51 protein-coding genes (1 of these 51 running past the window's edge) are annotated in these 57,671 nt (G+C 66.5%); 26 read left to right on the top strand and 25 right to left on the bottom strand.

Features of this window, described 5'->3' with window-relative positions:
- The 7 genes from CH42_RS02295 to CH42_RS02265 form a co-directional block, all read left to right on the top strand.
- On the top strand, window positions 1-459 hold the 3' end of the coding sequence (locus CH42_RS02295; RefSeq protein WP_053351603.1) for an amidohydrolase. 1,185 nt of this gene lie to the left of the window's left edge; 459 of the gene's 1,644 nt are visible here — the last part of the coding sequence; its start codon lies off the left edge, out of view; it ends in the stop codon at window positions 457-459.
- Between the two features lie 180 nt (window positions 460-639).
- The gene (locus tag CH42_RS02290; RefSeq protein ID WP_156322444.1) at window positions 640-1,683 is read left to right on the top strand and encodes a hypothetical protein; all 1,044 of its coding nucleotides are present in this window, start codon (window positions 640-642) and stop codon (window positions 1,681-1,683) included.
- Window positions 1,680-3,002 carry a hypothetical protein gene (locus CH42_RS02285; RefSeq protein WP_053351601.1) on the top strand — a complete coding sequence of 441 codons (1,323 nt, stop codon included), beginning with the start codon at window positions 1,680-1,682 and terminating at the stop codon, window positions 3,000-3,002. Before CH42_RS02290 ends, CH42_RS02285 begins: the two co-directional genes overlap by 4 nt.
- Complete coding sequence (locus CH42_RS02280; protein ID WP_053351600.1) at window positions 2,999-3,292, top strand: hypothetical protein; 294 nt, start codon at window positions 2,999-3,001, stop codon at window positions 3,290-3,292. The genes CH42_RS02285 and CH42_RS02280 overlap by 4 nt, the downstream gene beginning before the upstream one ends.
- A 70-nt stretch (window positions 3,293-3,362) precedes the next feature.
- A complete protein-coding gene (locus tag CH42_RS02275; protein WP_082309241.1) occupies window positions 3,363-3,923 on the top strand; it encodes an Lrp/AsnC family transcriptional regulator in 561 nt (186 codons plus the stop codon).
- Between the two features lie 4 nt (window positions 3,924-3,927).
- A complete protein-coding gene (locus CH42_RS02270; RefSeq protein WP_053351599.1) occupies window positions 3,928-4,794 on the top strand; it encodes an alpha/beta hydrolase in 867 nt (288 codons plus the stop codon).
- Window positions 4,795-4,870: 76 nt separating this feature from the next.
- Window positions 4,871-5,920: a lipoate--protein ligase family protein gene (locus CH42_RS02265; protein ID WP_053351709.1), complete on the top strand. Its 1,050-nt coding sequence runs from the start codon at window positions 4,871-4,873 to the stop codon at window positions 5,918-5,920.
- A 42-nt stretch (window positions 5,921-5,962) separates the two neighbouring features.
- Here the strand turns inward: CH42_RS02265 and CH42_RS02260 are convergent, their stop codons facing one another.
- Window positions 5,963-7,057 (bottom strand): zinc-binding dehydrogenase, encoded by a 1,095-nt coding sequence (locus tag CH42_RS02260; protein ID WP_053351598.1) that lies wholly within the window; start codon window positions 7,055-7,057, stop codon window positions 5,963-5,965.
- Window positions 7,058-7,106: 49 nt separating this feature from the next.
- The gene (locus CH42_RS02255) at window positions 7,107-8,051 is read right to left on the bottom strand and encodes an alcohol dehydrogenase catalytic domain-containing protein (protein ID WP_053351597.1); all 945 of its coding nucleotides are present in this window, start codon (window positions 8,049-8,051) and stop codon (window positions 7,107-7,109) included.
- Window positions 8,052-8,183: 132 nt separating this feature from the next.
- On the opposite strand from CH42_RS02255, the gene CH42_RS02250 reads away from it, so the two are divergent.
- Window positions 8,184-8,831 (top strand): hypothetical protein, encoded by a 648-nt coding sequence (locus tag CH42_RS02250; protein ID WP_053351596.1) that lies wholly within the window; start codon window positions 8,184-8,186, stop codon window positions 8,829-8,831.
- A 9-nt stretch (window positions 8,832-8,840) separates the two neighbouring features.
- On the opposite strand, the gene CH42_RS02245 is transcribed toward CH42_RS02250, so the two are convergent.
- Window positions 8,841-9,302, bottom strand: coding sequence for an Lrp/AsnC family transcriptional regulator (locus tag CH42_RS02245; protein ID WP_053351595.1), 462 nt, complete (start codon window positions 9,300-9,302; stop codon window positions 8,841-8,843).
- Window positions 9,299-10,534, bottom strand: coding sequence for a trans-sulfuration enzyme family protein (locus CH42_RS02240; RefSeq protein ID WP_053351594.1), 1,236 nt, complete (start codon window positions 10,532-10,534; stop codon window positions 9,299-9,301). Before CH42_RS02240 ends, CH42_RS02245 begins: the two co-directional genes overlap by 4 nt.
- A 108-nt stretch (window positions 10,535-10,642) precedes the next feature.
- Here CH42_RS02240 and CH42_RS02235 point away from each other — a divergent pair, with 108 nt between their 5' ends.
- A complete protein-coding gene (locus tag CH42_RS02235) occupies window positions 10,643-11,443 on the top strand; it encodes an IclR family transcriptional regulator (RefSeq protein ID WP_053351593.1) in 801 nt (266 codons plus the stop codon).
- A 15-nt stretch (window positions 11,444-11,458) separates the two neighbouring features.
- Here CH42_RS02235 and CH42_RS02230 read toward each other — a convergent pair whose 3' ends face one another.
- The 3 genes from CH42_RS02230 to CH42_RS02220 are packed head-to-tail and all read right to left on the bottom strand — an operon-like array spanning window position 11,459 to window position 14,860.
- The gene (locus tag CH42_RS02230; RefSeq protein WP_053351592.1) at window positions 11,459-12,220 is read right to left on the bottom strand and encodes an IclR family transcriptional regulator; all 762 of its coding nucleotides are present in this window, start codon (window positions 12,218-12,220) and stop codon (window positions 11,459-11,461) included.
- A 13-nt stretch (window positions 12,221-12,233) separates the two neighbouring features.
- Window positions 12,234-13,376, bottom strand: coding sequence for an alanine racemase (locus CH42_RS02225; protein ID WP_053351591.1), 1,143 nt, complete (start codon window positions 13,374-13,376; stop codon window positions 12,234-12,236).
- The gene (locus CH42_RS02220; RefSeq protein ID WP_053351590.1) at window positions 13,373-14,860 is read right to left on the bottom strand and encodes an amino acid permease; all 1,488 of its coding nucleotides are present in this window, start codon (window positions 14,858-14,860) and stop codon (window positions 13,373-13,375) included. The genes CH42_RS02225 and CH42_RS02220 overlap by 4 nt, the downstream gene beginning before the upstream one ends.
- A 288-nt stretch (window positions 14,861-15,148) precedes the next feature.
- Between CH42_RS02220 and CH42_RS02215 the strand changes: the two genes are divergently transcribed.
- Complete coding sequence (locus CH42_RS02215; RefSeq protein ID WP_053351589.1) at window positions 15,149-16,186, top strand: homoserine dehydrogenase; 1,038 nt, start codon at window positions 15,149-15,151, stop codon at window positions 16,184-16,186.
- Window positions 16,183-17,598 carry an aldehyde dehydrogenase family protein gene (locus tag CH42_RS02210; RefSeq protein ID WP_053351588.1) on the top strand — a complete coding sequence of 472 codons (1,416 nt, stop codon included), beginning with the start codon at window positions 16,183-16,185 and terminating at the stop codon, window positions 17,596-17,598. The genes CH42_RS02215 and CH42_RS02210 overlap by 4 nt, the downstream gene beginning before the upstream one ends.
- 123 nt (window positions 17,599-17,721) lie before the next feature.
- Here the strand turns inward: CH42_RS02210 and CH42_RS02205 are convergent, their stop codons facing one another.
- The 6 genes from CH42_RS02205 to CH42_RS02180 form a co-directional block, all read right to left on the bottom strand.
- Window positions 17,722-18,693 (bottom strand): quinone oxidoreductase family protein, encoded by a 972-nt coding sequence (locus CH42_RS02205; RefSeq protein WP_053351587.1) that lies wholly within the window; start codon window positions 18,691-18,693, stop codon window positions 17,722-17,724.
- Window positions 18,694-18,967: 274 nt separating this feature from the next.
- Window positions 18,968-19,939 (bottom strand): sugar kinase, encoded by a 972-nt coding sequence (locus tag CH42_RS02200; RefSeq protein WP_239683919.1) that lies wholly within the window; start codon window positions 19,937-19,939, stop codon window positions 18,968-18,970.
- Window positions 19,936-20,616, bottom strand: a complete 681-nt coding sequence (locus CH42_RS02195) for a bifunctional 4-hydroxy-2-oxoglutarate aldolase/2-dehydro-3-deoxy-phosphogluconate aldolase (protein ID WP_156322442.1) — start codon at window positions 20,614-20,616, stop codon at window positions 19,936-19,938. Before CH42_RS02195 ends, CH42_RS02200 begins: the two co-directional genes overlap by 4 nt.
- Window positions 20,613-21,368: an SDR family oxidoreductase gene (locus CH42_RS02190; RefSeq protein WP_156322441.1), complete on the bottom strand. Its 756-nt coding sequence runs from the start codon at window positions 21,366-21,368 to the stop codon at window positions 20,613-20,615. The genes CH42_RS02195 and CH42_RS02190 overlap by 4 nt, the downstream gene beginning before the upstream one ends.
- A gap of 1 nt (window position 21,369) precedes the next feature.
- A complete protein-coding gene (locus CH42_RS02185; protein WP_239683918.1) occupies window positions 21,370-22,389 on the bottom strand; it encodes a C-terminal binding protein in 1,020 nt (339 codons plus the stop codon).
- A 131-nt stretch (window positions 22,390-22,520) separates the two neighbouring features.
- Complete coding sequence (locus tag CH42_RS02180) at window positions 22,521-23,333, bottom strand: IclR family transcriptional regulator (protein WP_053351584.1); 813 nt, start codon at window positions 23,331-23,333, stop codon at window positions 22,521-22,523.
- 186 nt (window positions 23,334-23,519) lie between these two features.
- Between CH42_RS02180 and CH42_RS02175 the strand changes: the two genes are divergently transcribed.
- The 6 genes from CH42_RS02175 (at window position 23,520) to kduI (ending at window position 29,923) form a co-directional block, all read left to right on the top strand.
- Window positions 23,520-23,885: a cupin domain-containing protein gene (locus tag CH42_RS02175; protein ID WP_053351583.1), complete on the top strand. Its 366-nt coding sequence runs from the start codon at window positions 23,520-23,522 to the stop codon at window positions 23,883-23,885.
- Window positions 23,886-23,911: 26 nt separating this feature from the next.
- Window positions 23,912-25,660, top strand: a complete 1,749-nt coding sequence (locus CH42_RS02170; RefSeq protein WP_053351582.1) for an ABC transporter permease subunit — start codon at window positions 23,912-23,914, stop codon at window positions 25,658-25,660.
- A gap of 8 nt (window positions 25,661-25,668) precedes the next feature.
- Window positions 25,669-26,781, top strand: coding sequence for an ABC transporter ATP-binding protein (locus CH42_RS02165; protein ID WP_053351581.1), 1,113 nt, complete (start codon window positions 25,669-25,671; stop codon window positions 26,779-26,781).
- Window positions 26,782-26,830: 49 nt separating this feature from the next.
- On the top strand, window positions 26,831-27,943 hold the full coding sequence (locus CH42_RS02160) for an extracellular solute-binding protein (protein WP_053351580.1): 1,113 nt from the start codon (window positions 26,831-26,833) through the stop codon (window positions 27,941-27,943).
- Between the two features lie 111 nt (window positions 27,944-28,054).
- Window positions 28,055-29,026, top strand: coding sequence for a 2-hydroxyacid dehydrogenase (locus tag CH42_RS02155; RefSeq protein WP_053351579.1), 972 nt, complete (start codon window positions 28,055-28,057; stop codon window positions 29,024-29,026).
- A 57-nt stretch (window positions 29,027-29,083) separates the two neighbouring features.
- Entirely contained in the window at window positions 29,084-29,923 is an 840-nt protein-coding gene (gene kduI, locus CH42_RS02150) for a 5-dehydro-4-deoxy-D-glucuronate isomerase (RefSeq protein ID WP_053351578.1), read from the top strand.
- Between the two features lie 239 nt (window positions 29,924-30,162).
- On the opposite strand, the gene CH42_RS02145 is transcribed toward kduI, so the two are convergent.
- From CH42_RS02145 to CH42_RS02120, 6 genes are read right to left on the bottom strand one after another with little or no spacing between them, the layout of a single operon-like run.
- Entirely contained in the window at window positions 30,163-31,425 is a 1,263-nt protein-coding gene (locus CH42_RS02145; RefSeq protein WP_239683917.1) for an alcohol dehydrogenase catalytic domain-containing protein, read from the bottom strand.
- Window positions 31,422-32,177 (bottom strand): phosphonatase-like hydrolase, encoded by a 756-nt coding sequence (locus CH42_RS02140; protein ID WP_075205205.1) that lies wholly within the window; start codon window positions 32,175-32,177, stop codon window positions 31,422-31,424. The genes CH42_RS02145 and CH42_RS02140 overlap by 4 nt, the downstream gene beginning before the upstream one ends.
- Complete coding sequence (locus tag CH42_RS02135) at window positions 32,174-33,382, bottom strand: TIGR03364 family FAD-dependent oxidoreductase (RefSeq protein WP_239683916.1); 1,209 nt, start codon at window positions 33,380-33,382, stop codon at window positions 32,174-32,176. Before CH42_RS02135 ends, CH42_RS02140 begins: the two co-directional genes overlap by 4 nt.
- A complete protein-coding gene (locus tag CH42_RS02130) occupies window positions 33,379-35,118 on the bottom strand; it encodes a PhnE/PtxC family ABC transporter permease (RefSeq protein WP_053351577.1) in 1,740 nt (579 codons plus the stop codon). The genes CH42_RS02135 and CH42_RS02130 overlap by 4 nt, the downstream gene beginning before the upstream one ends.
- Window positions 35,115-36,002, bottom strand: coding sequence for a phosphonate ABC transporter ATP-binding protein (gene phnC / locus CH42_RS02125; protein ID WP_053351576.1), 888 nt, complete (start codon window positions 36,000-36,002; stop codon window positions 35,115-35,117). Before phnC ends, CH42_RS02130 begins: the two co-directional genes overlap by 4 nt.
- Before the next feature lie 53 nt (window positions 36,003-36,055).
- Window positions 36,056-36,991 carry a phosphate/phosphite/phosphonate ABC transporter substrate-binding protein gene (locus tag CH42_RS02120; RefSeq protein ID WP_053351575.1) on the bottom strand — a complete coding sequence of 312 codons (936 nt, stop codon included), beginning with the start codon at window positions 36,989-36,991 and terminating at the stop codon, window positions 36,056-36,058.
- A gap of 178 nt (window positions 36,992-37,169) precedes the next feature.
- Between CH42_RS02120 and CH42_RS02115 the strand changes: the two genes are divergently transcribed.
- From CH42_RS02115 to CH42_RS02105, 3 genes are all read left to right on the top strand, one after another.
- Window positions 37,170-37,937: a GntR family transcriptional regulator gene (locus CH42_RS02115; protein WP_075205204.1), complete on the top strand. Its 768-nt coding sequence runs from the start codon at window positions 37,170-37,172 to the stop codon at window positions 37,935-37,937.
- 377 nt (window positions 37,938-38,314) lie between these two features.
- Window positions 38,315-39,298 carry an ABC transporter substrate-binding protein gene (locus tag CH42_RS02110; RefSeq protein ID WP_082309236.1) on the top strand — a complete coding sequence of 328 codons (984 nt, stop codon included), beginning with the start codon at window positions 38,315-38,317 and terminating at the stop codon, window positions 39,296-39,298.
- 198 nt (window positions 39,299-39,496) lie between these two features.
- Window positions 39,497-41,065 (top strand): PucR family transcriptional regulator, encoded by a 1,569-nt coding sequence (locus CH42_RS02105; RefSeq protein WP_053351572.1) that lies wholly within the window; start codon window positions 39,497-39,499, stop codon window positions 41,063-41,065.
- A 42-nt stretch (window positions 41,066-41,107) separates the two neighbouring features.
- Here CH42_RS02105 and CH42_RS02100 read toward each other — a convergent pair whose 3' ends face one another.
- A complete protein-coding gene (locus CH42_RS02100) occupies window positions 41,108-42,169 on the bottom strand; it encodes an ABC transporter permease (RefSeq protein WP_053351703.1) in 1,062 nt (353 codons plus the stop codon).
- 5 nt (window positions 42,170-42,174) lie between these two features.
- Window positions 42,175-42,933, bottom strand: a complete 759-nt coding sequence (locus CH42_RS02095; RefSeq protein ID WP_053351571.1) for an ATP-binding cassette domain-containing protein — start codon at window positions 42,931-42,933, stop codon at window positions 42,175-42,177.
- Window positions 42,934-43,987: 1,054 nt separating this feature from the next.
- On the opposite strand from CH42_RS02095, the gene CH42_RS02090 reads away from it, so the two are divergent.
- The 4 genes from CH42_RS02090 to CH42_RS02075 all read left to right on the top strand — a co-directional run bounded on the left by CH42_RS02090 (window position 43,988) and on the right by CH42_RS02075 (window position 48,491).
- Complete coding sequence (locus CH42_RS02090; RefSeq protein ID WP_053351570.1) at window positions 43,988-45,007, top strand: glycoside hydrolase family 3 N-terminal domain-containing protein; 1,020 nt, start codon at window positions 43,988-43,990, stop codon at window positions 45,005-45,007.
- A gap of 99 nt (window positions 45,008-45,106) precedes the next feature.
- Window positions 45,107-46,573 (top strand): APC family permease, encoded by a 1,467-nt coding sequence (locus CH42_RS02085; protein ID WP_053351569.1) that lies wholly within the window; start codon window positions 45,107-45,109, stop codon window positions 46,571-46,573.
- 149 nt (window positions 46,574-46,722) lie between these two features.
- On the top strand, window positions 46,723-47,553 hold the full coding sequence (locus CH42_RS02080) for an SDR family oxidoreductase (protein WP_053351568.1): 831 nt from the start codon (window positions 46,723-46,725) through the stop codon (window positions 47,551-47,553).
- An 80-nt stretch (window positions 47,554-47,633) separates the two neighbouring features.
- Window positions 47,634-48,491, top strand: coding sequence for a sugar phosphate isomerase/epimerase family protein (locus tag CH42_RS02075; RefSeq protein ID WP_075205203.1), 858 nt, complete (start codon window positions 47,634-47,636; stop codon window positions 48,489-48,491).
- 110 nt (window positions 48,492-48,601) lie between these two features.
- Here the strand turns inward: CH42_RS02075 and CH42_RS02070 are convergent, their stop codons facing one another.
- The 3 genes from CH42_RS02070 to CH42_RS02060 form a co-directional block, all read right to left on the bottom strand.
- Window positions 48,602-49,798, bottom strand: a complete 1,197-nt coding sequence (locus tag CH42_RS02070) for an MFS transporter (protein ID WP_162231053.1) — start codon at window positions 49,796-49,798, stop codon at window positions 48,602-48,604.
- Between the two features lie 587 nt (window positions 49,799-50,385).
- Window positions 50,386-51,573 carry a Gfo/Idh/MocA family protein gene (locus tag CH42_RS02065; RefSeq protein ID WP_053351565.1) on the bottom strand — a complete coding sequence of 396 codons (1,188 nt, stop codon included), beginning with the start codon at window positions 51,571-51,573 and terminating at the stop codon, window positions 50,386-50,388.
- A 22-nt stretch (window positions 51,574-51,595) separates the two neighbouring features.
- On the bottom strand, window positions 51,596-53,092 hold the full coding sequence (locus tag CH42_RS02060; RefSeq protein WP_053351564.1) for an APC family permease: 1,497 nt from the start codon (window positions 53,090-53,092) through the stop codon (window positions 51,596-51,598).
- Between the two features lie 543 nt (window positions 53,093-53,635).
- Here CH42_RS02060 and CH42_RS02055 point away from each other — a divergent pair.
- A complete protein-coding gene (locus CH42_RS02055; protein ID WP_053351563.1) occupies window positions 53,636-54,853 on the top strand; it encodes an MFS transporter in 1,218 nt (405 codons plus the stop codon).
- On the opposite strand, the gene CH42_RS02050 is transcribed toward CH42_RS02055, so the two are convergent.
- Window positions 54,840-55,859 (bottom strand): glycoside hydrolase family 3 N-terminal domain-containing protein, encoded by a 1,020-nt coding sequence (locus CH42_RS02050; protein WP_053351562.1) that lies wholly within the window; start codon window positions 55,857-55,859, stop codon window positions 54,840-54,842. The genes CH42_RS02055 and CH42_RS02050 overlap by 14 nt on opposite strands.
- Window positions 55,860-56,185: 326 nt before the next feature.
- On the opposite strand from CH42_RS02050, the gene CH42_RS02045 reads away from it, so the two are divergent.
- Window positions 56,186-57,670: a CoA-acylating methylmalonate-semialdehyde dehydrogenase gene (locus CH42_RS02045; RefSeq protein ID WP_053351561.1), complete on the top strand. Its 1,485-nt coding sequence runs from the start codon at window positions 56,186-56,188 to the stop codon at window positions 57,668-57,670.
- The last annotated feature ends 1 nt before the right edge of the window (window position 57,671 follow it).

Below are 57,671 nucleotides of genomic sequence, written 5' to 3'. Positions count from 1 at the left end.
GGCGTGACCGCATCGATGCAGCCGGTGCACTGCGACCCCGCCGTGCTCGACAACTGGCAGGCCGTGCTCGGCGACGAGCGCGCCGTCACCGGTTTCCCGTGGCACAAGTTCCGCGAGGGCGGCGTGCACCTCGCCCTCGGTACCGACGCCCCGACCGCCCCGCACGAGGCGGCCGACAACCTGTTCATCGCGCTCACCGCGAAATCGGTGCTCGAGCGCGACCGCGCCCCCTACCAGCCGGAGCGCGTGTTCACGCCGCCGCAGGCGCTCGAGGCCTTCACCGTGGGCACCGCCTACGCCACCGGTCGCGACCACGAGCTCGGCCGCATCGCCGCCGGCTACCGAGCGAACTTCGTCGTCTGGGCCGTGAACCCGCTCGTCGAAGCACCCGAACTGCTGCTCGGCGCTGCCGCGGTGCTGACCGTCGTCGACGGGCAGGCGGCCGTCGCGGAAGGGTGACGCTCCCGGTGCAGCAGGTGAGCCGGGGTGGCCTCGCGAGGCTGCCCCGGGTCTGCGGTATCCACCGGGTGAGCCATGACCGAAACGCCTGCTTCCGGTACCGTACTGATGGGGAAACATGAAGCGCGGCACCCGCAGGCGTTCTGCCGGTCGCTGCGATTCAGCACGAGGGAGCAGAGCATGACGACGCCAGACCATGGGGATCACGTCTCGTCGACCACGGCGGCGCCCACAGGTAGAACATCGTCGCGACGCTGGAACGGGGGAACCTGGGCGGTGCTCGCCGGAGGCGTGGCGCTCGTGCTCGCGGCGACTGCGAGCATTGTGGTGGCCGCCACGCAATCGCACTCGGACGAAGCCGCAACGGTCGCCGCTCTTTCCGATGAGTTCATCGCCTCCGCAACCACCGCAAACGATGACGCGTGGCGCGAGCTCTCGAGCAACCGTCTGCGCAACTCGACACTCGACCGTTCGCCGTTGCGACTTGATGAGGCCACCATGGCCGCCCTCGACGTCGAAATCTCGGCGACCTCCGGGCCACCGACCTTCGTGCAGAGCAGCGACCTCGCCAAACTGGTCGACGAAGCTGACGCGGACTCCGCGTCGGTGATGATCGACCTCAAGTACTCGTACACGACGTTCGGCTACGACTTCACCTTCGGCGTACCGCAGCAGCTCTGGCTCACTCGACCCTTCTACTACGGTGACGACACCCCGGATCGGGCAGATCCCGAACGCACGCCTTCCGCGATCGGCCCGTGGCGAGTGACGGCACTATCGTCGCCCCAGTTCTCGGCAGCAAACCCCGGCATCGGTCGTGTGCTCGCCGGCACGACGCTCCAGACCACGGAACGAAACGGCGGCAGTGCGTGCTCGAGCGTGGGCGGCGTCTTCGCGCAGCTCTCCGACTCCGCGCGCACCACCGGCGAGCTGCGCTCCGACTGCTGGTTGCGCGAAGACGGTTCCTCGGTCATCGGCGAGAACGTCGATCTCGCGCTGCTCGCCGCAGAGCTCCCGCTCTTCGACCGCTCGCACGTTCCCGAGGCCGCACTCAAGGTTCGCACGCCGATGGAGGGCAACCCACTGCTCGCTCAATACCCGATCAGCACTTCAGACGGCGAGTACATCATCACCCTCGGGGCGGCGAGCGTCGGCGGGTCGATGGTTACCTTCGACGATTACCACCTCAGAATTCTCGGCATTCAGAAGGAGATCGCACGATGAGCACGAAAGGTCTCCGCCTCCTGATCGCCGCGATCAGCGTGGTCGCTGCCGCCGCGCTCGCGAGCGTTGCGGTCATCATCGCGTTTCCGAAGTCTCCTGAAGTGGGCGCCTCTGCCGACTTCGCGACCACCGTCGAGACCGAACCATGGGGCATTGACGGCGGCTTCGATGAGTTCACGCTCTACGACACCGCATGGTCGGAGCTGAACAGCGCGATGCGATCCGGCGACCGCGACGCCTTCCTCGCACACGCCGACGGCGAGGCCACGACGCAGCTCGCGGACTGGTGGGATCATTCGAAGCAGCTCGGTTGGGAGTACGGGTACATTCAGCCCTACACCGACGACGACGGCGTCGAGCAGGCCCTCGTCGGGCTCGAGCTGCCCTTCACAGCGGCACCAGTGCGCAGTAGCGGCCGATCCGATGCCGGCCAAAAGCTGCTGCACGGCACCGCATACGCGATCGAGACCACCGGCGAGGGCGCCGATCTGAAAATCACCTCGTTCACTCCGATCGGGGCCGCCAACCCCTGGGATGTGGGTGCGCTCTACGTGCAGCAGCGCGACCACGTCGTGCTCTTCGGGCTGGAATCCGAGCAGGCGCTCATCGACGCGAACATCGACGCCGCCGAAGACACGGCGAAACTCGCGCTCGACACCGCAGAGCAGCTCGGCGCCGAGGTGCCCCAAGACGGCTTTGTGACCGCCATCACTGGCGATCCCGAACGGTTCACCGAGTGGGCGTTCGGCCCGACGGAGCCTGCCGTGGTCAAAGCCGCCGCGGTCGCACGTCCCACCGATCGCCCGTCCATGCCGAGCGATCTGCTCGAACCGTCCATCGCCACGGGGCGTGAGAACTCGGGCAGTTACGTCGTAATGGGCCCGGGGTCGGCAGACCAGCTCAAACAAACCTTTGTGCACGAGTTCGCGCACGTGCTGCACTTCTCCGCGGTGCCCGACAGCGGAGTCTTCAGGTCTCACGCCGTACTCGAAGGGTTTGCGCGGTACATGGAGACGGCATCAGGCACCCAAGACCGCAGTCTCGTCACGCCCGAAGTGCAGCAGCTCGTTGCCGCGTCGGGTGTGGAAGCGCTCGCCGACGCCAACTTCGACTCGACTGACGCGCTCGCTGCATACGACGCAGCCGGTTCGTACTACCAGTTCGTCGCCGAAAGCGGTGGCGACCCCTGGGCACTTGCGGTCGCAGCGAAGCGCGACGATGCCGGGCTCGCGGTGCTCGGGTCGCTGCCCGCGGTGGGCGAGAAAATCGACGACGCCTATTCGGCTGAGAACTGGATCGCCTGGGTGCAGGCGCGATGATGCATCGGCGAGCCGCCATCGGCATCCGCCGACGTCATCTGAGACGGGGAACCATCTGCCTCTGCATCGGCGTGCTGCTCGGCGCCGCACTTCTCGCTGGATGGGTTTACGCCGACTGGAATCCTGATTTCCACGTCAGCGGACGACGCAACGGTCTGCCGCTCTGGGCCGCATCAATCTGGATTGGCGTGTTCGCGCTGGCTCTCGGCGGCTTCGGGATCTCACAGTTGCGCACGGCGGCCCTGTTTCGACCTGCACCCGATACACGTCGCAAGACTTTAGCAGCGTGAGCCAGCACCCCTCGGAGGCGTCGCACCCGGCGTCATAGGATTGTCGGAACGCCCGAACCCAGGAGGCTCCATGACCGAACGCGACGCCGCAACGGCGCACCTCGATCTCGACGAGTTGGATCGCAAGCTCATCGCCGCGCTGCAGATCGACGGGCGGGCGCCGTTCAGCACGCTCGCCGACGAGCTGGGCGTCTCGGCGTCGTCGGTGCGATATCGCGTGCAGCGGCTGCAAGACAGCGGCATGTTCCAGATCGTCGGCATCGCGAACCCGCTGAATATCGGGTTCGATCGGCTCGCGCTCGTCGGTGTCACGTGTGAGCCGGGCACTGCGCCTGACGTGTGCGAAGCGCTCGCCGAGCTCACCGAGACGAGCTATGTGGTACTGACGAGCGGCGGCTTCGACGTGATGGTCGAGGTTGTCTGCCGCGATATCGACCACTACACCGACCTCATGTTCAACACCCTGCAGAAGGTACCCGGCGTGGTGCGCACAGAGTCGTTCTTCGTGTTGAAGGCGCACAAACTCGCCTATGGGTGGGGCGTCGGCGACATCGGGCGATCCCGCACCGATAGGTTGCTGCCCACCCTGAGTGACCTCCCTGGTGCCCCCGCCCGCGAAGCGACAGAATAGGGCAATGAGCACCGAGGGCGAGCGCACCGAATTCGACTACGTCGACGCGCACGGAGTCGAGATCCACTGCTACGAGTGGGCGGCGGCAGACCCGGTCGGGGTCGTGCAGATCGCGCACGGGATCGGCGACTACGCCCTGCGCTACGAGCCGTTCGCGCGCCACCTCGCCGCGGCAGGCTTCACTGTTGTCGCCGACGATCACCGCGGGCACGGCGAAACCGGCCGCCGCCAGCACAGCGGTGAGCTCGCGAAGCTCGGCAAGCTCGGGCCCGGTGGGCTGCTCGCCACCGAAGCCGCGCTGCGGCAGTTCGCCGACATCGCGCGCGAACGCCACCCCGACCTGCCGCTCGTGCTGTTCGCACACTCGTGGGGGTCGCTCATGGCGCAGCGCATCATGAACGAGCACCCGCGCACCTGGGATGCGGTCGTGCTGTCGGGGTCGGCCTTCCGCACGTTCCGGCACATGGAGAGCGGCAACCTCAACGCGAAGTGGGCCGCAGACGCCGGAAGCGGCTTCGAATGGTTGAGCCGCGACGCTTCCGTGGGCACCGCCTTCGCCGAAGATCCGTTGACCTTCGAGGCCGACATTCTGAAGCTCTTCGGTGTCGCCGACGGGCTCCGGCTCTTCGGCAAGCCCGGAGCCGGCCTCGCCCCCGAGGTGCCGATTCTGCTCGTCGCCGGTGCCGACGACCCTTTGAGCCGCGGTGACGGCATCCGGCTGCTCGCCGACGCCTACCGGGCGAAGGGCGTGCGCGACGTCACCGTGAAGATCTACCCCGGGGCGCGGCACGAGATCTTGAACGAGACCAACCGCGACGAGGTCTTCGCCGACGTCACCACCTGGATTCAGGAGCGCGTCGCCAGCGACTGAGGCGCGGTTGCGGGTCGGCGGCACGGAGATGAGCTAGGCGGAGGCGCACCCACAGGCGTACCCTGAAACCATGAGCATGCACGGCGAGTACAAGGTCCCTGGCGGCAAGCTGGTGGTCGTCGACTTCGACGTCATCGACGACCGCATCCGCGACTTCCGCCTCTCGGGCGACTTCTTTCTAGAGCCCGACGACGCGCTCGGCTGCATCAACGAGGCGATCGAGGGGCTGCACCCGAACGGCACTATCGAGGAGTTCTCGACCGCGATTTCGGCGAAGCTGCCGAGCGAGGTGCACCTGCTCGGATTCACGCCCGACTCGGTCGGGGTGGCGATCCGCCGCGCCGTCACCGGGGCCGCGCACTGGCGCGACTACGACTGGCAGATCATCCACGAACCGCCCATCGCTCCCGTGCTCAACGCCGCGCTCGACGAGGTACTGACCGCAGCCGTGGGCGAAGGGCTGCGCGGGCCGACCCTGCGCATCTGGGAGTGGAATGAGCCCGCAGTGTTCATCGGCAGCTTCCAGTCGGTGAAGAACGAGGTCGACGAAGAACAGGCTGCCGCGCGGCACGCACGCATCGTGCGCCGCATCTCGGGCGGCGGGGCCATGTATATGGAGCCGGAGGCGTGCATCACGTACGCGCTGTACGTTCCGGGCGAGCTCGTGCGCGGCATGAGCTTCGCCGACTCGTACGCCTACCTCGACGAGTGGGTGCTCGAGGCGCTCAAGTCGCTCGGCATCGACGCCGTGTACAAGCCGCTCAACGACATCACGAGCCCCCACGGCAAGATCGGCGGGGCCGCGCAGAAGCGCCTCGGTTCGGGCGCCGTGCTGCACCACGTCACGATGGCCTACGACATGGATCCCGAAGCCATGACCCAGGTGCTGCGCATCGGGCGTGAGAAGCTCTCGGACAAAGGCACCGCCAGCGCACAAAAGCGGGTCGACCCGCTGCGCAGCCAGACCGGGCTGCCGCGCGAAGAGATCATCGAGAAGATGATCGAAGTCTTCAAGCGCCGCCACGGCGGCACCGAGGGCGAAGTCACCGAGGGCGAATGGGATGCCGCCGAGCGCCTCGTCGAGCAGAAATTCACCACCGAGGCCTGGATTCGGCGGGTGCCGTAGGGAGCTCGCGGGCGGCCCCGCGAGCTCCACTCGTGGACGGCGTCAGAACGACGTGATCACGACGCGATTGACCGTCGGGTCTTTCAGTGCAGCGTAGCCCTCGTTGACTTCATCGATCGAAATCTCCTTCGACACCAGCGCGTCCAGTTCGTAGCGCCCCTGCAAGTACAGTTCCGCGATCATCGGGATATCGCGCTTGGGGTTCGTTGACCCCATGTACACCCCTTGAATACGGCTCTGTCGCATCAGCATGTCGATGTTGGAGACATTGACCGACGTCGTCGGGTCGAGCACACCGATCAAATAGAGCCCACCCCCTTTCCCCACCATCTGCAGCGCCTGAGCGGTGGTATCGCCGGCACCGACGAAGTCGAAGACGTGATCGGCACCGTTGCCGTCTGTCGCTTCGAGCACGGCGGCAACGGGATCGACGCTGCGCGAGTTGATACCGACCGTTGCCCCGAAGCTTTTCGCCGTGTCGAGCTTGTCATCGGCGATGTCGATCACGATGATGCGCGATGCTCCAGCGACGACCGCACCACTGACCGCGTTCAGGCCGACACCCCCGGCGCCGACGATGGCGACGGTCTCACCAGCCTGCACATTCGCAGTGTTCATGACTGCTCCGGCTCCGGTGACGACACCGCAACCCAGCAGGGCTGCTTGCGGGAAAGGGACAGTGTCTGGCACCCGTGCCAACTGGTTCTCGTGGATCAGAGCGAACTCGGCGAATCCTCCCAATGCCATGCCCTGGCTAAGCGCCTGCCCCTCAGTGTCCGTCAGCCGCGCCTCACCGCGCTCACTTCGAACGGTCGACTCGGGGCGACGGCACAGGTGCACCCGGCCGGTGAGACAGCGGTCGCAGGCACCGCAGAACTGCACGAGGCACCCCACGACGTGATCGCCGACCTGAAATTCGGTCACATCCGGCCCGATAGCTTCAACCACTCCCGACACCTCGTGCCCGAATACAGCCGGCACGTCATAGCCGAGGTTGGTGCTCGCTGCGAGTTCGTCGCTGTGGCAGAGGCCCGACGCTCGCACTTGGACGAGAACCTCTCGACCTTCCGGATGAGACACGGAGACCTCTTCCGTGTGGAATCCGCCGCCGAATTGGCGCACGACTGCTGCTTTCATGATGCTGCTCCTTCTTCAGTGTTGGTGGTATTCAGATGGGCTCGGCGCTCTACTCGGGCAGCAGTGCGACCAATCGCCCGTTCACTTCACCCCGCTGCAAACGACCCAGCCCGTCGGGAATCTCATCGAAGGTGATCGATTCGGCTTTCACGCTAAGCCGGCCTGCGGCGATGAGGTCGATGACGGCTTGCAGGTGCGCCGGCTCGCCGGCGACCGTTGCCCCGCGCAGTTCGATGGCGCGCGACACGAGGTCGATGGAGTTGATCGTCCACTCCGAACGGCCCAGACCGACAAGCACCACGCGACCCCGCGTCTTCACCGCGCGGATCGCCCCTGCGGTCGTCGTGCCGAATCCCGCGAAATCGATGACGACGTCAAGGTCCATACCCTCCAGCTCAGATACGTCTGCGAAGACCTCAGCGACCCCGTGCCCTTTCGCCGTCTCCCACAGCGCTTCGCGGGGCTCCACCCCGTACACCGTGGCACCCTGAACGACGGCGATCTGAGCCCCGGTCATTCCCAGGCCTCCGAGGCCCACGATTCCGACGCGATCGCCCGCGCGCACTTCGCCGAATACCACCACTCCGGTGTACGACGTCAGCCCCGCGTCGGTAGCCGCTGCAGCTTGCGCCCAATCCATTCCAGCCGGCAGGCGCACCAGCTTCGACGCGTTCACGATGGTGTACTCCGCGTATGCACCGTCGCGGGACACACCGGGCGCATCGTCGGGAGCAATCGCGCTCGCGACGGCATCTCCAACGGCCCAGCCGGTAACGCCGTCACCCAGCTCCGCGATCACGCCGGAGGCTTCGTGCCCCAGCACCACGGGAAACGGGATCGTGACCGGAATGACGCCCTCCATATAGCCCACGTCGCTGTGACACAGACCCGAAGCACGCACCTGCATGAGCACCTCCCCAGGGCCGGGCACCGGCCGGTCGATCTCTGCGGCGCGCAACGGCGCATGCACCTCGTCAAGGAACCAAGCTTTCACGGTGTGTACCTCATTTCGGATGCCCGTCCGCCGCATGCGACCCGCCGCAACATGACGAGCGACAGAATAGGAACGGGTCGCATGCCTCATGTTACGCCCAGAATAGACACTGTCTACAGGAAGGGAAAGGCCATGCTTCCAGGCTTCGAACCGACGCCCCAGGCGAATCGCCGAGCCGAGCTCCGCACCGCTGGCGACGATCAGGCTTCGCAGACCCGCTCGCGCCTCATCGCCGCGTTCCGCGAGGCAGCCGCTGCGCGCACGCCCCGACTCAGTGCCACCTGGCTGTGCGAACGCTCCGGCGTCGGCCGCAGCACCTACTACACGCACTTCGCGACCGTCGACGAGCTCGCCGCCGAAGCCATCACCGACGCACTCTCCGAGATCTCCGAAACCGACATCGCCCGCCGAACGGGAGTCCATTCCCGCAGAGACCTCATCACCCGCGACGGGTTGCGTCGTCTCATCGCCGAGCTCGAACGGGCTCGTCCGCTGCTCGATTACGCATTCACCATTGGATCCCGTGCCCAAATCTTCGAGCATCTCGTCACTCGCTTCGAGGCACTCACTCGCCGCACGGTTGAAGCCGAATTTCAGGGCGCGGACGACGCGACGATCTCGATCACCACGTCATTCGTCAGCGCCGGAACCGTGCACGCACTGCTGCGGTGGTTGAGCGATCGCGATCCTGCACCCGCAGAAACCGTCGTGCACACGCTGACAGCACTGCTTCCGCCCGAGCTGACGACGGATGCCGACCCCGGCGAAGGACACTCATAACCGGGCCGCTTACAATGCCGGGCACGCCCGACTCTCACGGTCGATCATCGTCGACAGCGAGAACGACGTGACAGTATTCACCACACTCGGCATCGCGCTCACTTGCTCCCAGATCTCTTGCACTCGTTCCACCGATCTCGCATCGATTCTCGCCAGAATGTCGAACTCGCCGGCCAAAATATCGCAACGCACGACCTCTGGGATCTTGGCGAGTGCCGCGATGACGTCGGCACCGCGCATACGGTCCGCTCGATCGATCATGAGCACCGCTGACACCCGATCCGCTGTCGATGCACTCCCCCGCACCAAGGTGTACCCCTGAATCGTGCCCGAACGCTCCAGGCGCTCGATCCGCAGCTTCACCGCGTTTCGCGAAAGGTTCACCCGAGCCCCGAGCGTCACCAGCGAAATACGCGCGTTCGTCGTCAGTTCCGCGAGAATGCGCTCATCGATAGGATCGCGCACGGTCATCTCGCCGATTGACTCAGCGATGCGCGGGGAGTGGGCAGCGATGCGAGCGCGGCGGCAACATCCGCGAGCAGATCCTGCGTGTCTTCGATGCCGATCGACAGTCGTAGATGCCCGAGAGTGCGGAACGGTTCGGGGTAGTAAGCCACCCGCCCGCCCGCGGTGCCGACGTGGACGATGAGCGAGTCGTCGTGCCCGAGCGAGAACCCGGAGGTCACGAGCCGGAGCGCCGCGACGAATGCATTCTGCGCTTCGGAGCCGCCGTGCAGGGCAAACGCAATCGTTCCGCCAAACCCACGCTCGTCGAACTGGCGTTTCGCGAGCTCGTGATCCGGATGTGTCGGCAGGCCCGGATACGCAACGAACGCAACCCGGTCGTCGGCGTCGAGCAACTCCGCCACCGCCTGGGCGGAGGAGAAGTGCTGCTTCAGGCGGAGAGGCAGTGTCACCGATCCACGCTGAATCTGCGATGCATTGAAGGGCGAGATAATGCCGCCGACATCGACCATCGCGTCCGCTTTGATCGGCTCGATGAGCGCGTCGCTGCCCACGACTGCGCCGCCCATGGCATCTCCGTGCCCGTTGATGTACTTGGTCAGAGAGTGGACGACGAGGTCGGCGCCGTCTTCGAGCGGACGGTAGAACGGCGGCGGCGTGAACGTCGAGTCGACCATGAGGATCGCACCGAACTCGTGAGCGACTTCGGCGATCGCCCGCACATCAGCGACTTTCGTGGTCGGATTCGCGATCGCTTCGATGCAGACCAGACGCGTGTTCGGGCGCATCGCCCCGCGCAACGCGTCGGGATCGGAGACATCGACCAGCGTCGCCTCAATGCCGTAGCGGTCGGGGAGCAGCTCGGTCCACAATCGCCACGTCGCCTCGTATGTGACGTCGCTGACCACCACATGGTCGCCAGTGCGGACATGCGTGAAAAACACGGCGTGCAGCGCCGCAACCCCGCTCGCGAGTGCCACTGCCGCCTCGCCGCCGTCGAGCGCGGCGAGTTTGCGCTCGAGAGCGACCTGATTGAGTCCACTGTTTCGCGTGTACAAACCAGGCTCGGTGGCCGACCAGCTGATCGCGCTCGGGTCTTCCGGGAGTTCGTAGGAGTTCGCCATCACCAGCGGGGTGCGGAGCGCTCGCGTGCTATCCATCATGTTGCCGGCATGCACGGCGAGGCTCTGATCGGCGAGTGTCGACCACTGCGTGCGGTCGGGGCGGTTGCGGCTCATGGAACTCCCTCACATCAATACTGCGTGTGCATTATTATCAATTAGAAATGCATATTCCGCAAACTATCGCGTACGCGTTGTCGGCCCGGATGCCAGTACCCTGGAGCCATGGGTGCGGTGTCGAGCATGGGGCGCGGGTTCGCCGTGCTCGATGCGCTCGCGACACATGCGCAACATCACCGCGCTCCAGCCACGGTCACCGAAGTGGCGCTCGCGGCCGGGCGTGAACGCTCCCAGACCTCCCGAGTACTCACCGCGCTCGCGGCGAACGGGCTCGCCGAGCGTGACTCGCTCGGATATCAACTCTCACCGCTGGTGTACGCCTCGACGCAAGCACTAACCGCCCGCCGGCTGCTCACCGAGGGCCTCACCGCACTCGAGCAGTTGAGCGCAACGACTGGAGAAGCCTGCTTTCTCGGCGAACTGTACGGCGACAGCACCGTGACCATCGCCGAAGCGCTTCCGCGCGGGCAGCGACTCATCACCTCATGGGTGGGCCGCGCATACCCGGCGTTCTGCAGCGATGCCGGCCAGGCGGTGCTCTGGGACGCCGAAGACGACGAAGTATCTGCGGTGCTCGCGCGCACCGACTTCTCTTCGGGGGGCCCGCGCGCCGCACGCGACATCACCGAGTTCATTGCACGAATCCGCGAAGCGCGGTCTCGCGGCTATTCCATCGTGGACGAGGAAGCCGAGCCCGGCCTCCTCTCAGTCGCTGCGCCGGTGCACGACTTCCGCGGGGAAGTCATCGCCGCCATGCAGATCGTCGGCCCGCGCGTTCGGCTGGAGGAGCGCGTTGAAGCACTGGGCCTCGCCTGTCGCACCGCAGCCGACGAGCTCAGCCGCGCGCTCGGTGCACCGAGTGACGTTCGAGATAAGCTGCCTGCGTCGGCCCCCACCACCGCCTGACCGGGCTTTTCCGGCTTACTCCAGCAGCTGTTCCAAACGCTGCGCCGCAGCCGACAGTTCGGCGGCAAGTTCACCGTCCAGGAATTCGGTTCGGCACACCGCACTGATGGCTGCGGTCACGCGGCCATCAGCGGTCAGCGGCACGCCGATTTCCATAATCTCGTATTCGAATTCCTCGGCCGCGCGCACGTACCCGGCGGCACGATCGCGCTCCATCAGGGCCCAGACCTCATCGACGCTGCGTGCGGCAGACGGCCCGCCCACACCGATGAACTCCGTACTCGACAGCATCTCATCGAGTTCATCGCGCCCCATCCGCCACAGCAGCGCGCGCCCCGCACCGGTGCACCAGATCGGAGTCACCATGCCGGGGCTCGTCGCACTCTCGGGTGCGCCCGGCCCCGACTCGTAGCGCAACAACGCGGTGAAGCCATCGCCCACGGGCGCCGATACTCGCACGCCAGCCGGAAATGCCGACGCGATTCGCCGCAATTCGCCGCGAGCCGCTCGCAACCAGGGCGCGTGCAACGAACGCCCGAGCGCGAAGTACGCAGGGCCCGCGGAGAACGCCGCTTGTTCACCGCGCTCGAGATATTCGAGGTCGATCAATTCCTGCGTGAGCCGCGACGTGCGGCTCCGTTCGATTCCCGTGCGATCGGCGATCCGCGACGCGATCAGAGCTGAGCGGCCTGAGCGCTCCCGCCAGACCACTTCGTCGAGCAGCGTCAGACCCTGAATCAACGACGACGTTCCTGAGGGAGAATCGGCGGGCTGCATCACACGATTCAGACTAGCCTCCGACCGCTCCCGATCGAACCGTTCTCGCGATCCCACGCCCCCACTGGGAATAACTCGCCGCCGCGATCTCACCGGAATTTCGCTCAAACTCAACACCGGAAATCTCGCCAGCCCCCTGCCTGCCGAAGACGACCGCATCATCACCAGGCCGCACCCCTGGGATGGCCGTGACATCCACGGCCAGGGCGTTCATCGACAGCCGATCAACGATGGGTGCCCGATGTCCTCGCACCAGCACCGATCCTCGTCCGTTGCCCAGCGCACGCGGCAGTCCATCACCGTAGCCCACCGGGACCGCGGCGATGATCGCGTCGCCGTCGAGCACCGACCCCCCGACATATCCAATACGTCGCCCGGCCGGCACCAGGTTGACCGAGGTGATCGGAGCGACGAGACGCAACGCCGACCGCTGCCACACAGCCGGCGCCGATGAGTCACCGTACAGTGCGGCGCCGATGCGCACGAGATCGAAACGCGACTCCGCAACCGTGAGCGCCGCGAACGACGTCGCGCAGTGACGCTGCACGTCAGCTGCCCGCTCCTGCCCGAGAACACCGAGCACCTCTTCCGCTTCATCGGCGAACCGGGCGGCGCCGCGCTGGGCATCGGCTACCGCCTCCGACGGAAAGTGCGCGCACACGCCACGCACGTCGAGACCGCGCAGCGCAACCATCGCCGCGAGTTCCTTTCGGCCCGCGCTCAAGCTCAGGTCGACGCAGGAGACCGAGAACCCCAGGGCATTGATCGCAAGATGCACCGGGATCTCAACGCCGTGCTGCAGCGCGATCTCTGCGATCACCTGAGCGTGCGCGAAGCCACCCACCCACTCCTCGACGCGCTCCCCGAGCGCACCGGCGACTTCAGCGGGGGCCGCGGCGCGCACACGGATGATACGACCTGAGAATCCGAGCTCGCGCACGCGTCGGGCCTCCGCGTTGCTGGCAATGCCGACACTGCGTATGCCGGCGTCGACGATGAGGGGAAGCACGTGCTCGATTCCGTGCCCGTAGGCATCGGCTTTGACGACCGCGCAGATCTCCGGTGATGAATCACCTGAAAGCGCATCGACGAGGCACCCGAGGTTGTGTCGAATCGCCGCCGGATCGATCTCGACACGCGCCTCCCCCGTAGTCATCGCCGGGCCTCGATGCTGCCTGAGTCCGAGTCCGTGACCGCTGAGGTCGCGGCCCCCGACTGCGGGGCACGACCTCGGCCGCGACCATGACGCCACCAGAAGTAGAGATAGCAGACGCCGACGAACGGCACCCCGAAGTACAGGGCCGCAACCTGATTCGGATCGAAGGCGACGGCGACGAGTGAAATTGCGAGCAAAACGAACGCAAGGATCGGCACCACCGGGTACCACGGTGTGCGATAGGCGAGCGTGGAGACGTCACCCCCCGCTTTCACAAACGCGCGACGGTGCATGAATTGTGACGCGACGATGGACATCCACACGGCGACCACGGCGAAGCCCGCGATCGAAACGAGCACCAGGTAGACGGACTCGGGCGCGACTACGCTCGAAATCAGTGAGGCGAGACCACCGATCATGCTGACGCTCAGTGCGATGAGCGGGATGCCCCGTCGCGTCAGGCGGGTGAACACCCGCGGTGCGTGCCCCTCCTCTGCCAGAGAGAAGAGCATCCGCGCACACGAGAAGAGACCGGAATTGCCCGCCGACAGCAGTGCGGTGATGACGACAAAGTTCATCAGGTCGGCGGCAAACGGAATACCGATGTACTCGAAGACGGTCACGAACGGCGAATCGGTGACGCCGGTCTGCTCGTACGGCACGATGGCGGCGATGACGGCGATCGATCCGATGAAGAAGAGCACCAGGCGCAGCACGGTCGAACGGAGTGCACGGGGAATGTTGCGGGCAGGGTTCTCGGTCTCACCGGCGGCGACGCCAATGAGTTCGGAACCGCTGAACGCGTAGAACACTGCGAGCGAGGTCACGACGACACCGCTGATACCGGCCGGGAAGAGACCACCTTCCGTCACGAAGTTCGAGAAGAACACCGGGGGCTGTGGATCGCTGGCCAGCGGGGAGAAGCCGAAGATCGCGGCACCACCCAGCACGATGAGCACGACGATCGCTGCGACTTTAATCATGGAGAACCAGAATTCGGTCTCTCCGAACACCCGAGCCGAGAAAGCATTGATGCCGAACAGCACTGCAGCGAAGACCACACACCAGATCCAGACGTCGACCCCAGGGAACCAGCGTTGCATCAGGATGCCGGCGGCGGTGAACTCCGAACCGAGTGCAACGACCCAGCACAACCAGTACAACCAAGCCGTCGTGAACCCTGTAGCTGGGTTGATCGAACGAGCCGCATAGATATGGAACGCTCCCGACACGGGGTACGCGACGGCGAGCTCCCCGAGACAGGCCATCACGAGCCAGACCACCACGGCGCCGATGCCGTAGGCGATCACGGCACCGAGCGGCCCGGCCTGCGAGATCGTATACCCGGAGCTCAGGAAGAGCCCCGATCCAATCACGCCGCCGAGCGCGATCATAACGAGGTGGCGCGCGCCCATGGACCGCTGCATCTTTCGCAGCGGAACTTGGGTCACGGTCGTGTGCGGGAGCGAATTGGGGACGTCCATCCCTGGTTTCGACATGTGGCTCTCCTTCGAGACGAATGATGATCATCGCTCACGTGCGTTATTTACATGAATGATTGCACATGTAGCACGCATTTGCGACGCGGTAACGCTACCTCGCGATGACGCGACGCGCGAGCGCTGACGCCGGCACGAGCACAATGCACGCGCAATCTCCGTTTCGCTCGTACTCCCGAGCGTTCCGGGAGCGAGGGCTGACACCTCCGCGCTCGAAGCTGGAATCACTGGCGCTCGGGTCGATCCCGCGGCGCACTCATCGAAGGAGTCCCCATGCACCACTACCGTCTCGCGCTCATCGGATTCGGCGGCGTCGCCCGCGCACTCGCCGAACTCATCCGCGACTCATCACCGCGCCTGCGCGACGAACTGGGTTTCGATCTCAGCGTGGTCGCGATCACCGACCTGAATTTCGGATCGCTGATGCAATCGGAAGGCATCGACCTCGACGCTGTGCTGCAACTGCCGCGAGACGCGAGCTTCGCTGCCATGCCGGGCGGTTCAGCGGAGGCGAACAACGAACGCGTGATCGCTGAGACCAACGCGGATATCGTCGTCGAAGCAACGTTCACGAACCCCACCACTGGAGAACCCGCGGTCTCGCATGTGCGGTGGGCGCTCGAGCACGGGCGCCACGTCACCACCACGAACAAGGGACCGGTCGCAATCGGCGGCGCGGAGCTGACGGCCCTCGCGGAACGGGTCGGCCTGCGGTTCGAGTACGAAGGCGCAGTGATGAGCGGAACCCCGGTGCTGCGACTCGCCAACGGGCCGCTCGCCGGCTCACGCATCCGAGGCGTCCAGGGCATCCTGAACGGCACGAGCAACTACGTGCTCGGTCGCCTGGCGGCTGGACTGACGCTCGACGCCGCCGTCGCCGAGGCACAGAGTCTGGGCTACGCGGAGGCCGATCCCACCGCTGACATCGGGGGTTCGGATGTGCGCCTCAAGGTCGCCATCCTCGCGCAGCGTGTGCTTGGCGCCACCATCGATGCCGCCGATATTCCGACCACCGGTATCACTGGCCTGAGCGAAACGGACATTGCAGATGCCGAGCGCACCGGAAAGACCTGGAAGCTCATCGGATCCGTTGCTCGATCCGACGACGGCAGCATCACGGCGAGCGTTGCACCCGTAGCGCTCGACGCATCGCACCCGCTGGCAGCGATCTCCGGAGCCACGAACGCGGTGTCGTTCGATACCGAACTGCTCGGGCCAGTCACCATCTCTGGCCCGGGAGCCGGTCGCATCGAGACGGCGTTCGCGCTGCTCTCCGATATCGTCGCGATCCACACGGCGGTGACACGATGACCACCACCCTCACGGCCCAAGCGACGGCTGCAAAAACGACCGCCGGTGAATTCATCGTGCGCAACCCGGCAACCGGAGAGGAAATCGGACGCCTCCCGCTCACCCCGGCGGTCGACGCCGATGCGGTCTTGAATCGTGCGCGATCCGCGGTGCCGGTCGCCGCTGGATTGTCTCGTTACGCGCGCGCCGAGGTTCTCGATCGCGCATCTCGCGCGCTCGAAGCCCGCGCGGAGCAGTTCGCCGACCAGATCGTCGCTGAGGCCGGAAAGACCATTCGCCAGGCACGTAAGGAGGTCGGCCGAGCCGTCACGACGCTATCCCTTTCAGCCGCGGAAGCACGCCGCGGCGGCGGCGAGGTCATTCCTTTCGACGCGTATGCAGGCGGAGAAGACCGTCAGGGCTGGTTCACGCGCGAGCCGCTCGGCATCGTGCTCGCCATCACTCCATACAACGATGCGCTGAACCTGGTTGCGCACAAGCTCGGCCCCGCGATCGCGGGTGGCAACGCGGTGATTCTGAAGCCGGCGCAGCAGACACCGTACTCCGCGCGTTTGCTCGTCGATCTGCTGCGCGAGCACGGACTTCCCGAAGAGGTCGTCACCGTCGTGCACGGCGATCGTCACCTCACTGGGGCCCTGATCGCCGCGCGTGACGTACGCATGGTGTCGTTCACCGGAGGCTTCCGCACCGGTGAGGCGATCACGCGCACCGCAGGCATCAAACGCCTGGCCATGGAACTCGGGGGCAATGCACCCGTGATCGTGTTCGCCGACGCCGATCTGCCGGTGGCCGTGGACGCCATCGTCTCGGGCGCGTTCTGGGCGGCAGGGCAGAACTGCGTCGGCGCGCAGCGGATCCTCGTACACGATGACATCTATTCGGAGTTTCGCGAAGCCTTCGTCTCCCGTTCGCGTGAATTGCGTACCGGCGACCCTCGTGACGAGCGCAGCGATGTCGGGCCGATGATCTCGGAGGATGCCGCACGCGCCGCCGCAGATACCGTGCTCTCTGCCGTCGCCGCCGGCGCGCGGGTGCTGTGCGGAGGTGTGCCCGACGGCCCGTTCCTCCCCCCGACCGTGGTCGAGCGCGTTCCCTCCGACCACCAACTGTGCCGTGAAGAGGTCTTCGCCCCCGTTGCGATCCTCGAGCGCTTCAGCAACTACTCGGAAGCAATTGCTCGGGCGAATGACGTCGAGTACGCGCTGCACGCGGGCGTATTCACTCGCGACCTGTCGATGGCGCTGCGCGCGGCAGCCGACATCGAGGCCGGGGGAGTCATGATCAACGACTCGTCCGATTACCGCATCGACGCCATGCCGTTCGGCGGCGCGAAGTACGGCAGCATGGGCCGAGAGGGCGTGCGATTCGCCTACGAGGAGATGACGCAGCCCAAGGTGGTCTGCATCAGCTGAAACTGGGGCCACTGCACGACTCGGGGACGGCGACTCCGGCTCGGCGGCGGGTGAGACTCGATTCGAAGGTCTCGCCCGCCTCCGCGCAACGCTTTCCGACTCTCCGGGCGCCTCCGCCCAGCCCTACGGCTCGAGAATCACCTTGCCGGTCGTCGCACGCGACTCGAGCTGGGCGTGCGCGTACCCGGCCTCCGACAGCGGAAAGCGCGCGCCGATACGGAAGTCGAGCGTGCCCGCGGCAATCGCATCGAAGAGCTCGCGGTAGCGCCACGCGCGCTCCTCGGGAGTGAGCAAGAAGTGCCCCATTGACGGGCGCGTCACGGTGAGGGATCCCCCAGCGTTCAGTCGCTGCAGGTCGAACGGAGGCACTGGGCCGCTGGCACCGCCGAAGAGCACGAGCGTGCCGCGCACACGCAGCGCTGTCAGCGAGTCGTCGAACGTGCGCGCGCCGACCCCGTCGTAGACCACGGCGACGCCCTCGCCGCCGGTGAGCTCGCGCGCCCGCGCTGCGAAATCGTCGTAGTCGAACACCTCGCTCGCGCCCGCGGCCAAGCTGAGCTCGCGCTTCTCGGGCGTCGAAACGGTGGTGAACACGCGCACGCCACGCGCGACAAGCAACTGCGTGAGCAGCAACCCGACGCCACCCGCACCGGCGTGCACGATCACCGTGTCACCGGCCTGCGGCTGAGCGGCCGACGTCGCGAGATAGTGCGCGGTGAGCCCCTGGAGCGGGATCGCCGCGGCCACATCGGCTGCGATCCCCTCGGGCACGTGCACCGCCTTTTCAGCGGAGACGACGAACCGCTCCGCATACGTGCGCGACCCCTCCGCTGTGGTGACCAGGTCTCCGACCGCGTAGCCCTCAACGCCCTCGCCGATCTCGAGCACGACGCCCGCGCCCTCGCCACCCGGCGTGAAGGGATACTCGACCGTGTAGAGCCCCGACCGCTGATACGTCTCGATGAAGTTCACGCCCACGGCGCGCGTCTGCACCAGCAGTTCGCCGGGCCCGGCGACCGGGCTCTCGACCTCGGTGAACTCGAGCAGCTCGGAGCCGCCGGCGTGGGGAACGGTGATAGCGCGAATCGTGGTCATGCGGCCGAGCCTACGCGCCGAAGCCCATGCGCTGCATGCGATTGCAATGAAAGTCAGCGGCGAATTCGCTCCGCGCGAAATGCCGCGGCTGATCCCCGCCGCTGTGCCGCACAGCCGTCGAATCTGCCGCCGCTGATGTCTCTGCGATCGGGGCAACTTTGAGCCAGTGTGAGGGCTGTTTTGGGTCGCCGCACTGGTCCGAAGTTGCCCCAATCGCAAAGGGCGCTGAGCGCGGCGAAGCGGCAGCGGCAGTCGCGACGGCGCAGCAGCCGCGCTACCGCTGCACCGGATCACCTCCGCCGGCGCCGCCGAGTCGCCGCAGGTCGTCGCGCGTCGGCAGGCCCTCCCAGTCGCCGGGCGCGAGGCACGCTGAGGCTCCGGCGGCGACTGCGGTGCGCAGACGTGCTTCGGGCGAGAGGCCACGCACCCGCTCGGCGAGGTACCCCGCAACGAACGCGTCGCCAGCACCGACGGTGTCGACGACCTCGACCGGCACGGCGGCGACCTCGAACCGCGCACCGTCCACGAGCGCCACGCACCCGTCGGCGCCCAGTTTGATCACGGCCTCGGTCGGCCCGAGCGCACCCAACCGCGCAGCGAGCTCAGCCGCAGCGCCAACGCCCACCACCAGCTCAGCTTCGTCGTCGCCCGCGAACACGATGTCGGCGAGCGCGACAAGTTCGCGCAGCCGAGCACCCGACTGCTCCGGCGACCACAGGGCCGAACGATAGTTGAGGTCGATCGACACCGGCACTCCTGCGGCTCGCGCGCGCCGCATCGCCGCCTCGACCGCGGCGTCGGCGGACGGCGAGAGCGCCGGCGTGATGCCGGTGACGTGCAGCAGTGCGGCGCCCTCGACGAGCCCGTCGGGGAGGTCGTCTGGGGCGAGTCGTGATCCCGCGCTCGCTCGCCGGTAGTAGACGACGCGCGTGCTTCCCGCGGCCGGGTGCTCCTTCAGCATGAGGCCGGTGGGTGATTCGGGATCGCGAATCACGTCGGCACGCACGCCTTCCGCGCGCAGCTCCCGCTCGATCAGATCGCCGAGGCTGTCGGCTCCGAGGCGCCCGCACCAGACGGCATCGATGCCGAGACGTCGCACTCCGATCGCCACGTTCGATTCCGCGCCGCCGAACCCGAGCTCGACCGCTCGCTGGGTGGCGAGTCGCCCGACTCCGGCCTGCCGCACCAGTCCCATCGATTCGCCGAGTGTGAGCACGTACGGTTGCTCGGCCACTGCGGCGGTCACGATCCGCTCCGCACGTCGCGGGCGCGAGTGACGAGCTCCTGCGCACGCCGGGTCAGTAAGGCAGGATCGCCACCCCTGAAGGCATCTTGCAGCAGCGGACCGCCCACACTCACCGCGCAGGCTCCGGCCGCGAGCCACGCCAGAGCGCTCTCGGCATCGACGCCGCCCGAAGGAATCGCCTCGATCTCGGGGAACGGCCCGCGGAGGTCGCCGAGGTACCCCGGTCCCCAGTGCGATGCGGGAAAGACCTTGACCGCCGTGGCACCGCGCGACCATCCGGCGTGGAGCTCGGTCGGGGTGCAGCCGCCGGGAAACACGGGGAGCCCCGCGCTGACGGCGGCGTCGATCACCTCGGGCACCGTAGTCGGGGTGACGAGATAGCGGGCACCCGCCCCCATGGCCTCGAGCGCCTCGTCGACCCGGGTGACCGTGCCGACGCCGATCTGCGCGTCGTCGCCGAAGCGCTCGCGCAGCGCTGGGAGCTCGGCGAGGGTGCCGGGAGTGCTCAGCGTGATCTCGATATGCGTGACGCCGCCCCGCAGCAGCGCGTCGATGACCGGCGCATAGTCGGCCGGGGTCGGCGCGCGCAGCACCGCGATGACGGGTGACGCCCGCAACTCCGCGGGCACGAGCAGTCGCGCAGAATTCACCCCGCTCGCCCCACTCCCCCCGCTCATCGCGCGAGCCATCCGCCGTCGACCGGCAGCACGGTGCCGTGGATGTACGCGGCGTAGGGCGTGCACAGGTAGACGACCGCGTTGGCGATGTCGTCGGGCTCGGCCCAGCGCCCCGCGGGGATGCGCTCACTGAGCTGCCGAAAGCGCTCGGGGTCGGCGAGGAGCGCCTCGTTCATGTCGGTCTGCACGTACCCGGGAGCAACGGCGTTGACGTTGACGCCGTGCGCCGCCCATTCGTTGCTGAGCGCTTTCACGAGCTGCGCCACAGCACCTTTCGACGCGGCATAGGCCGGCACCCGAAGCCCGCCCTGAAACGAGAGCAGCGATGCCAGAGTCACGATCGACCCGCTGCCGCGCTGCACCATGCGGGCTCCGAACCCCTGGCTCAGCTGGAAGACGGAGTTGAGGTTCACGGCGAGTACTCGCTCGAAGTCGGCCAGCGGAAAGTCGACAGAGTCGTGGCGAATCTGCGTGCCCGCGTTGTTCACGAGTATGTCGACGGCGTCGACCTCGGCGGTGACGGACTCGATGGCCGCCGCGATCGAGTCGGCGTCTCCGAAATCGACCGTGCGATGCGACAGCGTGCGCCCCGTCTCGACGGCGATCGCGCTGAGCCGATCGGAGTGCGCGCTGCGCTGCAGCGTGATCACGTCGGCGCCGCTGCGCAGCAGGCCGGCGGCGACGGCTTCCCCGATGCCGCGCGACGCCCCGGTGACGACGGCCGTGCGGCCGGTCAGAATCTGATCGAACACCTCAGGCCCCCTGACCGGCGGCACCAGCGACCGCCCCGGAGCGCGCTGCGAGCCCGGCCGCGTTCACCGTGTTCGCGCTGGTGCCCGCGGTGCAGACGTCGAGAATGTTCTCCATCGCTCGCCGCTTGAGTTCAACGAACGATTCTTCGCTGTACCAGGCGGCGTGCGGGGTGAGCAGCACCTGTTCGAAGCGGTGCAGCGGGTGCTCGACGGGCAGCGGCTCCTCCTCGAACACGTCGAGACCGGCTGCGGCGACCCGCCCGGATTCGAGCGCGCGCACGAGCGCCGCGGTGTCCATCACGCCGCCGCGGCACGTGTTGACGAGTTTCACGCCGTCGCGCATCTGCGCGAAGGCATCGTCATTGATGAGGTGCTGGGTCTGCGCGATCAGCGGCAGGTGCAGTGACAGCAGCTCGGCCTGCGCGAGCAGCTCGGCGGGCGATACCACGTCGGTACCCGACGGGCTCACGGTGCCGGGTGCGAAACGCGGGTCGGTGCCGATGACGCGAAAGCCGAGCGCGCGCGCCTTCCGCGCGGTGGCCTCACCGATGAGCCCGAGGCCGTAGACACCGAAGGTGGTCGCTGAGAATCGGTGGAGCGGCCGCACCGGGCCAAGATCGGCCTCGCCGCGCGCGAGCCCGGCGTGGAGCGCGGGGAGTCCGCGCAGCACGGCGAGGGCGTGCGCGATCGCGTGGTCGCTCACGTCTTCGGTGCCGTAGTCGGGCACGTTGCACACGGCGACACCGCGACGAGTGGCCGCATCGACATCGACGGTGTCGACGCCCACGCCGTAGCGCCCGACAGCCGCGAGGTCGGGAAGCGCGGTCAGCACCTCGTCGGTGACCGGAGCGTACTGGGTCAGGATCGCGTCGGCTCCCGCCGACGCCGCGATCACATCGGCGCTCGTGGTGCACGCGGCGAGCACGAGTTCATACCCGTACCGCTGCGCCACCTCCCGCTCGATTTCGACACTGCCGTGATCACAGTCGGTGATCACTACGCGACGACTCTGCTGCTGCACTGAAGCCTCCATCGGTGAATGAAATTTGAAACATCATTTCATAAACCGCGAGCTTCGCCAAGCCGTCATTCCGCAGAAACGGTCGCGAAACCCACCTCGACCACGCTGGTCGGGTGTCGAATCGTCAGCCCTCAGGCCTCCGGGGCGCCGAGCACTTGCGAGACGCGCCGCGCCGCGCGGGTCACCAGCTCGCCGAAGCGCTGCTCATCCTCCTCCGCGACGACCCGTGCCGTCGGGCCCGCGAGGCTGAGGCCCGCGCAGACATTGCCGGAGAAGTCGAAGATGGGCGCGGCGAACCCGCGAATCCCATCGCGGTTCTCGCCGTTGTCGATGGCGTATCCGCGCTCACGGGTGTGCGCGAGATCGCGGTAGAGGGCCTCGAACGTCGTGAGAGTGTTCGGCGTGCGACCCACGAGCGTGTCGGGCAGATGGAGCTGCCGAACGTCACCGGGCAGCTGCGCGAGGATCGACTTGCCGATGGCGGTGGCGTATGCGGGCACCGAGTCGCCCACCTTACTAAAGATGCGAATCGGCTGCGGGCTGTCGACCAGCTCGATATAGACGACATCCTTGCCCGAGAGCACCCCCAGGTGGGCGGTCTCGCCCGTCTCGGTCACGATGTCGCGCAGCACGGGAAGCGCGGCCTTTCGGGTATCGAGCCGGCTCAGGTACTCGGACCCGAGCTTCGCGGTGAGCATGCCGAGCGAGTACACCCCGAGCTCCGCGTCGAAGTGCAGCAGGTTGCGGCGGGTGAGCGTGAGCAGCATGCGCTGGGTCGTCGCCTTGCTGTACCCGAGAATGCCCGTGCACTCGGCAAGGGTCACGCCGGGCCGCGGCGCCGACGCGATGTATTCGAGGATGTCGACGGCCTTCTCGAGACTCTGGGTGCCGGTCACGCGCTCGGAGGAGGTGAGTCCGCCCGTTGAAATCACGCGTTCAGTCATTAGATCTCCATCCTCGTTCGTCGGGATCGGCGCGTCTTCGCGCTGCACCCGCGGTGCTTATCTTACGAACCTGCATCAATCGACACATTCCGCCTTGACATCATTTCACCACTTATGAGACAGTGTTTCAAATTTAAAGCATCAGTCGGCGCATCGCAGCGTCGGCGGCGAAAGGGCTGATACCTCATGACCGCTTTCCTCTTCGATCCGGTCACCCACCAGGGCCTCTCCACGGCCGTGCTCGGCGAGAGCGCCGATCCGAGCCGCGTCATCAGCGGCGAACCGCACGCCTCCGAGCAGATCCTGCACGAAGACGCAGCGATCGAGATCGGCGTCTGGGAGATCACGCCCGGCAGCTTCCACTCGAGCAAGGTCGGGGTCTCCGAGGTCATGTACTTCCTCTCGGGCGCCGGCACGATCACTCGCGAGTCGGGCGAGGTCATCGCCTTCGGCCCCGACACCTACGTCGCACTGCCCGACGGCTCGCACGTCATCTGGGACGTGCACGAGACCGCGCGCAAGATCTACATCATCACGCAGACGCCGGCGTAGCCAGGCCCGCACCCCGAGGATCACCGATGACCCTGAGCACGACCGGGATACCGACCGTTCGCCCACCGCGGCGTTCGCTCTTCGATCCCGCCCGCCTCCCGAAGATCGCCCTCGCCCTCGCGGCGACGGGCTTCTTCGTGATCTTCTTCTTCTGGCCCCTGCTCGACGTGGTGCTGCGCAGCATCAGCGTCGACGGGGTCATGAGCTGGAGCTCTCCCGACTTCACGTTCGCGCACTACCTGACGATCTTGCAAGACGACTACCTGCACCTCGTCGAGTGGCGCACGATCAAGCTGGCCGTCAACTCCACCGTGCTGGCGCTGCTGCTCGGCTTCCCCACCGCGTACTTTATTTCGCGACTCCCCGTGCGCTCGGCAGGCGTGGTGCTGCTTCTGATCCTCATCCCGTTCCAGGTCTCGATCGTCGTGCGCCTGTTCGCGGTGACCTCGATCCTGAGCCCGAACGGTCTCCTCAGCCAAGCGAGCCAAGCTCTCGGCGGCGAGCGCTTCTCACTGCTGTACACGCAGGGCGGCACGCTCGTCGGCACCGTGATGTATCTGCTCCCCTACATGATCTTGATTCTCTACTCGGGCATGACGGGCATCGACCACAACGTGATTCTCGCGGCGAAGACGATGGGGGCTTCGGGCTTCCAGATCTTCGTGAAGGTCTTCCTGCCGCTCGTGCGCACGTCGATCTTGAGCGGTGCACTGCTCTGCTTCATCCTCGCGCTCAGCTTCTTCATCGTGCCCGCGATTCTCGGTGGGCCGCAGGAGCAGACCGTCGCCGTCTACATTCAGCAGCAGATCGACCTCTTCCAGTGGGGTGTGGCCTCGGCGCTCGGCGTCGTGCTGCTCGCGGCGACACTCATCTTGTACGTCGCGGTGATCCGGATCGGCGGAGGCTTCACAGCTCCGGGTCTCGGGGGCCAGGCGAAGGGCGTGAGCCAGGAGCAGCGGTTCCGGTGGTCGGGCGGCACGATCGTCACCGGCGCACTCACCCTGGTCTCGCTGCTGGTGCTGCTGGTGCCCGTGCTCATCGTCTTCCCGCTCTCGGTGGGCGAGACGCAGACGGTGGTGTTCCCGCCGCGCGGCTTCACGCTGGAGTGGTACGGCGAAGCGGTCACCACGCGCACCTGGATCAACCCGATCGTGCGCAGCCTGCTCGTCGCGACGCTCACCGGCCTCGCGTCGACGGCGCTGGCGCTCTATCTGGCGCGCGTCGTGCAGACCGCGAAGTCCGAGCGCACGAAGCTGCTCGTCTCGGGTCTTGCGTTCGCGCCGATCATCACCCCGGCGATCCTGCTCGCGATCGGCATCTACGCCGTCGAGCTGCGGCTCGACCTCGCCGGCACCATTCCCGGTCTCGTGCTCGCGCACACGCTCGTCTCGTTCCCGCTCGCCTTCGCGATCCTGAACACCTCGCTCGCGTCGCGCGGCCTCGACCTCGAGACCGCGGCGTGGACGATGGGGGCGTCGCGCATCTCGGCGTTCTGGACGGTGACGGTGCGCGGCATGATCCCGGTACTGCTCTCTGCGTTCGGGCTCGCCTTCGTCACCTCATGGGATGAGGTCGTGCTGGCGCTCTTCCTGCAGACCGGTCCGGTGAAGACGCTGCCCGTCACCATCTACCAGTACCTGGAGAGCGGCATCGTGCCGACTGTCCCGGCGATCGCGGCACTGCTGACGCTGCTCGTCGTCGCCATCATCGTCTCCCAGCGCATCATCCAGTCACGACGGGCCGCACGCGCCGCCGTCGCGGCCGACCAGAAATGAGGACCGGCATGTCTGCCACCCACGCACCCGCGCAGCCCGGCGGCAAGCGCGGCGAGGTCATCGTCGACCAGATCACCTGCGATTTCAGCGGTACTCGCGTGCTCCACGCCACCGATCTGACGGTCGAGGCCGGTGAGTTCTTCACGCTGCTCGGGCCCTCGGGGTCGGGCAAGACCACACTGCTGCGCATCATCGCGGGCCTCATCGATTTCACGTCGGGACGCATCGCGATCGATGGCAGCGACGTGACGCAGTTGCCGACGCAGCAGCGCGACCTCGGATTCGTCTTCCAGAACTACGCGCTCTTCCCGCACCTCACGGTCGCGCAGAACATCGCGTTCGGCCTCAAGATTCGCAAGATCCGGGGCGCTGCGCTCGCGAAGCGCGTCGACGAGATGCTCGAGCTCACCGAGCTGGGGGCGTTGCGGGATCGCCATCCTGCACAGCTCTCCGGCGGCCAGCAGCAGCGCGTCGCTCTGGGCCGCGCGCTGGCGCAGCGTCCGCGCGTGCTGCTGCTCGACGAGCCGCTCGGCGCGCTCGATCGACGGCTGCGGCAAGATCTCGGTTCGGAGATCCGCCGCATTCAGCAGGAGTCGGAGACCACGGCGATCTACGTCACGCACGACCAGGAGGAGGCGTACATCCTGTCGGATCGCATGGGCGTCATGGAGGCCGGCCATATTCGGCAGGTCGGCGCTCCGCGCGAGGTCTACAGCGCCCCCAACAGCGACTTCGTCGCGAACTTCCTCGGCGAGACCAACACGTTCCGTGCCGAGGTGCTCGAGCAGAGCTCACGGGGCACGATCGTGCGCAGCGGCGACTTCGTACTGACCGCGTCAGCGAGCCCCGAGCTCGCCGTGGGCACCGCCTGCACGCTGAGCGCCCGACCCGAACAGATTCGTCTGAGCGCCGAGACCGACGTGCCCGTCGGCTACGAAGCCGTGGCCCGCGTCACCGTGACCGATGCCCGCTTCTTCGGGCAGACCATCCGTGTGCGTCTGGCTGACGACCACGGCACCTACCTCGTGGACCTCGACAGTGCCGAGGCGATCCCCGAGGTCGGCACCCCCACCGTCATGAGTGTGCGCGCCGGTGGCGCCGTACTCCTGCCGGCCGCCTAACTCCATCCCCCACCCCGCACCACACATGCATCCAAGGAAGGACCTGCATATGCGTTCCACACTCACCCGCACCGCCTCGCTCGGTGCACTGACCCTCGCCGGCGCGCTCGCGCTGACGAGCTGCGCCGGCGCCGATTCCGGCTCCGATTCGGGCTCGGGCTCCGCTGACGGCGCAGAACTCTCGGGCGAGATCCTCTTCTACGACACCAGCGGCGGCGACGTCTGGGAGGGCCTCAACGACACACTCTTCGCCGACTTCACCGAGCAGACCGGTGTCACCGTCGTCGACGACTACAACGAGGCCTCGACCAAGTTCTTCGCCGGTGCGCAGAACGGCGCCGTCGACTGGAGCCTCGTCTTCCTCCCCTCGCTGAGCGACGCGCAGCAGGCCGCCGACGAGGGCTACCTCGCCGACATCGATACGAGCATCGTGCCCGTCGATCAGCTGGTCGAGGGCACCTACTCGAAGACGGGCATCGAGGTCGGCACGTTCGGCATGGTGCTCGCCTGGAACACCGATACGTGGCCGCTCGACGGCGATCACCCCGAAAATTGGGAAGATCTCTACGACACGGCGAAGTTCCCCGGCCAGCGCTGCCTCTTCAACAACCCGCAGTACGGGTGGACCCTCGAGTCGGCGCTGCTCGCCGATGGCGTCGCACCCGAAGACCTGTACCCGCTCGACACCGATCGCGCGCTCGACAAGCTGGGCACGATCAAAGACAGCGTCACGTGGTGGTCGAGCGGCGCGCAGTCGATCGAGAGCTTCGAGAACGGCTCGTGCGATCTCGGCATCGTGTGGGCGAACCGCGCGTTCACCGCGAGCCAGAACGGCTTCCCGATCTCGGTCAGCTGGGATCAGGCCGGCTACGCGAACAGCGTGTGGGCGATTCCCGCGGATGCCCCGAACCCCGAGGCGGCGCAGCACCTGCTGAAGAGTGTCATCGAGAACACCGAAGGCCAGATCGCCTTCGCGTCGAAGGTGCCCACGCCGATCCCCGCATCGAGCACCGGGGTCGCCGTGAGCGACTTCCCCGAAGACATCCAGCCGTTCCTGCCGGTCGGCGACAACACGAAGACGGCGATCACGCTCGACGCCGACTACTACAAGGAGAACAACGCGGCGTTGACCGACCAGTTCAACCGCTGGGTCGCGCAGTGACCCTGGTGCACGGCACCTCAGTCACGCAGTAATGAGCCGCGGGGTTCCGGGCCGACCCGCCCAGCGGCCCGGAACCCCGCACCACCCCCACCCCGAACGAAAGGGAACCCCGTGAGAATCGTCTGCATCGACGGAGAATCGCAATACGCCGACATCGTGCGCCGCGATGTCATCGCTCCGCTCGCCGAAGCCGGCCACCAGCTCGACTGGTTCGAGGAGCATTTCGCCGACGCCGAGGCGACCATCGCCCGCGCGCAGGGCTACGACGCCGTCTACATCATCGGCGATCAGGGCCCCCTGCCCGCCGGCTTCCTCGCCGGGGTGCCCGGGCTGCAGCTGGTGAGCTTCGTCGGCACCGGTGCGCACCGCTTCGTCGATGTGGCCGAGGCCGAGCGCCTCGGCATCACGGTCACCAACGTGCCCGACTTCGCCAGCCGCAGCGTCGCCGAGCACGCGATCGCGCTGCTCTTCGCTGTCGCCAGGCGCGTGCCTGAGGGCGACCGCATCGTGCGCGCCGGCGAGTGGGCGAAGCACCAGGGGCTGAAGCTCGCCGGCCGCACGCTCGGAGTCGTCGGCACCGGGGCGATCGGCCGCGAGGTCATTCGCATCGGGGCGGCGCTCGGCATGGACGTCGTGTTCTGGAATCGCACGGAGCGACCAGATGTCGAGGCCGAACTGCCCGGCCGCCGCGTCTCACTCGACGAGCTCTTCCGCAGCAGCGACGCCGTGTCGCTGCACCTGACGCACACCCCCGAGACCGAGGGCATCGTCTCGGCCGAGCTGCTCGCGCTGCTCCCCGAGCGCGCGATCGTCATCAACACCGCACGCGATGAGGTGCTGGATCGCGATGCGCTCTTCGCACTGCTCCGCGAGGGGCGGCTCTTCGGCGCCGGGCTCGACGTCTTCGAATCCGAGCCGCCGCAGCTCGATTCGCTGCCCCTCGACCTGCCGAATCTCGTGCTCACCCCCCACATCGGCTTCCACACCGACGAGGCCGATGACGTTTTCGCCATCGCCGGTCGCAACATCGTCGCGTTCGCCGACGGCGCTCCGCGCAACGTCGTGCGCAGCGCACACGTCTGACCCGCCTCGCTTCCGCCTCCCCAGACCGCGCACCAGCGCTACGAGAAAGTTCACCCCATGGAAATCCGTCACGCCACCCATCCCGACGAGCTCAGCGGCATGACCGACGAGCAGATCCGCGCCCGCTTCGTGATCAGCGACCTCTTCGTCCCCGGCCGACTCAAGGCCGTCTACAGTCATGAGGATCGCATGGTGCTCGGCGGGGTCAGCCCGATCCCGGGCACCGCTGTCGCCCTCGAGAACTTCGCCGATCTGCGCGCGGAGTACTTCTGCCAGCGACGCGAACTCGCCATCACGGCACTGAGCGGATCGGGGCACGCCGTCGTCGACGGCACCCGCTACCCGCTGGCGCGCATGGATGTGCTGTACGTGGGTCGCGGCGCCCGCGACATCTCGTTCGAAGCCGACGTCGTCGACACCCGCTTCTTCCTCTCGTCAGCGGTATCGCACAGCGACTACCCGACGACACTGATTCCCGCGGCCGAAGCCCTCACCACGGAGACCGGCGAGCAGGAGCACGCCAACCGGCGCATCGTGCGTAAGCACATTCACGAAGACGGGGTGCGCAGCAGCCAGCTCGTGCTCGGCATCACCGCGCCCGAACCCGGCAACGTCTGGAACAGCATGCCGCCGCACACGCACGACCGCCGCACCGAGGTTTACGTCTACTTCGATCTCGATGAGGGCGAGCGCCTGTTCCACTTCATGGGCGTGCCCGGGCAGACGCGTCACGTCGTGCTGCGCAACGGCGACGCCGTCATCTCGCCGGCTTGGTCGATGCACTTCGGCGCGGGCACGACGAACTACTCGTTCCTGTGGGTGATGGCGGGCGAGAACCAGGCCTTCGCCGATATGGATCAGATCTCGGTGCCGCAGTTGGCGGGCGCCGCGGCCTGACGTCGGCTTCGGCAGCGGCCGAAGCGATCGGCCGCTGCCGTCGCGGTTGGCGCCGTCGTCATTGCGATCGGGGTAACTTCGGACCAGTGTGAGCTCGGTTTTGAGCCGCAATACTGGTCCGAAGTTACCCCAATCGCATAGGGTGCTGAGCGCAGCAACGACAGGGGCGGCAGAGGTAGCGGCAGCGGCGCAGCGGCAAGGCAGAGCGGCGCAGCGGCGCAGCGGCGCAGCGCGGCAGCCTACGGGCGCACCGCCACGCGCACCTCGCGCTGCTCCGCCGCACGGGCGACCGCGGCGTCGAGGTCGGTCAGCGCGAACTCGGCGCCGACCAACTCGGCGAACGGGTAGTCGCGCCAGTGCTCGGTCACGAACGCGACCGCCCCGACGAGGTCGGCGGGCGCGTAGTTGTGCACGCCCGAGATCGTGACGAGCCCGCGCACGACGCGCTCGGGCACGACCGGCACGGGGTCGGTCGGAAACACGCTGCCCACCCACACCGCTGCGCCTCCGACGGCGACCGCGTCGAGCCCTGCGGCAACTGCGGCCGGAGCTCCAGACGCGTCGATGACGACATCGAACGATCCGGGTTCGAGCGCATCGCGCGCGGGCGCGCAGACTTCGGCCGCTCCGAAGCGTCGCGCCCAGGCGCGTCGGCCGGGGTCGGGGTCTGAGACGGTCACCGAGGCGCCGCGCTCGGTCGCCATCGCCGCGAGTGCGAGCCCGATCAACCCGCCGCCCGTCACGAGCACCGACGCCGGCGGCACGCCGATGTCGCCGGCGATCGGCACGGTGCGCGCCGCAGCGGCGAGTGCCGCCCACGCGGTGGCGATCCCGCAACTCACCGGGGCGAGCACCTCGGCCGGCACGTCGTCGGCGACCCGCACCAGCCCGGTGCCCGAGAGCACGTGCACGTGGGTCGCGAACCCGCCGCTCAGTTCCCACCGCGTGCCGAGCGCCCCGGCCGCACCGAAGCGCGCGTGCCCGTACTTGCGCAGCGTGCGGCACTTCTGCGTGAGCCCGCGTAGGCAGCGGTCGCACTCGCCGCAGTGCACCGCGATCTCCCAGACGATGCGGTCGCCGACCGACACCTCTGAGCCGTCGAGGTACTGCGCGGTTCCGCCGATGCGCTCCACGCGGCCGACGGCTTCGTGGCCGAGCACGAGGGGCACGGGTTCTTGGCGGTGCCCGTGGGTGGTGTGCACGTCTGATCCGCAGACCGTGGCGAGCTCCACGCGCACGAGCACGTCGCCGGCGCCAAGCGAGACCCGCGTGACGTCGCGGCGCTCGTGCGCGCGACCCGGAGCGTGGAAGAGCATGGCCGAGGCGGCAGGAGTACCGGGAATCTCGGGATCCGCGGACGCCTCAGCAGCAGCGCCGCCCCCAGCGGCAGCAGCCCCAGCAGCACCAGCCGATGTCGCAGCCGCAGACCCGGCGATGCGGGCGGCACGCCCTGCCGAGCGCGCCTTCCCGGTGCCGGATCGCGCGGCCGCGATGCTGGTCATCGTGCCAGGGCCGCCGCAGCGTGACCGAATACGCGGGTCTCGCGCAGTCCGGTGAGGTCGGCGAGCACGGCGTCGGGGCCGGCGGCTTCGAGTGTCGCGCGGTCGTGGGCTCCGCTGAGTACGCCGGCGACGAACCCGGCACCCGCCCGACGGCCCGAGGCGATGTCGCTCGCGGTGTCACCGATCACGGCGACCCGGTCGACCGAGTGGGTGTCGGTGCGCATGAGGGCTGCGAGCACGAGGTCGGGGGCGGGGCGGCCGCGGCCGGCGTCGATCGGTGAGAGGGCGACGTCGACCAGGTAGTCCCATCCGAGCCCGTCGAGAATCGCATCGCGGGTCGCCGGGGCGAACCCGGTGGTGAGCGCCACTTTGAGCCCGGCGTCGCGCAGGGCGGCGATCGTGTCGGTGGCGCCCGGAATCTCTTCGACGCCCTCCGCCTCGACGAGTTCGCCGTAGGCCGCTTCGAAGGCGGCGTTCGCTTCGGCGGCGAGCTCGGCGTCACCGCCGGCGAGGTGCGTGAAGACGTCGATCTTCGACTGGCCCATGGTGCGCCGCACGTAGTCGAGCGCTTCCTCCCACGGCATGCGCGAGGCGACGCCGGTGCGCTCGTTCGCACGGGTGAAGGCGCGTTCGACGACGCCGTCATCGCGCACCGTCGTGCCTGCCATATCGAGCACGACGAGTTCGATCGGAGCGACGACGAGGCCGGCGCTCGCGTCAGTGGGTACGCCGGGGGTGTCGAGTGCAGTCATGAGTGTTCCTGTTCTACGGGGGTGAAGGCGCCGGTATCCGGGGAGTCGAGCGCGGGAAAGGGCTGGTCGGTCGCGGCGGCGACCGCGTGCTCGGCGAACCCGAGGCCGCAGGTCATGCCGATGCCGGTGGTGACGGCGATGACGTGCACCCCGGGCTCGACCTCGCGGCGCAAGAAGTCGTTCGGGGCGCTCGCGTAGACGCCCTGCCAGCGTTCGATGACGCGGGGAGCCGGCACGCCGAACAGCGACTGGGCCTCGTCGAGGATCGCCTGCTGCGCATCTTCCGATTGGAACGGCGACGCCACCGTGTCGCGCACGTGCGTGTCGCCGAGCAACAGACTGCCGTCGGGCAACTGCGTGTACATCTGGTTCAGGTCAATGGCGGCGAGGTCGGGTCGTTCGCGGTGCAGACGCTCGCGCACGGGCGCCGCGGCGCCGAGCCCCGCGAACCGCCCGTATCGCACGAGCGACCAGCCTGTGAGCAACGGGGCGTCGAGCGGCCGGGCGAGCTCGGCCTGCACCCGCATCATGTCGAGTGCGCACCGCTCGACCTCGGCCGATTCGGCGAGTTCGAGCAGCAACTGGTCGATGTCGTGGCCGACGGCGATGATCACGGTGCCCGCCGAGATCGTGCCGCGGGTGGTCTCGACACGGCCGGTCGCGACCGCGGTCACCGCGGTGCGCATGCGAAATTCGACGCCGAGACCCGCGAGGTGCGCAGCGATGCGGTCGGCCGCGATGCGCGGGTTCGTCTGCAGGTCGGTCTCGATGACACCGCCGCCCACGGCAACGCCGGGAGCGATGGGTGCGGCCGCGGCGATCTCGGCGGCGTCGAGCAGCCGGATCCCTCCGCCGGCACCGGCCGCAGCTTCGATGAGCGCGAGCTCGTCGGCGTGCCGGGCCGCAATGAGCGTGCCCGATTCGCGCAGCCAGAAACCGGCATCGCGCGACAGTCGCAGCCAGAGCTCGCGCGCCGCGTCGGCGTACCCGCGCGCCTCCCCCGTCTGCGCCCCGATGCAGAGGTGCCCGAAGTTGCGAATCGTTGCGCCGGTGATGCGTGCGCCGCGGTCGATCACGACCACGCTCAAGCCGCGGCGCACGGCCGCATAGGCCGCGCCGAGCCCGACGATGCCCGAACCGACCACGGCGACATCGAAGCCGCCGCGAGGCACCGATCCGGCACCGGTACGAGCACCCGAACTCACCGCAGCGCCTTCCGCATCCACATCGCGAGGCCCTCGACGACGAGCACGACCACGAGAATCATGAGCACGATCGATCCGACGAGCTGGTAGTTCGACCCCTGACCCGCGTTCAGCAGGTAGTAGCCGACGCCGCCGCCACCGACGATGCCGAGCAGCGTCGCGGCGCGAATGTTCGTGTCGAGCAGGTAGAAGGTGTGCCCGATCAGCGCCTGCGCACCCTGCGGCACGGTCGCCCCGAAGTACATCTGCGTGCGCGTCGCACCGCCCGCGATGAGCGCCCGCTCGGGCCCGCGCGGCACCTCCTCGAGCGAGTCGGCGATGAGCTTGCCGAGCAACCCGATGCCGCCGAACGCCAGGGCGATGGTGCCCGCCTGCGCGCCGAGGCCGGTGATGACGATGAGCACGATCGCGAGAATCAGCTCGGGGATGCCGCGGATGCCGACGAGCAGAAAACGGAATCCGGATCGCGTCGCCGCATTCGGCGCGACGTTGCGAGCGGCGAGCGAGCCGATCACGATCGACGCGATGCAGGTCAGCAGCGTGGCGGCGAGCGCGATCTCGACGGTCTCGATCATGGCGCCGAAGATCGTCGCGAAGCCGTAGTTGCCGAAGTTCGGCGGCCAGAACGACGCCGCGACCGGCGGCACCTTGGCCCAGAACGTGACGAAGTCGCCCCAGTTGATGTTGCTGACGACCACGCCGGCGACGACGACCGCGACCGCGATCCACGCGGCGGCGGTGTTTCGGATGCGGGTGCCTGTCCAGGGGCGGCGCATCGCCGCGTCGACGGAGATGAAGCGGCGGCTCGGGGCCGAGATGCGGAGGGCGCGGCCCGATCCGGCACCGCCTGCACCCGCGGGCCCCGAACCGGCACGACGCAGCAGCTTCACGAAGACACCGCGACCGGCCTGCTCGCCGAGCATGCTCACGCGCACCGCGCTCGAGATGATCTCCATGACGACGCACAGGATGAAGATGACGAGCGCGATGCCGAGACCGAGGCCGTAGTTCAACGACTTGAACGCGTACGACATCTGCAGGCCGAGGCCCGCGACGCCGACGTAGCCGAGCACCACCGACCCGCGCAGGTTGATGTCGTTGCGGTGCAGCACCGTCGCCACCCATGAAGGCATCACCTGGGGCAGGATGCCAACCGTGAACTCCTGCATCTTCGACCCGCCGGCGGCGCGCACGGCGCGGCGCGGGCCCTCGTCGATCTGCTCGATCGCGTCGGCGAACATCTTCGAGATCATGCCGATCGAGTGGATGCCGATCGCCAGGATGCCGGGCAGCGCGCCCAGCGAGAACAGCAGCACGAACACCATCGCGAGCACCACGTCGGGCATCGCGCGGGTGAAGACGCCGACGAAACGCGCGAACACGCGCCAGCCGGGCCCGGGGGTCGTGTTCTCGGCGGCCAGGTAGGCGATCGGCACCGAGAGCACCGCGGCGAGCACGGTGCCGGTGAGCACGAGGCCGACCGTGAGCACGGTGAGCTGCAACAGCTCCATCGGCTCCGGGAACTTGAGAGAGCCGACGCGCTCGAAGAAGCGCTCGGCGTTCGACGCGCTCTCGAGCATCCCCGGGATGGAGATGTTGACGCGCGTCAGGGCGAAGATGGCGAGCACGAGCAGGATCACCAGAGCGATGCCCGCGGCCGTGCGCTGCGGGTCGCGCTTGCGTTCAGCAGCCCGACCCAGCAGGTCGGCGCTCTTCGGCGAAAGCGTGAGCGTCATCGCACGAGCTCCGGCTCGCCGGCGGACTCGGTGCGCTTCGCGGCGGCGCGCGCGACGTCTGCGGCGGCTTCCGCACCCGCTTCGCGCAGTTCGCGCGAGACGGCCTCGAGCTCGGCGGTGGAGGTGGCCACGCGGCCGTAGATCTCCATGACCTCGGCGCGGGTCAGACCCTCTGCGGGGAGATCGAGCACTCGGGCGCCGTGGCGCAGACCGACGATGCGATCCGCCCACGAAATCGCGAGATCGACCTGGTGCAGGCTGCACACCACGGTGAGCCCGTCGGCGGCGGCGATCTCGCGAATGAGCGCCATCACCTGATCGCTCGACTCGGGATCGAGTGAGGCGACCGGCTCGTCGGCGAGCAGCACCTCGGGGTTCTGCATGAGCGCACGGGCGATCGCCACGCGCTGCTGCTGGCCGCCCGACAGGGTGTCGGCCCGCTGGTACGCGCGGTCGAGCAGGCCCACGCGGTCGAGGTGGCCGAGGGCGCGGTGCTTGAGCTCGCGCGGGTAGCTGAAGAGCCCGAGGCGCGGGCCGCGCAAGGTGCCGAGCGCGCCGCTCAGCACGTTTTCGAGCACCGTGAGCGAACCGACCAGCTCGAACTGCTGGAAGATGAAGCCGACCCGGCTGCGCAACTCGCGCAGGCGGCGGCCGCGCAACTGCGGCACCGGCTCGCCGAGCACCTCGACGGTGCCGGCGGTGGGCGTCTCGAGCCCGTTGATGTGTCGCAGCAGCGTCGACTTCCCCGACCCCGAGAGGCCGAGCAGCACGACGATCTCCCCGCGATCGACCCGCAGGTCGACCGCATCGAGCGCGGTGGTCTCGTCATAGCGCTTCGTGAGTCCGGTCAAGCGGAGCACGGGTGCGGTGGGGTTCTCGGTCATGTTGCTGGCCTCTCGGATCCGGGTACGGGGTCAGACGCTGCGGTCAGGCGCGATTACGCCTGGCACTGATCCGCGTTGGTCTCCTTGCAGATGTCGCGGATCGTGTCGTAGTAGGCGTCATCGACCGGCTCGGTCGAGAAGAACGCCGCACGGAACGCGTCGCTGTTGGCGCTGGTGATGCCCGACTCGATGATCTGGTCGATGCTGACCTCGCCCAGGATCTCGGTGAGCTGCGTCTGCAGGTCGGCAGGCAGGGTGCTCGACATGACGATCGGGGCGCCCGGCACCATCGTCTCGCCGATGACCTTCACCTTGTCCGACTTCTCGACCTCGCTGTCTTCGGCGAAGCCTGCCTCGCACTCGACGCCCTCGCCGACCTTCTGCACGCTGACGTCGTGCTTGCCCGCGAAGACCGGGGTGATGTCGGTCTTCGGGTCGATGCCCGCCTTGAGCAGGTTGTAGCTCGGGAAGAGGTAGCCCGAGGTCGACGACGGGTCGACAAAGCAGACCTTCTTGCCCTTGAAGCCGTCGATCGAGGTGATGTCGCTGCCCGCGGGAACGATGGTCTGCGAGTAGTAGCCGGGTTCCTGGCCCTCCTCGGTGACGATCGACGAGATCGGGGTGAGCTTCGCGCCGTTGTTGGTCGCGGTCACGTAGGTGAAGCCCGAGAACGAGGCAACGTCGATCTTGCCGGCGATCGCACCCTCGATGAGCGCCGCGTAGTCGGTCGACTCGTGGTATTCGACGGTCTTGCCGGTCTCTTGCGCGATGTAGTCCATGAGCGGCTGGTAGTTGGTCTCGGTGTCGACCGAGTCGGGCACGACGCCGAAGACGAGCGTGTCGGAGTCGACCGCGAAGGTGCCCTCCGCGCTCGCGCTGCTGTCGTCGCTGCCGGCGGCATCTGCCGAGCTGGCGCAGGAGACGAGGCCGAGGCCGAGGAATGCGACGGCCGCGAGCGCAGCGGTCGACTTGAGGGCACGAAGCTTCATGATTGCCTTTCACAGGGGTGGAAACGAGCCGCGACTACCCTCGCACCCATGCGCACCGGAAATATACCTATCTCGCGATGATTCAGCCCCTGTTCACCGTTCACCCGGCGCAATTGAACAGCCGGTGGCCGGTTGTTTACCCGCATCCGCGAGATCGATGCCGAGGTAGACTACCTATGTGAGCCAAGTTGTCTACATGAGGATCGCCGAGTCGTTACGCGAGCGCATCGCGTCAGGGCAGCTCGCCCCGGGCGCCGACGTGCCCACCGAGGCCGAGCTCGCCGAGATCTGGGGCACGTCTCGCGGCCCCGTGCGCAACGCACTCGCCGCGCTCAAAGCCGAGGGCCTCATCGACACGGGGCGCGGCCGCCCGGCGCGCGTCGCCGCCTTCGCCTCGACGCAGACGCTCGACGTCAAAGTGCCGTTCACGCGGTGGGCCGAGGAGTCGGGCGCCCAGCCCGGAGCCATCACGCACGAGATCTCGCGCAAGCGAGCCACCGCCCGCACGGCTGCGCAATTCGGCATCGCCGAGGGCGACCCCGTCATCGAGGTGCTGCGGCTCCGCCTGCTCGACGGCAAGCCCACCATGCTCGAGCGCCTGGTCTACATCGACGACGTCGGGCCCATGCTCTTCGCGCACGACCTCGACCGCGTCTCCATCACCGAGTTGCTCGCCGCCCATGGCTTTCTGCAGGGCGGCGTCGAGCACGAGATCGACGCGATCGCGGCCGACGCGGTCGACAGCGAACTGCTCGGGGTCGTCGAAGGCTCGCCGATCCTGCGCCTGCATCGCGTGTCGCGCGACGCCACGGGGCGCATCACCGAAGTCTCTGACGATCTCTACCGCAGCGACATCGTGCGCTTCACGTTCGCGGCCCCGGGCGCAGTCGGCGCAGCGGCCAGGTCGACGAACGGCGGCCAGTACCTCCGCGCCCTGCAGAGCTGACGCGGCGTGCCGCTGCCCGATGCTGCCCTCTGCGATCCGGGTAACTATGGGTGGGTGTTTGGGCGATTTTGCGCCTCCGCACCCACCCATAGTTACCCCGATCGCAGAGGGGCGGGAAGGGCGCTGTCACCCACGACCGGCCGCACCGCCCCACTGCCACCCAGCCCAGCCCACAACCGCGCCGCGACCTCCCTGCGTAACGGGTTCGTAACGAGCTCGGCGCTTGCTGCCGCACGCAGCGACCCGCTCCTCACGATTCGTGCACCGGCGCTCGGGCACGATGCACAGGATGAGCATTCCCCACGGGCCCGAGGGTCGCTTCAATCTGTGAGTATCGCGCAAGGTAGCGCGAGATCCGCAGGATATGAGGAGCGTCAATGAAGACAACACGGGTAGTTGCGGCCACATCGGTGGTCCTGATGGCGGCGATACTGGTCTCCTGCTCCACTGGGAGCGGAGACGGGTCGGGCGGCGGCTCCGATTCGAAGGTCATCGCGTACTTGCCAGGAACCCTGCCAAACACGGCTTACTCGGGCGCAGAGTGCGCCGCGAAAGAAGTGATCGAGGCCGCCGGCTATGAACTCAACACGCAAGCCCCCGCGAAGTGGGACGCCACGCTGCAGCGGCCGATGGTCGACGCGGCGATCGCGACGCATCCGGCGGGCATCATTGTCGTGCCGACCGACTCGACGGCGCTCCAACAGCCGCTGAAGAACGCCGCCGCAGATGGCATTCCGGTGATCGTGACCGACACGGGCGTCGACGACGACTCGTTTGCATCGTCCGTCGTGTCGACCGATAACGTCGGTGTCGGCGAAGCCGGCTTCGAGGCCCTCCGCGAGGCCCACCCTGACGGGGGGAAGCTCTGGATCATCAGCAACTCACCCGGCATCACCACGGGAGTGCAGCGCATGCAGGGGTTCAAGGAGGCCGCCGCCAAGTATCCCGAGTTTGAGCTGATTGAAGAGCAGTACGGCCAGGATGACAGCACGCGTTCCACTCAGCTGACGTCAGCGGTACTGCAGGCCGACCCAGATCTCGTCGGCATCTTCGCGATCTCCTGGCTTGAGGGTCTCGGCGCGAGCACAGCAGTGCAGCAGGCGGGCCTCGGCGACCAGGTGACGATCGTGTCGGTTGATGCTGACCCAGCGCAGATTGAGGTGCTTGAGGAGGGCAAGATTCAGGCTCTGGTGGCGCAGGACTTCGCCGGCATGGGGCGACAGTCGGCCGAGCAGGTGCTGAAGGCCATCCAGGGCGAGGAAACCACGCCACTGGTCGAAACCGGGGTGACGATCATCACCGCCGAATCGTTGAAGACCCCTGAAGGCAAGGCCGCCGTCTACGGGGCCAACTGCGAGTAACGCTGCAGGATCCAGCCACTCGGGCTGGTGCGCACCGCCGAGGCGGAACGGCGCACCAGCCCGAGTTCGCTGCGGGTATCGCGAGGACACACCGCGATGCCGCACCGCGGTCGATGCGAGGCAACAGCGTGCACTGACTCCTACGCCAACGCCGATCCGGGAGTTTGGCAGCGCACCGCAATTATGGGAACCTGAAGCATGGAACTGTCCATCAGCGATATTTTGGAGTTCGATTTCATTGCGGAGGCTGTTCCGACGGTCCTCTCGGGGAGCGAACATCTCAACCGCGAAGTGCGCTGGGTGCACTCCTTCGAGATTCCCGACATCACCCGCTTCCTCTCCGGAGGTGAGCTCCTGCTGACGGCGGGCCTCGGGCTCCCCGCCACCGACACGGCGCTGCGCCACTTCGTGCAAGACCTTGCGAAGAATGATGTGGCCGCGCTGATGATCGAATTCGCCGGCCGCCGCTTCGCCCGGGTACCACCCGCCCTCGTGCGCGAGGCAAAACGCTTGCGGTTCCCCATCATTGGGTTGGAGCGAGAGGTATCGTTTGCCCAGGTGTCGGCGCGTGTGCACCAGCTCATGCATCAGCAGCGGTTCGAACAGTACGAGTTCGAGCGTGAGCTCGAGTCAACGTTTTCGACGCTGCTGCTCGACAACGCCGATTCTTACGCCATCGTCGAGACGCTCGCCACACTGACGGGCAGCACCGTGGTGCTCGAAAACATGTCGCGACAGGTGCTCGCCTTCGGGTCAGTCGGGGCAGCCGAATTCGATCTGGAAGAGTGGAAACGGCATCCGCGCTCGCACCACGATGAGCACTCCCGGTGCGCGCGGCGTCCCGTCATCATTCAGGGACAGACCCTGGGCTGGTTGCATGCACTCTCACGCGACAGTCACGTCACGAAGCCGCTCATCGCCGCAGTCGAGCGCGGGGCCACCAGTGTCGCCCTGTCTATGGTGTCCGAACGCAGCGACACGGCCAAGGCCGACCAACGCAACACGGCGCTCATCACCCGCGTACTTCTGGGCGACATTACGGGCCCGGAATTCATCGACCGCGCGACCCGGTTCGGATATCAGCTCAACAAGGAGCGCGTGCAGATCATCTTGCTCAACCGACCGCACGCCTCCGACCCGAACCAGCCACTGATGCCGGAGCGGATCAACGGCCACACCTTGGTCGCTGAGATCGACAACATGACCTTTCTCGTCACGTCGAACCCGGAGAGCGTGCAGCGCCGATTTGCTTCCCGTTGGCGCCAGAGCCATATCACTGGGGGAAGCAGCAAGATTGCAAGCGCCGCGTCCATCCGCACCGCGATTACGCAGGCGAAGTCTGCAGCGGCAACCGCGCTTTCCTTACCTGAACCGAAGATCGTCAACTTCGACGAACTCGGCATTGAGCGCCTCCTCATTCCCCTCGCTGAGGGGCCGGATCTCGCAAACTTCGTCGAGGATGAGCTCGGTGGGATCCTCGACCACGACGCCGCGGCGAATGTGCCGCTGCTGCCGACATTGCGGGTCTACCTCAGCGCGAACGGCCGCAAGACCGAAGCGGCCACGCAGTTGTTCATCCACCGCAGAAGCCTGTACAACCGTCTCGACCGTATTACGGAGCTGGTGGGGGCGGACCTCGACAACGCGGCCAAACGACAGAGCCTCGAAATGGCGCTCAAGGGACTCGACATCCTCGAGGCATCAGCTTCGTCGAGCTCCCACCGGAACCAGCGGTGGGGCCGCGCCGAGCGCAGCCCCACGGCGTGACCGCCCCGAGTGGCGTTCCGCAACGGTCACTCCCCGGTCAGATCAGCGACCGCTCGAACGCCGCGCGAACAGTTTGAGCAGTCCGCCCTTCCCTGATCGCTTGCGTTGGTCGATCGCCACGGCGATGACGAGCACGATACCCACCACCACCTGCTGCCAGAAGGCTTGCACGCCGATGACCACGAATCCGTTCTGCAGTACTGCCGGGATGAAGAGTCCGATCACAGTTCCGAAGATGGCACCGATGCCGCCGAAGAGGCTGGTACCGCCGATCACCACACCGGCGATGACGTTGAGATTCGTCACCGTCTGACCGCTGAGCGTGGTGGTCTGGAAGTAGGCAAGGCTCAGCACGCCGGCGATCCCCGCGGTGAGACCGGAGAGCATGTAGACGAGAACAATGTGTCGATCCACCTTGATCCCGACTCGTCGACTGCCCTCGGGGTTCGAGCCGACCGCGAAGGTGTGCAGCCCGAACTTCGTCTGGTGCAGCAGGATGATGCCGATGACCACGAGCACCGCAGAGATCACCACCAGCACGGGAACCTGACCGAAGATCTTGCCGTACCCCACGGCTTCAGACAGCGACGCAGGCACGGCGCGAATGTCGACGCCGTTCGTAATCACCTGGGACAGCCCCAGCGCGACGCCCATCGTACCCAGGGTGGCGATCAGCGGGGGCACGTTGAGCCGGGTGATGATGAGCCCGTTGATGAGCCCCCACGCAGCACCAGCGAGCAACGCGACGGCAATTCCGATGAGTGCGGTACTCCACCCGTTGCCTCCGACCGCCGACATGACCTTGCTCGAGACCACGCTGCTGAAGACGAGCACCGAACCAATCGACAGATCGATGCCCGCGGTGATGATGACGAAGGTCATGCCGATGCCGAGAACCGCGAGAATCGCGGTGTTCATGAGGATCGCCCACGCGTTGCTCGCCGTGCCGAATGAGGCGGGGGCAAGCACAGTGAACAGGATGATCAGCGCGGTCAAGAAGATCAGCACCTGGAAGCCCTGAATCTGCGAAGTCCGCACGAGCCAGGAGCTGTTGCGGTGCTCTTCGGCCAAATTGGTCTGCTCTGCAACCGTCGTTGTCGCCATGGCGGTCACGCCTCCTGTACTTCGATTGCGCCGGTCATCGAACCGACCAGCTTCTCCATGTTCGCGTTCTCAGGCGTGTAGTTCGCGACGTCTCTGCCGCGTCGCATCACGACGATGCGGTCGCTCACCTCCATCACGTGGGGCATTGAATGGCTGATAAACACCACGGCGATTCCCGTGTCGCGCACACGTTTCACGAGGTCGAGCACGTTCTGGGTCTGCACCACCCCGAGCGCGGCCGTCGGCTCATCGAGAAAGATCACCTTCTGAGCCCACGTTGCCGCGCGGCACACCGCGATCGACTGCTTCTGGCCACCCGACATGCTGCCCACCGGCCCAGAGAAGTTTCGCACCGTCGCACCGAGCTCGATGAGCGCCTCACGCCCCTTGCGATTCATCTCTGCGGTGTTCATGAACCCGAACCACCCCAGGGCCCCCTTGCGCATGATCTCGCGCCCGAGAAAGATGTTGCGCACGGCCGAAAGATGCGGTGCCAGAGACAAGTCCTGGTACACCGTCTCCATGCCGAGCTTCTGGCTGTCGGTGGGCGACTGCAGTTTTACGGGCTTGCCTTCGAAATAGATGTCGCCGCTGTCAGGAGTGTCGCTGCCGGAGAGCATCCTCACGAGCGTGCTCTTCCCGGCGCCGTTGTCGCCGATCAGCGACACAATCTCACCAGGGCTGATCGCGAAGTCGGCTCCGTCGAGCGCGGTGACATGGCCGTATTTTTTTGCAAGGCCTTTGGCTTGCAGAACATAGGTCATCGGTGATCCTCGTTTGGTGTTCTTGGGGAGCGGCTCTCGATGCCCCGATGCGACGATGCAGCGAAAGGCCCCAGCGTATGGCGACAGCTCCGTCGCCCAGACCAACCCCTGAGCGGTGTGCCCCGTGGGATTGGCGATCAATGTACCCGCGGCAGCCGGCATGTGGACAGAGCAGCCTGTGCAGTGCTGTGCCTGTCGCATGCACAGGTTGCTCCTGCAGTTCGGCCTGTCGCAGGCACGAGACCACGCCACGCCGTGGCATTGATCGCAGCGTTGCGCACCACTTCGTTCATCGCTACGGTGGAGCAGAAGTCGGCGACGTGCGAAACGAACCGCATCAACCGGCTGACGTGCCCTCACCCTTGAGTTCGAGTGAGTGTGCATGCCTGTGGTGACACCGACAAGCAGCGAGTGCTTGTCCAACCTGTAATGATGCAAGGAGAACCATGTCGATGACGATGAACTCAGCGAAGTTCGGTCTGACCGCACTATTCGTGCGCCAGATCACGAGCGCCGCTAAGGACAATCGCAGCTGACAGCTCCCCGATCGGCGGTCTGCATTGCGCTGAGCCTGGGAGCCAGCACCCGCAGCAGTCGATCTCGTGCATCTCGCACTGATGCACGCTTCCGGCCTTGACCGGAAGATGCGACACGATCATTGACCAGTGATCGAGAAACCGATATCTGATCATCGGATTCAGTCGCACTCGTGGCACCACCGCGCTGGTGAGGCCTGGCCTCGGCGTACGTAGATTCTGCTGCGCTCCACGGCTCCGTCTGAGTGGTCCAGAAAGCGCTCCCCGAGCGCCTCGCAGACCCCAGACACCTCGGCGACCCGGTGACTCCCCCACCCGGCGGCTCGGGGACGAGTGGCTCCTCGCCACGGTCCCGCCGGGACACCGACGATTCGAAGTCCCGTCTCACCACCTCCGCCGACGCACCGTCGCACCCAGATCCTGCAGGTCGATGTCACCCCATCGACTCACCCATCCCGCGGCCCATCTGCGCACAGATCGCCCCGGACACCTCACATATTTCCCACGAAAGGCCCCCGATGCACACGTTGCACACCCACAACGCCAACGCCGTACTGTTGCCGCTCCTCGCCGACCTCGCACCCGACGCCGCAGAGCGCGAATTCCTGGAGCAGGGCGGCGTGAGCGTCGTGCTCGCCACCACGGGCGAGGAGTACGCCGCGCGCCGCGTCAGCGCAGAGCGCATTGCGTCTGAGCACTGGTGGGATGTTGCCGCGGCCACGGCCCACCTCCGGGAGATCGGCGGCCCCGGCACGCTCATCGGAGTCGATGCCGAGCCGACCGGCGTGCAGCGCCTGTCGCACCTGCTGCCCGCACTGCCGCCGCTCGTCGAAGCCCTGGAGCTCTCCGATCGCGAACTGCGGGAGCGCTACACGGCGTACGCCGAGGGCGCGCGTCGACTGGGCATCAACCTCTTCCTCGCGCCGGTGGTCGACGAGATCACCGGAACGAACGAGTGGCTGAACGGCCGCACGCTGTCGCACGACCAGGACACCGTCGAACGCATCGCCGGCGCGTACATCAACGCCTGCGCCGATGTTTCGGTTGCGGCCACGGTGAAGCACTACCCCGGGTACAGCCACCTTGACGCGCACCCGGTGCAGCACGACATCGAGCTGCACACGTCACTCGACGAGCTCGAGCGCCAGGAGATCCCTTTCTCCCGCCTGGTGCGTCGCAATGTGCCCGCGCTCATGCTCGGACCGGCTACCGTCGTCGCCCTGGACCCCTCAGAGCCTCCGGCCACCTCACCGCGCGTGATGTCGCGCGTGCGCCAGCACCTCGGGTTCCCCGGCATCATCATCACGGACGACCTCGATGCGGCCTCCACGATGCGCGGTCGGTCGATCGGTGACACCGCGGTCGCCAGCGTGCGCGCCGGCGCCGACTTGCTGCTGATCGCGGGCGGCGAGGAGATCCGTGAGGTGTCTGACGCGCTGCAGCACGAAGCCACACGCGATGGGGAGTTCGGCGTTCTGTTGAGCCGCACTGCCCACCGCGTTCGATCGTTCGCCGAACGGTGGGCGATCCGCCACTAAATATCCGCCCTCGACCCGCGACGCGAGCACTCAGGAACCTCGCTCCCACCATTCACACACTCCGCACCACAATGCTGTGCACTACGAGAGGAAATACCCATGACCGAGACCGCTGTGAGACCCACACCCGCCCCGAGCGGGCAGACGAGTGACACCGCGACCCAACCGCAACTGCGCGGCAAGATGGGCACGTTCTCACTGCTGATGACGGCTCTGGCGATCAATGCGCCGCTCGCGATTCTCGCGGGCTACGTGCCCGTCGTCATCAACGCCGGAAACGGGTTGGGGGCGCCCATCGTCTTCGGAATCCTCACCCTCGTGATCCTCACGTTCGCCGTCGGTCTGAACGCGATGTCGGTGCGCATGACGCGCCCCGGCGGCTTCTACTCCTACATTTCGCTGGGCTTGGGTCGCCTCCCCGGCCTGGCCGGCGGGTTCAGCTCGATCCTGCTCTATGTCATGCTCGGCTCGGGCACCTTTGCGCTCTTCGGTGTGATGACCGCGAACTTCGTCAACAACGTGCTCGGCATCGATTTCGGCAACTGGTTGATGTGGGCGATCATTGGCTGGGCCATCTGCCTCGTGCTGAGCCTCTTCAATGTTGAGCTCTCGTCGCGCATCCTGACCATTGTGATGTTCTGCGAGATTGCCATCGTCGTGATCTGGAACCTGCGCGTGCTGACCACCGGTGGCGCCGAAGGGTTTGCCGGAACCAACCCGTTCCCCCACCTCTTTGATGGCTCGTTCGGCCTCGCGCTGATGTTCTCCGCGCTCTCGATCATGGGCTTCGAATCGCTCCAGGTCTTCCGTGAGGAGACGAAGGATCACCAGAAGACCGTGCCCCGGGCGACCTACATCGAGATCGCACTCATCGGTGTGATGTACGCCGTCAGCGCCTACTCCTACATCGTCGGTTTCAGCCCCCTCGTCGCGCTCGCCGAGTCGGTCGACCCGACGGGCTCGGTGCTAACGTCGATCGCGGTCTACATCTCGCAGACCTTCTCGGACGTCGTCGCGGTCTTGCTCATCGGCAGCACCCTCGCCGCGAACCTCGCGATCCAGAACGTGTCGTCGCGCTACTTCTACTCGATGGCTCGCGACGGCGTGCTGCCCCGCGCGCTCGGACGCGTCAACGCGAAGCACGGCTCGCCCATGATCGCTGCGCTCGTGAGCTCGGTCGTCATCGTCATCGCCATGCTGCTGCCCCCGATGTTCGGCATGAACGACGTGGAGACGTACACCTTCCTCGGTGGTGTCGGCGCCTACTGCGTGGTCTTCATCTGGGCCGCGACGAGTATCGCGATCATCGCCTACTTCCGTCGCGTCAAAGACGGCAAGGTCACGATCTGGCAATCGACGATCGCTCCCGGGCTCGCCGGCATCGGGTTTCTCGTGATGTTCGTCATCGCGACGCTGAACCTCAGCGATCTGGTCGGTGGCGGTGCCGTCAGCACCATCATCACGGTCGCATCGCTCGCTGCCTTCGCCGGTGCCGGAGTCATCGTCGGGCTCCGCTTGCGCCGACGCGATCCCGTGCGCTTCGCGCGCGTCGGCGATCAGGGCTAGCCTCCCCGCTTCCCGGTCTGCTGCGTCGTGGCAGACCGGGAGTGCACCCCTGCGGTGCACCACCGCACCTGGTGCGGTTCCCGCTCGGTACCACCGTCCGAGCGGTCCCACGCAATGCACGCGCACACGCGCGAGAAACGGAATACATCATGGGTTTGCTCGAGAACCAGGTAGTCGCAATCACCGGCGGCGGCGGCGGGCAGGGCTACGCTCACGCACTCGCATCAGCACGCGAGGGGGCAGACGTCGTGCTGCTTGATCTCGCGCCCGCAGACAGCGATCTGTACGCTCGCGCGGTGGCCGCGGTGGAGTCCTTTGGCCGCACCGCCTACGTATTCCAGGCCGACGTCGCCTCGCAGGAGGCGCTCGACGCCGCGGCCGCGGCCGCGGTCGAAGCCGCCGGCAAGGTCGATGCGGTCATCGTCAACGCTGGCGTCACCATTCTGGGCCACTTCTGGGAGATGCCCGAGTCGGTGTGGGATACGACGATGCGTGTGAACCTGACCGGCGCGTGGAAGACCGCCAAGGCGTTCATGCCCCACTTCATCGAGCGCGAGGCTGGCTCGTTTGTCATGATCTCGTCGGTCGACGGCATCGACCCCGAGGAAGAGATCACCGCCTACGGTGTCAGCAAGGCCGGCGTGCTCGCCCTCATGAAGCAGGTCGCGTATGAGGCCGCCGCGTTCGGCGTGCGCTGCAACGCGATCTCCCCCGGATTCATCGATACTCCGATGAACAACACGCAGGAGATGTACGACCGCCTCGCGGGCGGCCCCGGGCTCGGCACGCGGGATCACCTCCTCGATTTCGGCCACCAGTTCACCGCGCTCAAGGGTGTCAGCCTGCTTGAGGGTGCCGACGTCGCAGACACGGCGATTTACCTGAACTCGGATCTCGCCCGCAACGTCACGGGCATCAACATCGTGGTCGACGCTGGCCACTCGTTGATGAACCGGCTGAACCCCAAGCCGGTGCGCTAAGCCGTCCCAGTGTGCGTGGTGGTGCGGGTGCGCTTCTTCGGACGCGCTTTCGCACCACCACCCCTCGAAAGGAACTCGCAATGAGCACAGAACTTCTCGCTTCGTGCTGGACAACGGCAGGGAACGTGCGCCCGGGCATGACCGGCCCGAATTCCCCGCACAGTTTTGAAGCGCGGGTGACGGCTGCGGCCACTGCCGGCTTCACCGGTTTCGGTATCGGTATCGATGACTTGCGTCATGCGCGCAACACCATCGGGTACCGCACGGCGCGGCGCATTCTTGAAGACAACGGGATGACGCGCCTCCAGATCGAGTTCGTCGATCACTGGTGGCGCCCCGAAGACGGAGAGGTCGCATCGACGATCGACGATCTGCTCGCCGCTGCAGAAGCACTCGGTGCGCACCACATCAAGATCGGCGCGGGATCGCGCTTGGACCAGCGCCCCGACCCCGATCAGCTGGTCGACCGGTTCCGCAGCTTCGCACAGCGCGCTGCCGATGCCGGTACCCGTATCGCGCTCGAACCGGCCGCGTTCTCGATGTTTCCACGCACGACTGACGCGGGCGCGTTCGTTGACACGGCTGACCACCCCGCCGGTGGCATCATCGTCGACATCTGGAGCGTGTTCCGCAGCGGCCAGCCATACTCGGAACTGGTCGAGCGCCTCACCCCGCAGCGCATCTTCGCCGTCGAGCTCAACGACGGGGCTCGCGAACCCGTCGGCACGCTCATCGGCGACACCTTCGACCACCGTCTGCAGTGCGGTGCCGGAGAGTTCGGTATCGAGAGCTTCATCGACGCGATGCGTGCGCTCGCCTATGACGGGCACTGGGGCATCGAGGTGATGTCGGATCACTTCCGCACGCTGTCCCTGGCGCAGGCCGTACGTGAATCGTTCGAGTCCGGGCGTCGCGTACTCCAACCCGCGCGCGTGTGACCCTCACACGGAGCCCCGAAATGACGCGTGCAGTGGAGGAGCGCCTTACGGCATACTCCCCCACCGCACGCGCGTCACTTCGTCAGCGACGCAAACGAGGTCGTACGGTGTCAGACTCGCTCGGCAGCCGGAGCCTCAACCATCTGCGCCTCAGCCTGAGCCGCACCGGTGGTGCGGGCGGGAGCGAAACGGATGAGCAGCGGCCCGGCGATCGCGACGAACAGCATGAGGATCGCGGGCATCATGAAGAGCCACTGGATTCCGACCGAGGTCGCCACCACCGACAGCAGTGCGGGGCCCACGAGGAATCCGAGGTGGCCCACACCGTTCACGATGCCAATGTTGCGACCGGCGTTCTTCGGGTCCATGCGACCCGCGGCAGAGATCGTGATCGGCTGGATGCAACCGAGGCCGAGACCCATGAGGCCGAACCCGACGTAGGCGACGCCCATGTTCGGAGCGAACGTCACCGTGAGCGCGCCCAGCGCACCGATCAGACCGCTGGCGACCAGCGTCTTACGGTCACCGAGTGCGGAGATGACGCGATCGCCGATCACGCGAGTCACGAACTGCGTACCCGAGAACACCGAGAGCGCGAGACCCGCGGTACCGGGGTTCACCTCAAGGACGCGACGGCCGAACTCCTGCGCCCAGTCGATTGGAGCGCTTTCGGAGAAGACGCCACTCAAGAAGAGTACCGAGAAGCCGAGCAGGGCCAGCACGAGCGTGAACCCGGCCATCGTCGCCGTGCGTGCCGCGTCACCGGTAGCTTCGGCGACCGGGCGATCCTCGACCACGATCAACTCGGACTTGTCGAGGATGAACCGACCCGCGATGAGCCCGATGATGGCGAGCGGGATACCGATGCACATGAAGGCCACGGCGGGGGTGTCGGTGAACCGCTGCGCGAAGAAGCTTCCGATGAAGCCCGTGACGAAGCCGCCGAGCGGGTAGAGCGCATTGAAACCGGCCAGCAGCGCACGACCGTAGTGGCGTTCCAGATGAACACCCTGCGTGTTGATGGTGGTGTTGAACGTGCCTCGGAAGAGACCGATCAGCACGCCTGCCACCATTGCCGTCACGAGACCGGGCAGGAACGCGAGCGGCAGGTATGACAGCGGGTAGAGCACCAACAGCGGGGTCGCCACGCGACGCGGCCCGTATCGGTCAACAAGGGGGCCAATAATCACGCAGCCCAGCGCAGTTCCGGCGCCGATCGAGGCTGCCAGTGCACCAAAGCTGGCATCACCCGAAGCGCCTTCCCAGCCCATGTGTTCGCGCAGCGCGGAGGTGCCGGTCGACCACATGATGATGGCCGATCCCAGCTGGAAAAAGCAGAAAAATGTAGCGATTCGGGCAGCGCGCAGGCGCGCTGGAGTGAGTCGCGATATTGCGGAAGTGTTCGACGTCATTGGCTCTCCAAGTGTTTCTTCGTTGAAAGGCCGCGTTGTTCCGCACCACCACCGCCGCTGTGCAGGTGACAATGGAACTACGCAGCGGTGTTGACGCGTCCGCGATCGCAGCGTTACGAGATAGAGCGGATCACGTCAGAGGTACACGAGCTGTCGGTGTTCTGGGACTTCTGAGCTATGAACCACATCGCTTTCATGAGCCGGTGCGCCACTCGCCAAAGATTGCGACATCGTTCGCGGAGACAGTGTCAAGGTGAGCTCTGGCCGCGCGCGAGCGCGCCAGAAACCCGTACATTCCACGCTACTGAAGGCTCGCTCAGCTGTCCCGTCTCGCTCAGAGCAGGTTTTTGACACATCCTGCCCACTCCGTGCACCTGAGTTATGCGCATGTACCGAAGCTCCGCCCGCACAACGCCGCAGGGGCCGGACATCAGTGATGCCCGGCCCCATTGCACTGCCGAAGCAGTGTCAGTGATTCTCGGCTAGATGCTCGCGACGTCAACCCACGCGCGGCGATCGCTGGAGACCTGGCAGGCCTCAACGAGCTGCGCGATGCGGAAGCCCGCCTCGAAATCGGGCCACATGGACTCGCCCGTCGTCACGGAACGAATGACCTCGCTCGCCTCGATCACTTTCGTCTCGTTGTATCCGAGGCCCGTGTTCGGCAGGTTCAGGAACGCAGCGAAGTTTTCGTTCTCGGTGCCCACGTCGATGGCCTTGAAACCACGGCGTCCCTGGGGGTCGTCGTTCGAGTAGACGCGAATCCGGTTGATCTCATCGTAGTTGTAGACGAGGCTGCCGCGGGTGCCGTAGATCTCGTACTTCTGCTCGAACTTGCGCCCGGTCGCGGTGCGGCTGAAATCGATCAGCCCCATCGCGCCGTTCGAGAACGTGCACACGAGGTTGACGGCGTCCGCGTTGGTCACGTCGGCCATCGGCTCATCGCCGGTCAGCTCGGTGTTCGCACCGTATGCGCCGGCGCCTTCGACGATCGGCCGCTGGGGCGTGATGATCCGTGAGTCGGCGACGAGGTACTCGATGCTCCCGACGAGTCCGTCGAGGATCGCGAAGACGTGCGAACCCGTGTCACCGGTGATGCCGGTGGGGGCGAGGTTGCCGTCGGCACGCCAGATGAACGGCGCGTTCGGATCTCCGAAGGAGTCAATGTGCTGAGACGCTTTCACCATGGTGATCTCGCCGATCTCACCCGACTCGATGATGTCGCGAGCGACGTCGTGTGCGGGGTTGCGCATGAACGAGTACCCCACGCGCGTGACGACACCGGCCTCCTTCGCGAGCTCGGCGAGCTCGCGAGCCTCTGCGGCGGAGTCGCTCAGCGGCTTCTCGCAGTAGACGTGCTTGCCGGCCAGGATCGCAGCCTTGGCAATCTCGTAGTGCAGCGAGTCGGGCAGGCAGATGTCAATCAGGTCGACGTCCGGATCATCGATCACCTCGCGCCAGTCTGCCGTGGTGCGGGCCGTCGGGAACTTGGCGGCCTGCGCGGCGAGCGCGTTGGGCTCGGCGTCAACGAGCCATGCCACCTCGACGGTGCCGCGCTTCTTGCCGTAGTAGGCCTCGATGTTCTGGTAGGCGTTGGAGTGCACTCGCCCCATCCACCCGCATGCACCGAGCACACCTACGCGAACGGGGGTCTCCTGCTGGTCAGTCATGTTGCTCCTTCGGTTCGGTGGATTACTGGCGACGCACGATGGGAAGCACGCCGGTGGCCTGGCGCTCATCGTGGTGGTCGCCTGCGGTGTTCCCAATCCGGCGGTAGGCCGCAGGGTTGCTGCGACGCAGTCGCAGCGCCACAACGACGCCGGCGGCAAGGATCAGCAGCAGGAGCAGTTGCTCAAGCGAGGCCACGAGTACAGGCGCTTCGATCGACATCGGGTAGTAGATCGACGAGAGCACGAGCAAGAACCCCATACCCAACACTGCGAGCACCGGGGCGATGATCGTGTTCCACACCGACTCGGAATGCCGCACGATGCGGAAGTAGCGCAGCACGGCGACTGAGGTCAGCACGAACATCACAATGAGGCTGAACGTACCGAAGCCAAACATCGAGGCGTACATGGTGACCGGGTTCATGCCGCCGAGGATGAAGGGCAGCACGAAGATGACGGCGAGCACAGTACCGGTGATCGATGCCTTCGACGGCGAACCGAATCGCGGGTTCGCGGTTCCGAGGTAGCGGGGGAGGTTGCCGTCGCGACCGAGCATGAAGAGGTACCGCGAGAACGCATTGTGCGTCGAGAGACCGCCGGCGAAGACGCTGGTGACCACCAGCAGTGTCATGATCTGGGTGAACGTCTGCCCGAAGTAGTGCAGGAAGCCGTGGTTGAAGAGCACCGTCGGGTCGTCTGCGCCGACCGCAGCCACATTGTCGGGTCCCCAGAAGGTCACGAGGCACCATGCAGAGAGCGAGTAGAAGAGGCCCAGGCCGATGATGGCGATGTACATGGCGCGCGGGATGGTCTTGCGCGGGTTCTTGACCTCATCGCGGTAGATGACGGTGGTCTCGAAGCCGATGTAGCACGCGATCGCAAACAGTGTTGCAACGCCCAGGTCGCCCGACAGCACGTATTCAGGCTGGAACGACTGGAACTGGTACCCCTCAGGGCCACCCGTGAACATGACCGGGATGTTGAAGAGCATCACGAGACCGACTTCGACGGCCATGAGGCCGGCGAGCACCTTGCCCGAGACCTCAACGTTGAAGTAGCCGAGGCATGCGATGATCATCCACTCCGCGAGGCTGAAGAGCCACCACGGAATTCCGGTGATCCCGAACAGCGCGAATGCGTTCGCGGTCGAGACGCCAAAGAAGGCGTAGCTGCCCACCACGAACACAAAGTAGGTGAAGGTGGTGAGGTACCCGGCGCCGAGACCGAGCGGCCGCCCGAGGCCTGCGGTGATGTAGGTGTTGAACGCGCCCGCCTTCGGCAGGTTGCGTGTCATGGTGGTGAAGCCCACCGCGAACAGCAAGAAGATCAGCCCGACGAACAGATAGATCGTGGGCGTACCGATACCGTTTCCGCGCGTGATGCCGAGGGGCAGCACACCGATCACATTTCCCAGAGGGCCAGCCATGGCGAGCACCGTCAGCGCGAGCTGTAGGGTGCCCATCTTGCCGCGGAGTTCACCCTGCGGGGCCGAAGTCTGAGAGGTGGCGTTCGCGCTCATCGTGCGCCTCCCCTGTTCCGAGCGTTCGCGCAGGTGGCGAACGCGCTGGGGTTAATCCTCGAATTCATGAGGGTTCCTTCCGCTCTGAAGTGCGCAACTCACCGATCAGCGCTGCCGCACGGCAGCGCGAGTCGGGCTATCCGTTGTGACAGTTATGGAGTGCTCTCCGGAGTGCGCATGACTCATCATTGCTACTTGGCCCTCGGCAGCGGGGGCGTATTCGGTGTGATTTCTGGATTGAACTCCGAACCCGAGCGGTTCAATGCTGCGGGATGTGGGGTGGACGCCGCCGTCCACATTCGATCGCAGAAATCAGCATAAGAACGGTTGTGGCACGATGGCATGCACACGTCATGCAACTCTGAGCACTTTTCTTCCCAGAATGTGTTTGAGAGCTCGCACTCACCTGAGAAATTATGGTATTGGGGCGCGTACCGAATACATGAGCGTCGGTTACGGGATTGCAAGGAATCAGCGAACAGGTCGCCGGTTCGAACGACGGAGGTCGCTTGAACACGGTCCGTCGCGGAGTATCGAGGGACGATGATGTACACGAAACGTGAAGTGCGACGCTGGGCGATCAGCCTGGGTGGGTTCTTCGGTTTGACCGGCTTCATGTTCAGCTCGTGGCTGGGACGACTTCCGGCGATTCGCGACCACCTCGAAGCGTCCACCTCGCAGATGAGTCTCTTGGTGCTCTGCCCTGCGGTCGGTTCGGTGATCGGGTTTACGATCGCCGCGCGCGTGATCGATCGGATTTCGATTCGACGATCACTCTGGCTCTGGATCATGATCCAAGCCGTCGGGATCATTGCCGCCACCTCACTGCTGTGGCTCGGCGGCCCCAGCGTCATCGCCGCAGGTCTCGTGATGGTGTGCTACGGGATGTGCTTCAGCATGCATGACGTCGCGATCAACGTCAATGGCAACGATGCGGAGCGCGCCTCCGGTAAGCCACTGCTCCCGGTCTTGCACGCCGCATTCAGTTTCGGCGGCTTGCTCGCGCTCGTCACCTGCTCCATTGCGGAGCGGTTCGCTGTTGCGTTCCCCGTGCATCTCGGTGTTGTCGGGGTGCTGGTCATTGCGCTCAGCGCCGTCGCGATCCGCCAGATTCCCCAGGAGACGCGCGAGACGCACCCCGATGCATCGACCCCGGACCCCTCAGCTGACACCGCACGGCCGCAGGCAGTCTACCGCCCGTGGAAATCGCGTCGCGTGCTCCTGCTCGGCCTGCTCGCCGCCAGCATCGCCCTTGCGGAAGGCAACGCGAACGACTGGTTGTCCCTCTCGCTGGTCGATGAGCACGGCTTCAGTCGGGGAAGCGCGGCACTCACGCTGAGCACCTATTTCGCCGCGATGACGCTCAGTCGACTGACCGGCACGTATCTGCTCTACCGGTTCGGGCGAGTACCGATGCTGCGAGTGACGTCCTTCTGCTGCGCAATCGGCGTGTTCACCGTGATGATCTCGGATATCCCGGCGGTCACCATCATCGGTGTCATCGCTTGGGGAATCGGCTCATCGCTCGGCTACCCCGTTGCACTCTCGGCGGCTGGTGACAATCGCGCGACGGCCACGCGAGATGTGGCAACGGTAGCCGCGATTGCCTACACGACCATGCTGCTTGGCCCGGTGCTGGTCGGCTTCCTCGGCGAGCACGTCGGCCTGCGCTGGGCGTTCGTACCGTTGCTCACCATCGTGCTGCTCGGCACCCTGGCGATCGGCGCCGCGCGGCCACCGAAGCCGGTCAACGCACCGTAATCGCGGGGTCGTCAGTCGACGTGCGAGCTCGGGAGCTGCGCACGCGCGTCGCGCTGCGCGCAATGCTGTCGCGCAGAGTCGCGTCTGCTCGAGCTGCGGCGGCGACCCCGCGTGCAATGTGGGAGAGTTGCTCGCCGCCTGGAGCCCAGAGCAAATCGACCCCCGCCCGAATTGCTGCGGTCGCGGTGTCACTGATGTCTCCGTGCTGCCGCATCGACGCACTCGCCAACTCGTCACTGAGAATCAGACCGTCGAAGTTGAGGTCGTCTCTCAGCAACGAAACCGTGCGCCGTGAGGTGGACGCCGGGTGTGTCGGATCGAGCTCCTCGATAACATCTGACCCCAGCACGATGGCGTGCACACCGGCGTTAATCGCGGTGAGAAAGGGTCGCAGCCGTTCCGGCTTCCACTCTCCGGACGCACTCAGCTCATCGACGCTCGGAGCGGCTCCGCCGACGCCGGCACACGTTGACCCGGGGAAATACTTCACCGCGGCGTGCACCCCAGCGCACTGTGTGCCGCGAATGTACGAAGCAGCGATCGGCCCCATCTCGTTGAGCCCGACGTCCAGACGGCGACTGAATCGGTGGGGGTGGTGTCCTCGCGACACCTCAATCACCGGACCGAGAAACAGATTGATTCCGAGAAGCGTGGCCGACAGCGCCACTCCTGCACTGTTCGCTTCGAACCCCTGGTTCGCCTCTGCTCGGGCGTACGGGGGCACCAGCTGATGCAGACGCTGAATGCCCCATGGTTCGTGCTCAACGGCGAAGCCGAGCCCGTTGGGGGATGCACTGCGTAGCTCGCCAGTGACGTGCCGGAAAAGCTCCGCGGTTTCAAACCGCAGGCGGTCCTCCGTCATGGATCCGTCACGGCGTTCGGCGGGTGAGATCCCCATCACCATCATCTCGGTGCCAGCCTCGCTCGCGTGCAGCATCCATCGCTGCACACTCAGGGTGTCAATCGTGGGCATGAGCATGGCCATCACGTCGCGCATGAGGCTCATGCGCGTTCCTCACCGTCGAGCATCGGCGGAACGGGGTTCGCGAGCCGCAATGGCTCCCTCTGCGGGAACATACTGGTTCATCTCCACTCAGCCCTCGACTCCGAGCGCAGCACATCATCGTCACCTCAGAATATGAACCGTTCTCACTCCCGAGACAGACACAGCTGATGCATCCCCGGCTAGTTTTGTTCCCAGAGTGTGTCCCATGTGGTACTCCAGCGTCAGAGAACATGGAGTCAGGAGCGTGAAGAAGCGCTCCATGCGGCGTGCCATGAGCAATGTTCATGCGCACTCGCTCACACGTCAAGCATGAAGGACAGACTTATATGTCACGCATTCCCCACGTCATCGGCGGCGAGAAGATCGACGCCGCAGAGCGCACGCAGCCGGTGTACAACCCGGCGACCGGCGAGGCCCAGCACGAGCTGAGCATCGCGTCGGTCGAGACCGTCGAGCAGGCGATCGCCGCGGCGAAGGCGGCGCTGCCGAAGTGGCGGAAGACGAGCCTCACCAAGCGTGCCGACGTGTTCTTCAACCTGCGCCAGCTGCTGAAGCAGCGCACCCCCGAACTCGCCGCCATCGTCACCAGCGAGCACGGCAAGGTGCTGTCTGACGCCGCAGGCGAGATCGCTCGCGGTCTCGAGAACGTCGAGTTCGCGTCGGGTCTGCTGCACCTCCTGAAGGGTGAGCGCGATGAGCAGGTCTCCACCGGCGTCGACGTGCACTCGATCAAGCAGCCGGTCGGCGTCGTCGCCGCCATCACCCCGTTCAACTTCCCGGTCATGGTGCCGCTGTGGATGATCGCGAGCGCAATCGCCTGCGGCAACACCGTCGTGCTGAAGCCCTCTGAGCGCGACCCCTCCGCATCGGTGTTCATCGCCGACCTCTTCCGTGAGGCCGGCCTGCCCGACGGCGTGCTCAACGTCGTGCACGGCGACAAGGTCGCCGTCGACACGCTGCTCGACAGCCCCGACGTCAAGGCCGTCTCGTTCGTCGGCTCGACCCCGATCGCCCGCTCGATCTACCAGCGCGCAGCCGCCAATGGCAAGCGCGTCCAGGCGCTCGGTGGCGCGAAGAACCACATGCTGGTGCTGCCCGACGCCGATATCAACGTCACCGCCGACGCCGCCATCTCGGCCGCGTACGGCTCGGCCGGCGAGCGCTGCATGGCCGTCTCAGTCGTCGTCGCCGTGGGCGATGTCGCGGATCGCCTGATCCCCGAGCTCACCAGCCGCATCGCGGGCCTCAAGATCGGTGACGGCACCGATCCGGCTTCCGAGATGGGCCCGCTCATCACTCGCGAGGCCAAGGAGCGCGTCGAGGGCTACGTCGCCGGCGCCGAGGCCGAGGGTGCGACAGTTGTCGTCGACGGCCGCGAGGCGAAGTTCGAAGGCAACGGCTTCTTCACGGGCGTCTCGCTGATCGACCACGTCAAGACCGACAGCAAGGTGTACCTCGAGGAGATCTTCGGGCCGGTGCTCGCGATCGTGCGCGTCAACACCTACGAAGAGGGCGTCGAGCTCATCAACTCGCACCAGTTCGGCAACGGCACCGCGATCTTCACCCGCGACGGCGGCGCAGCGCGTCAGTTCGAGTTCGAGGTCGAGGCCGGCATGGTCGGCATCAACGTGCCGATCCCCGTGCCGGTAGGCGCATTCTCGTTCGGCGGCTGGAAGGATTCGCTCTTCGGCGACTCGCACATCTACGGCCCCGAGTCGATCAACTTCTACACCCGCTCGAAGGTCGTCACCACGCGCTGGCCGAACGCTGACCAGTCGAAGATCGACCTCGGCTTCCCGAGCAACCACTAAG

The sequence above is a fragment of the Leucobacter musarum subsp. musarum genome (genome assembly GCF_001273845.1).
Classification (GTDB): domain Bacteria; phylum Actinomycetota; class Actinomycetes; order Actinomycetales; family Microbacteriaceae; genus Leucobacter; species Leucobacter musarum.
This window is presented reverse-complemented; position numbering and strand designations above follow the sequence as displayed.

Coding starts and splice junctions, on each gene's coding strand:
- CH42_RS02290 (WP_156322444.1), top strand. CDS start 640: ATGACGACGCCAGACCATGGGGATCACGTCTCGTCGACCACGGCGGCG.
- CH42_RS02285 (WP_053351601.1), top strand. CDS start 1,680: ATGAGCACGAAAGGTCTCCGCCTCCTGATCGCCGCGATCAGCGTGGTC.
- CH42_RS02280 (WP_053351600.1), top strand. CDS start 2,999: ATGATGCATCGGCGAGCCGCCATCGGCATCCGCCGACGTCATCTGAGA.
- CH42_RS02275 (WP_082309241.1), top strand. CDS start 3,363: ATGACCGAACGCGACGCCGCAACGGCGCACCTCGATCTCGACGAGTTG.
- CH42_RS02270 (WP_053351599.1), top strand. CDS start 3,928: ATGAGCACCGAGGGCGAGCGCACCGAATTCGACTACGTCGACGCGCAC.
- CH42_RS02265 (WP_053351709.1), top strand. CDS start 4,871: ATGCACGGCGAGTACAAGGTCCCTGGCGGCAAGCTGGTGGTCGTCGAC.
- CH42_RS02260 (WP_053351598.1), bottom strand. CDS start 7,057: ATGAAAGCAGCAGTCGTGCGCCAATTCGGCGGCGGATTCCACACGGAA.
- CH42_RS02250 (WP_053351596.1), top strand. CDS start 8,184: ATGCTTCCAGGCTTCGAACCGACGCCCCAGGCGAATCGCCGAGCCGAG.
- CH42_RS02245 (WP_053351595.1), bottom strand. CDS start 9,302: ATGACCGTGCGCGATCCTATCGATGAGCGCATTCTCGCGGAACTGACG.
- CH42_RS02240 (WP_053351594.1), bottom strand. CDS start 10,534: ATGAGCCGCAACCGCCCCGACCGCACGCAGTGGTCGACACTCGCCGAT.
- CH42_RS02235 (WP_053351593.1), top strand. CDS start 10,643: ATGGGTGCGGTGTCGAGCATGGGGCGCGGGTTCGCCGTGCTCGATGCG.
- CH42_RS02230 (WP_053351592.1), bottom strand. CDS start 12,220: ATGCAGCCCGCCGATTCTCCCTCAGGAACGTCGTCGTTGATTCAGGGT.
- CH42_RS02225 (WP_053351591.1), bottom strand. CDS start 13,376: ATGACTACGGGGGAGGCGCGTGTCGAGATCGATCCGGCGGCGATTCGA.
- CH42_RS02220 (WP_053351590.1), bottom strand. CDS start 14,860: ATGGACGTCCCCAATTCGCTCCCGCACACGACCGTGACCCAAGTTCCG.
- CH42_RS02215 (WP_053351589.1), top strand. CDS start 15,149: ATGCACCACTACCGTCTCGCGCTCATCGGATTCGGCGGCGTCGCCCGC.
- CH42_RS02210 (WP_053351588.1), top strand. CDS start 16,183: ATGACCACCACCCTCACGGCCCAAGCGACGGCTGCAAAAACGACCGCC.
- CH42_RS02205 (WP_053351587.1), bottom strand. CDS start 18,693: ATGACCACGATTCGCGCTATCACCGTTCCCCACGCCGGCGGCTCCGAG.
- CH42_RS02195 (WP_156322442.1), bottom strand. CDS start 20,616: ATGAGCGGGGGGAGTGGGGCGAGCGGGGTGAATTCTGCGCGACTGCTC.
- CH42_RS02180 (WP_053351584.1), bottom strand. CDS start 23,333: ATGACTGAACGCGTGATTTCAACGGGCGGACTCACCTCCTCCGAGCGC.
- CH42_RS02175 (WP_053351583.1), top strand. CDS start 23,520: ATGACCGCTTTCCTCTTCGATCCGGTCACCCACCAGGGCCTCTCCACG.
- CH42_RS02170 (WP_053351582.1), top strand. CDS start 23,912: ATGACCCTGAGCACGACCGGGATACCGACCGTTCGCCCACCGCGGCGT.
- CH42_RS02165 (WP_053351581.1), top strand. CDS start 25,669: ATGTCTGCCACCCACGCACCCGCGCAGCCCGGCGGCAAGCGCGGCGAG.
- CH42_RS02160 (WP_053351580.1), top strand. CDS start 26,831: ATGCGTTCCACACTCACCCGCACCGCCTCGCTCGGTGCACTGACCCTC.
- kduI (WP_053351578.1), top strand. CDS start 29,084: ATGGAAATCCGTCACGCCACCCATCCCGACGAGCTCAGCGGCATGACC.
- CH42_RS02145 (WP_239683917.1), bottom strand. CDS start 31,425: ATGACCAGCATCGCGGCCGCGCGATCCGGCACCGGGAAGGCGCGCTCG.
- CH42_RS02140 (WP_075205205.1), bottom strand. CDS start 32,177: ATGACTGCACTCGACACCCCCGGCGTACCCACTGACGCGAGCGCCGGC.
- CH42_RS02130 (WP_053351577.1), bottom strand. CDS start 35,118: ATGACGCTCACGCTTTCGCCGAAGAGCGCCGACCTGCTGGGTCGGGCT.
- phnC (WP_053351576.1), bottom strand. CDS start 36,002: ATGACCGAGAACCCCACCGCACCCGTGCTCCGCTTGACCGGACTCACG.
- CH42_RS02120 (WP_053351575.1), bottom strand. CDS start 36,991: ATGAAGCTTCGTGCCCTCAAGTCGACCGCTGCGCTCGCGGCCGTCGCA.
- CH42_RS02110 (WP_082309236.1), top strand. CDS start 38,315: ATGAAGACAACACGGGTAGTTGCGGCCACATCGGTGGTCCTGATGGCG.
- CH42_RS02105 (WP_053351572.1), top strand. CDS start 39,497: ATGGAACTGTCCATCAGCGATATTTTGGAGTTCGATTTCATTGCGGAG.
- CH42_RS02100 (WP_053351703.1), bottom strand. CDS start 42,169: ATGGCGACAACGACGGTTGCAGAGCAGACCAATTTGGCCGAAGAGCAC.
- CH42_RS02095 (WP_053351571.1), bottom strand. CDS start 42,933: ATGACCTATGTTCTGCAAGCCAAAGGCCTTGCAAAAAAATACGGCCAT.
- CH42_RS02090 (WP_053351570.1), top strand. CDS start 43,988: ATGCACACGTTGCACACCCACAACGCCAACGCCGTACTGTTGCCGCTC.
- CH42_RS02085 (WP_053351569.1), top strand. CDS start 45,107: ATGACCGAGACCGCTGTGAGACCCACACCCGCCCCGAGCGGGCAGACG.
- CH42_RS02080 (WP_053351568.1), top strand. CDS start 46,723: ATGGGTTTGCTCGAGAACCAGGTAGTCGCAATCACCGGCGGCGGCGGC.
- CH42_RS02075 (WP_075205203.1), top strand. CDS start 47,634: ATGAGCACAGAACTTCTCGCTTCGTGCTGGACAACGGCAGGGAACGTG.
- CH42_RS02070 (WP_162231053.1), bottom strand. CDS start 49,798: ATGTGGTCGACCGGCACCTCCGCGCTGCGCGAACACATGGGCTGGGAA.
- CH42_RS02065 (WP_053351565.1), bottom strand. CDS start 51,573: ATGACTGACCAGCAGGAGACCCCCGTTCGCGTAGGTGTGCTCGGTGCA.
- CH42_RS02060 (WP_053351564.1), bottom strand. CDS start 53,092: ATGAGCGCGAACGCCACCTCTCAGACTTCGGCCCCGCAGGGTGAACTC.
- CH42_RS02055 (WP_053351563.1), top strand. CDS start 53,636: ATGATGTACACGAAACGTGAAGTGCGACGCTGGGCGATCAGCCTGGGT.
- CH42_RS02050 (WP_053351562.1), bottom strand. CDS start 55,859: ATGAGCCTCATGCGCGACGTGATGGCCATGCTCATGCCCACGATTGAC.
- CH42_RS02045 (WP_053351561.1), top strand. CDS start 56,186: ATGTCACGCATTCCCCACGTCATCGGCGGCGAGAAGATCGACGCCGCA.